The 51,290-nt window shown below is 66.4% G+C and carries 42 protein-coding genes, 4 tRNA genes and 1 pseudogene; 29 read left to right on the top strand and 18 right to left on the bottom strand.

Annotated features, from left to right (window positions below):
• Window positions 1-279: 279 nt before the first annotated feature.
• The 8 genes from ACFZCE_RS25340 (at window position 280) to ACFZCE_RS25305 (ending at window position 6,562) form a co-directional block, all read left to right on the top strand.
• A complete protein-coding gene (locus ACFZCE_RS25340; RefSeq protein WP_390943294.1) occupies window positions 280-2,712 on the top strand; it encodes a TonB-dependent siderophore receptor in 2,433 nt (810 codons plus the stop codon).
• 165 nt (window positions 2,713-2,877) lie between these two features.
• A tRNA-Glu gene (locus ACFZCE_RS25335) sits at window positions 2,878-2,953 on the top strand.
• Between the two features lie 2 nt (window positions 2,954-2,955).
• Window positions 2,956-3,031 (top strand) — tRNA-Gly (locus tag ACFZCE_RS25330).
• 100 nt (window positions 3,032-3,131) lie between these two features.
• Window positions 3,132-3,207 (top strand) — tRNA-Glu (locus ACFZCE_RS25325).
• A gap of 7 nt (window positions 3,208-3,214) precedes the next feature.
• A tRNA-Gly gene (locus ACFZCE_RS25320) sits at window positions 3,215-3,290 on the top strand.
• A gap of 111 nt (window positions 3,291-3,401) precedes the next feature.
• Window positions 3,402-3,950: an isochorismatase family protein gene (locus tag ACFZCE_RS25315; RefSeq protein WP_390943293.1), complete on the top strand. Its 549-nt coding sequence runs from the start codon at window positions 3,402-3,404 to the stop codon at window positions 3,948-3,950.
• A gap of 56 nt (window positions 3,951-4,006) precedes the next feature.
• Window positions 4,007-6,163: a TonB-dependent receptor domain-containing protein gene (locus ACFZCE_RS25310; protein ID WP_390943292.1), complete on the top strand. Its 2,157-nt coding sequence runs from the start codon at window positions 4,007-4,009 to the stop codon at window positions 6,161-6,163.
• Window positions 6,164-6,253: 90 nt separating this feature from the next.
• Window positions 6,254-6,562, top strand: coding sequence for a hypothetical protein (locus tag ACFZCE_RS25305; protein WP_390943291.1), 309 nt, complete (start codon window positions 6,254-6,256; stop codon window positions 6,560-6,562).
• Here the strand turns inward: ACFZCE_RS25305 and ACFZCE_RS25300 are convergent.
• The gene (locus tag ACFZCE_RS25300; protein ID WP_390943290.1) at window positions 6,478-7,689 is read right to left on the bottom strand and encodes a YeeE/YedE thiosulfate transporter family protein; all 1,212 of its coding nucleotides are present in this window, start codon (window positions 7,687-7,689) and stop codon (window positions 6,478-6,480) included. The genes ACFZCE_RS25305 and ACFZCE_RS25300 overlap by 85 nt on opposite strands.
• A 180-nt stretch (window positions 7,690-7,869) precedes the next feature.
• Here ACFZCE_RS25300 and ACFZCE_RS25295 point away from each other — a divergent pair, with 180 nt between their 5' ends.
• Window positions 7,870-8,262, top strand: coding sequence for a VOC family protein (locus ACFZCE_RS25295; RefSeq protein WP_390943289.1), 393 nt, complete (start codon window positions 7,870-7,872; stop codon window positions 8,260-8,262).
• Between the two features lies 1 nt (window position 8,263).
• On the opposite strand, the gene ACFZCE_RS25290 is transcribed toward ACFZCE_RS25295, so the two are convergent.
• A complete protein-coding gene (locus ACFZCE_RS25290; protein WP_390943288.1) occupies window positions 8,264-8,674 on the bottom strand; it encodes a PA2817 family protein in 411 nt (136 codons plus the stop codon).
• A 161-nt stretch (window positions 8,675-8,835) separates the two neighbouring features.
• Between ACFZCE_RS25290 and ACFZCE_RS25285 the strand changes: the two genes are divergently transcribed.
• The 4 genes and pseudogenes from ACFZCE_RS25285 to ACFZCE_RS25270 all read left to right on the top strand — a co-directional run bounded on the left by ACFZCE_RS25285 (window position 8,836) and on the right by ACFZCE_RS25270 (window position 13,336).
• Window positions 8,836-9,567 carry a spermidine synthase gene (locus tag ACFZCE_RS25285; RefSeq protein WP_390943287.1) on the top strand — a complete coding sequence of 244 codons (732 nt, stop codon included), beginning with the start codon at window positions 8,836-8,838 and terminating at the stop codon, window positions 9,565-9,567.
• Window positions 9,568-9,856: 289 nt separating this feature from the next.
• Window positions 9,857-11,570 (top strand): annotated as a pseudogene (locus ACFZCE_RS25280) (DEAD/DEAH box helicase).
• A 222-nt stretch (window positions 11,571-11,792) separates the two neighbouring features.
• The gene (locus ACFZCE_RS25275; protein ID WP_390943286.1) at window positions 11,793-12,479 is read left to right on the top strand and encodes a hypothetical protein; all 687 of its coding nucleotides are present in this window, start codon (window positions 11,793-11,795) and stop codon (window positions 12,477-12,479) included.
• Window positions 12,476-13,336 carry a hypothetical protein gene (locus ACFZCE_RS25270; RefSeq protein ID WP_390943285.1) on the top strand — a complete coding sequence of 287 codons (861 nt, stop codon included), beginning with the start codon at window positions 12,476-12,478 and terminating at the stop codon, window positions 13,334-13,336. The genes ACFZCE_RS25275 and ACFZCE_RS25270 overlap by 4 nt, the downstream gene beginning before the upstream one ends.
• 3 nt (window positions 13,337-13,339) lie before the next feature.
• Here the strand turns inward: ACFZCE_RS25270 and ACFZCE_RS25265 are convergent, their stop codons facing one another.
• On the bottom strand, window positions 13,340-14,107 hold the full coding sequence (locus ACFZCE_RS25265) for a DODA-type extradiol aromatic ring-opening family dioxygenase (RefSeq protein ID WP_390943284.1): 768 nt from the start codon (window positions 14,105-14,107) through the stop codon (window positions 13,340-13,342).
• Window positions 14,108-14,213: 106 nt separating this feature from the next.
• Between ACFZCE_RS25265 and ACFZCE_RS25260 the strand changes: the two genes are divergently transcribed.
• Entirely contained in the window at window positions 14,214-14,870 is a 657-nt protein-coding gene (locus tag ACFZCE_RS25260; RefSeq protein WP_390943283.1) for a thiopurine S-methyltransferase, read from the top strand.
• Here ACFZCE_RS25260 and ACFZCE_RS25255 read toward each other — a convergent pair.
• The 3 genes from ACFZCE_RS25255 to ACFZCE_RS25245 all read right to left on the bottom strand — a co-directional run bounded on the left by ACFZCE_RS25255 (window position 14,849) and on the right by ACFZCE_RS25245 (window position 17,843).
• Complete coding sequence (locus ACFZCE_RS25255) at window positions 14,849-15,538, bottom strand: DUF2959 family protein (RefSeq protein ID WP_390943282.1); 690 nt, start codon at window positions 15,536-15,538, stop codon at window positions 14,849-14,851. The genes ACFZCE_RS25260 and ACFZCE_RS25255 overlap by 22 nt on opposite strands.
• 25 nt (window positions 15,539-15,563) lie before the next feature.
• A complete protein-coding gene (htpX, locus tag ACFZCE_RS25250; protein WP_390943281.1) occupies window positions 15,564-16,451 on the bottom strand; it encodes a protease HtpX in 888 nt (295 codons plus the stop codon).
• Window positions 16,452-16,631: 180 nt separating this feature from the next.
• Window positions 16,632-17,843 carry an aminotransferase class I/II-fold pyridoxal phosphate-dependent enzyme gene (locus ACFZCE_RS25245; protein ID WP_390943280.1) on the bottom strand — a complete coding sequence of 404 codons (1,212 nt, stop codon included), beginning with the start codon at window positions 17,841-17,843 and terminating at the stop codon, window positions 16,632-16,634.
• A 157-nt stretch (window positions 17,844-18,000) separates the two neighbouring features.
• Here ACFZCE_RS25245 and msrB point away from each other — a divergent pair, with 157 nt between their 5' ends.
• Window positions 18,001-18,405, top strand: coding sequence for a peptide-methionine (R)-S-oxide reductase MsrB (msrB, locus tag ACFZCE_RS25240; RefSeq protein WP_390943279.1), 405 nt, complete (start codon window positions 18,001-18,003; stop codon window positions 18,403-18,405).
• Complete coding sequence (locus tag ACFZCE_RS25235; protein WP_390943278.1) at window positions 18,402-18,887, top strand: glutathione peroxidase; 486 nt, start codon at window positions 18,402-18,404, stop codon at window positions 18,885-18,887. Before msrB ends, ACFZCE_RS25235 begins: the two co-directional genes overlap by 4 nt.
• A gap of 3 nt (window positions 18,888-18,890) precedes the next feature.
• On the opposite strand, the gene ACFZCE_RS25230 is transcribed toward ACFZCE_RS25235, so the two are convergent.
• Window positions 18,891-21,203: a response regulator gene (locus tag ACFZCE_RS25230; protein WP_390943277.1), complete on the bottom strand. Its 2,313-nt coding sequence runs from the start codon at window positions 21,201-21,203 to the stop codon at window positions 18,891-18,893.
• Window positions 21,204-21,322: 119 nt separating this feature from the next.
• Here ACFZCE_RS25230 and ACFZCE_RS25225 point away from each other — a divergent pair, with 119 nt between their 5' ends.
• Both ACFZCE_RS25225 and ACFZCE_RS25220 read left to right on the top strand, forming a co-directional pair.
• Window positions 21,323-22,213, top strand: a complete 891-nt coding sequence (locus ACFZCE_RS25225) for a DUF815 domain-containing protein (protein WP_390943276.1) — start codon at window positions 21,323-21,325, stop codon at window positions 22,211-22,213.
• Window positions 22,210-22,692, top strand: a complete 483-nt coding sequence (locus ACFZCE_RS25220) for a GAF domain-containing protein (RefSeq protein ID WP_390943275.1) — start codon at window positions 22,210-22,212, stop codon at window positions 22,690-22,692. The genes ACFZCE_RS25225 and ACFZCE_RS25220 overlap by 4 nt, the downstream gene beginning before the upstream one ends.
• A 90-nt stretch (window positions 22,693-22,782) precedes the next feature.
• Here the strand turns inward: ACFZCE_RS25220 and ACFZCE_RS25215 are convergent, their stop codons facing one another.
• The 4 genes from ACFZCE_RS25215 to ACFZCE_RS25200 all read right to left on the bottom strand — a co-directional run bounded on the left by ACFZCE_RS25215 (window position 22,783) and on the right by ACFZCE_RS25200 (window position 26,063).
• Entirely contained in the window at window positions 22,783-23,103 is a 321-nt protein-coding gene (locus ACFZCE_RS25215; RefSeq protein ID WP_390943274.1) for a helix-turn-helix domain-containing protein, read from the bottom strand.
• Window positions 23,081-23,446, bottom strand: coding sequence for a type II toxin-antitoxin system RelE/ParE family toxin (locus ACFZCE_RS25210; RefSeq protein WP_390943273.1), 366 nt, complete (start codon window positions 23,444-23,446; stop codon window positions 23,081-23,083). The genes ACFZCE_RS25215 and ACFZCE_RS25210 overlap by 23 nt, the downstream gene beginning before the upstream one ends.
• A 151-nt stretch (window positions 23,447-23,597) precedes the next feature.
• Window positions 23,598-24,374, bottom strand: coding sequence for a hypothetical protein (locus ACFZCE_RS25205; RefSeq protein WP_390943272.1), 777 nt, complete (start codon window positions 24,372-24,374; stop codon window positions 23,598-23,600).
• A 135-nt stretch (window positions 24,375-24,509) separates the two neighbouring features.
• Window positions 24,510-26,063: a transporter associated domain-containing protein gene (locus ACFZCE_RS25200; protein ID WP_390943271.1), complete on the bottom strand. Its 1,554-nt coding sequence runs from the start codon at window positions 26,061-26,063 to the stop codon at window positions 24,510-24,512.
• A 274-nt stretch (window positions 26,064-26,337) separates the two neighbouring features.
• Here ACFZCE_RS25200 and ACFZCE_RS25195 point away from each other — a divergent pair, with 274 nt between their 5' ends.
• The 10 genes from ACFZCE_RS25195 (at window position 26,338) to ACFZCE_RS25150 (ending at window position 36,063) form a co-directional block, all read left to right on the top strand.
• Window positions 26,338-27,375 (top strand): ABC transporter substrate-binding protein, encoded by a 1,038-nt coding sequence (locus ACFZCE_RS25195; RefSeq protein WP_390943270.1) that lies wholly within the window; start codon window positions 26,338-26,340, stop codon window positions 27,373-27,375.
• Complete coding sequence (locus tag ACFZCE_RS25190) at window positions 27,372-28,241, top strand: ATP-binding cassette domain-containing protein (protein ID WP_390943269.1); 870 nt, start codon at window positions 27,372-27,374, stop codon at window positions 28,239-28,241. The genes ACFZCE_RS25195 and ACFZCE_RS25190 overlap by 4 nt, the downstream gene beginning before the upstream one ends.
• Before the next feature lie 2 nt (window positions 28,242-28,243).
• Complete coding sequence (locus ACFZCE_RS25185; RefSeq protein ID WP_390943268.1) at window positions 28,244-29,023, top strand: ABC transporter permease subunit; 780 nt, start codon at window positions 28,244-28,246, stop codon at window positions 29,021-29,023.
• On the top strand, window positions 29,016-29,819 hold the full coding sequence (locus ACFZCE_RS25180; protein WP_390943267.1) for an ABC transporter substrate-binding protein: 804 nt from the start codon (window positions 29,016-29,018) through the stop codon (window positions 29,817-29,819). The genes ACFZCE_RS25185 and ACFZCE_RS25180 overlap by 8 nt, the downstream gene beginning before the upstream one ends.
• Window positions 29,820-29,968: 149 nt before the next feature.
• A complete protein-coding gene (gene nadA / locus ACFZCE_RS25175; protein WP_390943266.1) occupies window positions 29,969-31,027 on the top strand; it encodes a quinolinate synthase NadA in 1,059 nt (352 codons plus the stop codon).
• A 108-nt stretch (window positions 31,028-31,135) separates the two neighbouring features.
• The gene (locus ACFZCE_RS25170) at window positions 31,136-31,747 is read left to right on the top strand and encodes a DUF1120 domain-containing protein (RefSeq protein ID WP_390943265.1); all 612 of its coding nucleotides are present in this window, start codon (window positions 31,136-31,138) and stop codon (window positions 31,745-31,747) included.
• Between the two features lie 25 nt (window positions 31,748-31,772).
• On the top strand, window positions 31,773-32,408 hold the full coding sequence (locus ACFZCE_RS25165; protein WP_390943264.1) for a fimbrial protein: 636 nt from the start codon (window positions 31,773-31,775) through the stop codon (window positions 32,406-32,408).
• Window positions 32,409-32,468: 60 nt separating this feature from the next.
• Entirely contained in the window at window positions 32,469-33,170 is a 702-nt protein-coding gene (locus ACFZCE_RS25160; RefSeq protein WP_390943263.1) for a fimbria/pilus chaperone family protein, read from the top strand.
• Complete coding sequence (locus tag ACFZCE_RS25155) at window positions 33,167-35,569, top strand: fimbria/pilus outer membrane usher protein (protein WP_390943262.1); 2,403 nt, start codon at window positions 33,167-33,169, stop codon at window positions 35,567-35,569. The genes ACFZCE_RS25160 and ACFZCE_RS25155 overlap by 4 nt, the downstream gene beginning before the upstream one ends.
• Window positions 35,566-36,063 (top strand): hypothetical protein, encoded by a 498-nt coding sequence (locus ACFZCE_RS25150; RefSeq protein ID WP_390943261.1) that lies wholly within the window; start codon window positions 35,566-35,568, stop codon window positions 36,061-36,063. The genes ACFZCE_RS25155 and ACFZCE_RS25150 overlap by 4 nt, the downstream gene beginning before the upstream one ends.
• On the opposite strand, the gene ACFZCE_RS25145 is transcribed toward ACFZCE_RS25150, so the two are convergent.
• From ACFZCE_RS25145 to ACFZCE_RS25115, 7 genes are all read right to left on the bottom strand, one after another.
• Window positions 36,047-37,222, bottom strand: a complete 1,176-nt coding sequence (locus tag ACFZCE_RS25145) for an OpgC domain-containing protein (RefSeq protein WP_390943260.1) — start codon at window positions 37,220-37,222, stop codon at window positions 36,047-36,049. The two genes, ACFZCE_RS25150 and ACFZCE_RS25145, sit on opposite strands and share 17 nt — an antisense overlap.
• A 399-nt stretch (window positions 37,223-37,621) precedes the next feature.
• The gene (locus tag ACFZCE_RS25140; RefSeq protein ID WP_390943259.1) at window positions 37,622-39,247 is read right to left on the bottom strand and encodes a glutamate synthase-related protein; all 1,626 of its coding nucleotides are present in this window, start codon (window positions 39,245-39,247) and stop codon (window positions 37,622-37,624) included.
• A 398-nt stretch (window positions 39,248-39,645) separates the two neighbouring features.
• Window positions 39,646-43,920 carry a DEAD/DEAH box helicase gene (locus ACFZCE_RS25135; protein WP_390943258.1) on the bottom strand — a complete coding sequence of 1,425 codons (4,275 nt, stop codon included), beginning with the start codon at window positions 43,918-43,920 and terminating at the stop codon, window positions 39,646-39,648.
• A 644-nt stretch (window positions 43,921-44,564) separates the two neighbouring features.
• On the bottom strand, window positions 44,565-45,926 hold the full coding sequence (locus tag ACFZCE_RS25130) for an HlyD family type I secretion periplasmic adaptor subunit (RefSeq protein ID WP_390943257.1): 1,362 nt from the start codon (window positions 45,924-45,926) through the stop codon (window positions 44,565-44,567).
• A 13-nt stretch (window positions 45,927-45,939) separates the two neighbouring features.
• Window positions 45,940-48,102, bottom strand: coding sequence for a type I secretion system permease/ATPase (locus ACFZCE_RS25125; RefSeq protein WP_390943256.1), 2,163 nt, complete (start codon window positions 48,100-48,102; stop codon window positions 45,940-45,942).
• A gap of 82 nt (window positions 48,103-48,184) precedes the next feature.
• The gene (locus tag ACFZCE_RS25120) at window positions 48,185-49,540 is read right to left on the bottom strand and encodes a TolC family outer membrane protein (protein ID WP_390943255.1); all 1,356 of its coding nucleotides are present in this window, start codon (window positions 49,538-49,540) and stop codon (window positions 48,185-48,187) included.
• Between the two features lie 243 nt (window positions 49,541-49,783).
• Window positions 49,784-49,936 (bottom strand): hypothetical protein, encoded by a 153-nt coding sequence (locus tag ACFZCE_RS25115; RefSeq protein WP_390943254.1) that lies wholly within the window; start codon window positions 49,934-49,936, stop codon window positions 49,784-49,786.
• A 125-nt stretch (window positions 49,937-50,061) separates the two neighbouring features.
• On the opposite strand from ACFZCE_RS25115, the gene ACFZCE_RS25110 reads away from it, so the two are divergent.
• Window positions 50,062-51,290 (top strand): retention module-containing protein (locus ACFZCE_RS25110; protein WP_390943253.1); only part of this gene is annotated, 1,229 nt, incomplete at its 3' end.

Here is a 51,290-nt window from a genome sequence, read left to right as displayed (position 1 = left end):
GCCGGACCACGGCCTCCCACGGGTTCTTTGTTGCCCCGTAAATCAAGTGCTTACACAAATCTGGTGGGAGGCCGTGGTCCGGCACTCCGGCTGTGCCGGGCGATGGGCCAGTCAGGCCATGCGCTAAGTAAAACCACCTGAAAAAATCAGCGCCTCCCCCCTGATGCAGCACATACTGATCCAAAATATTTTTCACCCGGCACGTGAGGTAACCCCCAAGGTGCTCCGTCTAGCTGTGTATGCGAGTCGTTCGTATTCGAATTAAAGACGGGGAAGCAGATGAAACACAGCATCAAGCCGGCGCTACGTTCGGCACAAGGGTGGTTGGGCGCCAGCGTATTGTTTGCCGGCAGCGCCTTGGCGATGGCGCTGGCCACCGCGCAGTTGGCCCAGGCCGCGGCCAGCGAGAGCGTGCAGTACGCCTTCGCCATCAGCGCCAAACCCTTGCCCCAGGCGCTTGGGGAATTCAGCCGGCTAACGGGCCTGAGCGTGGTCTACACCGTCAGCGTACCGAGCCAGGTGCAAGCCCCGGCGGTGAACGGGCAGATGAGCGCCGACGCTGCGTTGGCGCAACTGCTGGCCGGCTCTGGGCTGACCTTCCGCCACAGCGATGCGCGCACCCTGGTGCTCGAAGCCATCCCCCAGGACGGCACCCTGGCCCTGCCGGCCACGCAGATCACCGGCAGCCTCGACCGTGAAGCCGGCACCAGCTACCAGCCACCGGCGACGTCGTCGATCGCCCGCAGCGGCGCCCGCGTGCAGGACATTCCCCAGTCCATCGTGGTGGTGGCCCGCCAGGTGATCCAAGACCAAGCCCCGCGCAACCTCGACGACGCGCTGAACAACGTCAGCGGCATCACCCAGGGCAACACCCTGGGCAGTACGCAGGATTCGGTGCTCAAGCGCGGCTTTGGCGACAACCGCGACGGCTCGATCATGCAAGACGGCATGCCGCTGGTGCAGGGCCGCGCGCTGAACGCCACCACCGACCGGGTCGAGGTGCTCAAGGGGCCGGCGTCCCTGCTGTATGGCATCCAGGACCCCGGCGGGGTGGTCAACCTGGTCGCCAAGCGCCCCCAGTTGACCCAGTACAACGCCATCACCGCCCGCGGCTCGAGCTACGGCAACGGCAAGAACGGCAGCGGTGGCACCCTCGACACCACTGGCCCCTTGGGTGACAGCGGGCTGGCCTACCGGTTGATCATCGACCACGAAGACGAAGACTACTGGCGCAACTTCGGCACCCACCGCGAAAGCCTGGTGGCGCCGTCGCTGGCCTGGTATGGCGAGAACACCGAGGTGGTCGCCAGCTATCAGCACCGGGAGTTTCTCACCCCGTTCGACCGCGGCACGGCGATCAACCCCGCCACTCATCACCCGCTGGACATCCCCGCCACGCGCCGGCTCGATGAACCCTTCAACAACATGGAAGGCCGCTCGGACCTCTACCAGTTGCAGGTCGACCACCACCTTGGCGATGACTGGAAGGCCCACCTGGGCCTGAGCTACAACCGCGAAACCTATGACGCCAGCCAGGTGCGTACCACGGCGGTGAACGCCAACGGCACCTTGACCCGCAGCATGGACGGCACCCGCGGCGCGCTCACCTACGACCGCTTCAGCACCTTCAGCCTGGAGGGTTCGGAGTCGTTGTTCGGCATGCAGCACGACCTGGTGGTAGGGGTGGATGACGAATACCGCAAAATCTACCGCTCCGACCTGATCCGGCAAACCAGCCTGACCACCTTCAGCTACACCAACCCGGTGTATGGGCAGGAGGTTGAAGGCACTTCCGTGCGCGCCGCCGACAGCGCCCAGACCGATGAGCTGCGCAGCAATTCGCTGTTCCTGCAGGATTCCATCCACCTCAGCGACCACTGGATTTTCGTCGCTGGCGGCCGCTACCAACTGTACGACCAGTACGCCGGCAAGGGCCGCCCGTTCCAGGTCAATACCGACACAAATGGCCAGACCTGGGTACCGCGCGCGGGGCTGGTGTACAAGCTCAACGACCAGTGGTCGTTCTATGGCAGCTACACCGAGTCGTTCAAGCCCAACTCGAGCATCGCCGCGCTGACCGGTAACGTGGTGTTGGACTCGGGCTTCGCCCCGGAGGAGGGCAAGTCCTGGGAGCTGGGCGCCAAGCTCGACATCCCGGGGGCGATCACCGCTACCGTGGCGCTGTACGACATCAAGAAGCGCAACGTGCTGGTGTCTGACACCGTAGGCGGCACCACCCAATACTCTCTCGCTGGGGCGGTACGCTCCCGTGGCCTGGAGGCCGACCTGACCGGCCAGCTCAGCGACCACTGGAGCCTGATCGGCAGCTACGCCTTCACCGACGCCGAAGTGACCGACGACCCCACCTACAAGGGCAACCGCCTGGCCAACGTGGCGCGCAACACCGCCTCGCTGTCGGCGGTGTACGACTTCGGCAGCGTGTTCGGTGGCGACCGCCTGCGGGTCGGCAGCGGCGTTCGGTACGTGGGCAAGCGGGCAGGGGACGCCGGCAATACCTTCAACCTCGACGCTTATACCGTGGCCGACGCCTTCGCCAGCTACGACACCCATATCGAAGGGCATAACGTGAACTTCAAGTTCAACGTAAAGAACCTCTTCGACCGCGTGTACAACCCGTCGTCCGCCAGCACCAACTACGTGGCGGTGGGCGATGCGCGGCAGTTCAGCCTGTCCAGTACGGTCGAGTTCTGAGTGCTTGCCCCGGCCTTGCCCAAGGCCGGGGCGCGCGACGAAGTCATTGATTTAAATAAAATTACAACGAGGGGTTGACGCCCCTCCAAAGCGCCCCTAGAATGCGCGCCACTTGCAACGCAAAGCACATCGCCAAGCGCCGCAAGGAGTGAAAAGTTGTAGCGTGTCCCCTTCGTCTAGTGGCCTAGGACACCGCCCTTTCACGGCGGTAACAGGGGTTCGAGTCCCCTAGGGGACGCCATTGCGGGAATAGCTCAGTTGGTAGAGCACGACCTTGCCAAGGTCGGGGTCGCGAGTTCGAGTCTCGTTTCCCGCTCCAGTTTACGTGCGCATGGCTTCGGCGGTGCGGGTAAAACCTGAAGGTGACTGGCTGTCACTTTCGGAGGCTGAAACGCTCATCGGGTGTTTCGGGGCTTTACGTCCCCTTCGTCTAGTGGCCTAGGACACCGCCCTTTCACGGCGGTAACAGGGGTTCGAGTCCCCTAGGGGACGCCATTACATTGCGGGAATAGCTCAGTTGGTAGAGCACGACCTTGCCAAGGTCGGGGTCGCGAGTTCGAGTCTCGTTTCCCGCTCCAGATTCTCAAAAAAGCCGCCCGGCGAAAGCAGGGCGGCTTTTTTGTTTGCTGTTGGCTCAAGGGCCCTATGCTACCTTCGCCCACCCGCCCCTGGCCCCTGAGCGAACACCCATGCCCACCCTGATCCTCATCGACCTGCAACAAGGCATGCAGGCCCCCAGCCTGCCACCGCGCAACAACCCCCAGGCCGAAACCCACGCCCTGAGATTGCTCAGCGCCTGGCGCGTGGCCGGGCACCCGGTGGTGCATGTGCGGCATATCTCGCGCCAGCCGGGCTCGGTGTTCTGGCCCGGGCAGCCAGGCTGTGAGTTCCAGCCGGCGCTGGCGCCGCTGCCCGGCGAAGCGGTGTTCGAGAAAAACGTACCTTGTGCCTTCGCCACCTCGGGCCTGGAGCGCTGGCTGCGGGTGCGTGGCCAGGCGCAACTGGTGTTCGCCGGGGTGTCGACCAACAACTCGGTCGAAGCCAGCGTGCGCAGCGCCGGCTGCCTGGGCTTCAGCGCCTGGGTGGTGGGCGATGCCTGCTTCACCTTCGACCTGCGCGGCGCCGAAGGCCGCCATTGGCCGGCCGCCGAGGTGCACGCGCAAGCGCTGGCCAACCTCGCCCTGGATTACGCCCAGGTGGTTGGCAGCGCCGAGGCCCTGGCGATGCTGGCACAGTGACCTAGCCGCGGTGGGCGGCTTCCAATCCCGGCACACAGTTCAGGATTGCGTTTCCCATGCCGTATCGCCCGCTTGCCGTTTCGTTCACCTCCGGCCCACGCCGGCCCTGGCCCGCCCTCGGCCTGGCGCTGGCCCTGAGCCCCTTCGCCCAGGCGGCTGAAACCCTGCAACTGGCGCCGCTGGAGGTAGACGGCGCCAACCTGAGCGAGGCCGAGGCGGCCGAAGCCAGGTTGCGCGAAACCCCGGGCGGCACCAACTACATCGACATGGCCAGCACCACTCAGGGCAAGGTCGCCAGCAACGAAGACGTGTTCCGTTACCAGCCTGGGGTGTACGCCAAGGCGGGCAACAACGAGGGCATCAAACTGTCGATTCGTGGCTCGGGCCTGAACCGCGGCCCCGGCGCCCATGCGTCCGGGCTGTACGAGACGATCGACGGCCTGCCGCTGACCGGCCCTGGCGGCACCCCCTACGAGCTCAAGGAGCCGCTGTGGCTGAGCCGGGTGGAGGTGCTGCGCGGCGCCAACGGCTTCGACCGCGGCGCCCTGGCCCTGGGCGGCGCGGTGAACTACGTGACCCACACCGGCTATGATGCCGCGCCCCTGCAACTGCGCTACGAGGCCGGCAGCCACGGCTACGGCAAGCGCGAAATCAGCTCGGGCCAGGTGCTGGGCGCCGCGGACTACTACCTCAGCCTGACCGACACCCACTACGATGGCTACCAAGACCACAGCAGCGGCAGTGGCAAGGGCGTGGCGGCGAACGTCGGCTACCGCTTCAGCCCGCAACTGGAAACCCGGTTTTACTTCCGCTACCGCGAAACCGACAACGACAGCCCTGGCAAGCTCACCCGCGCGCAGATCGAACACAGCCCCCGCCAGGCCAACGCCCTGAACCTGGCGCGCGATTCCAAGCGCCTGGAGCCGGGCTCGACCTGGCTGGCGAACAAAACCACCTACACCTTCGACAGCGGCGACCAACTGGTGGCCGGCCTGGTGTACCACAACTACCCAATGGACCTGCGCGAAGGCACCACCCGGCTGAAGGTGGCCTACACCGACGCCAGCGCCACGCTGGATTACCACCTGCAAGGCACCCTGCTGGGCCACGCCAGCAAAACCACCGTGGGCCTGCGCACCACCCAGGCGATGCCCAACAACGGCACCTCCGAATACGTGCGGGTGCCGGCCGGCAACACCGCCGGCTACGCCCCCGGCACCAAAACCCGCGACTACAGCTACCTCGGCTCGGACAGCGTGCTGCACGTGGGCAACGAGCTGGAGCTGCTGCCGGACCTGTGGCTTACCAGCGGCCTGGCGGCGATCTACACCCGCCGCCAGAGCGACGTGACCTACCCCGCCAGCGGTGGCTCGGTGAGCCAGCATGACTGGGACTACGCCCCGCGCCTGGGCCTGCGCTGGGACCTGAGCGCCGCCACCCAGCTGTACGGCAACCTCAGCCGCTCGGTCGAGCCGCCCCATGCCTGGTCGCTGATCTGGAGTTCGGGCACTTACTTCCCCGCCGGCAGCGGCGCCGCCACCGGGCTGGCGCGCCAGCCGGTGCACCTGGATAACCAGACCGCGACCACCCTTGAAGTGGGCGGCCGCGGCAACGCCTGGTTTGGCCTATGGGACGCCGCCCTGTACCGCTCGGAAGTGCGCCATGAGCTGCTCAGCGTCGAAACCCAGGCCGCCAGTAGCAGCACCTCCCAGGTGGTTGCCGAGGTCAACGCCAGCCCTACCGTGCACCAGGGCATCGAGCTAGGCCTGAACAGCGCGCTCTGGGACGGCGGCGCCGCCGGCAACCTGGCCTTGCGCCAGGCCTACACCTACAGCGACTTCCACTACAAACACGACAGCCGCTTCGGCGACAACCGCCTGCCCGGCATCCCCGAGCACTTCTACCAGGCCGAGTTGCGCTACAGCCTGCCCAGCGGCTGGTACGCCGGGCTGAACACCGAGCATGCCTCGCGGATTGCCGTGGACTACGCCAATTCGTTCTATGCCGCGCCCTACACCTTGTTTGGCGCAACCCTGGGCTACGACGCTCCGGCGGGCGACTGGCAGGGCTGGGTCGACCTGCGCAACCTGAGCAACCGCCATTACGCCGCCACGGTCACCCCGGGCTACGACGACAAAGGCCAGGACGTGGCCCGGTCGACGCCGGGCGAGGGGCGTGGGGTGTATCTGGGCGTGGCCTACCGCTTCAACTAGCCGTGGGCCGATGAGCTGCCTGCCGCGGCGGTGAACGAAACTTCACCGCTGCCAGTCAGAGAGTTGTGTGATAGCAATCTGGTAGCCAAGATGACATCCGACCAAGCTCACCGCTTTTTGAACGCCTGCATCGCCGAGATCACCCGCGCGACGATGCCGTCTTCCTGCCAGGCGTTCTACCGCATGGCCTTGGCGTTGATCCAGGACATGGTTGACTGCGGCCTGGTCGACACCCGCGAAGGCCAGCAACTGCGCGAACGCGCCGCGCGGGCCCAGACCGGCTGGGCACCGCGCGACACCTTCGGCAGCCTGGTTCAGCAGCCGCTGAGCGCGAGCGGGCGCGGCTCGTTGGCGAACAACCACGGCCGCAGCCGCGTTCCCAGCACGTTCCCGGCATAAGCGGCGAGCAGCCACAGCCAGCCGTGCAGGCTGCCCGAGGCGATGCCGCTGAAGTACGCGCCAATGTTGCAGCCATAGGCCAGGCGTGAACCATAGCCCAACAGCAAGCCCCCCAGCACGGCCGCCAGCAGCGAACGCGGCGGGATCTTCAAGCTCGGCGCGAAGCGCCCGGCCAGGCCCGCGGCCAACAGCGCGCCGAGCATGATGCCGACGTCCATCACGCTGGTGACATCCGCCCACACCGGCGCGGCCAGTGCCTTGGCGTTGGCCGGCAGTTGCCAGAACGCCCAACTGGCGACATCCACCCCGCCCGCGCTGAGCACTTTGGCGCCCCACAGCGCGAACGCCGAGGTGATGCCCCATGGGCGCCCGGCCAGGGCCAGGGTGGCGAAGTTCAACAGCGCCAAGGCCACGGCGCCCCACACCAGCGGCCAAGGGCCGCGCAACAGGCGGCGCAGGCCTTGGTGCGCGCTGGCGGCGGGTGCTTCCAGCGCGCCATGGCGGCGCCGTTCCAGGCGCACGCTGGCCCAGGCGATCAGCCCGAACAGCGCCAGGTTCACCAGCACCGCCGGCCACACGCCCAGTACCTTGACGATCGACGTCGCGGGCAGGGCGGGCAGGGCGAACCACCAGTCGGCGTGGTGGGTGGCCACTACCGAACCGACAATAAAGAACAGCAGCGTGATCAGCATGCGCGCGTTACCGCCGCCGACCGTGAACAGCGTGCCCGAGGCGCAGCCGCCGCCCATCTGCATGCCCACGCCAAAGATGAACGCACCGAACAGCACCGACACCCCGGCCGGCGCCACCAGCCCGCTGACCGGTTGGCCGAACAGGCTGCCAGCGCCCAGCGCCGGGAAAAACAACAGCGTGGCCAGCGCCAGCATCACCATTTGCGCGCGCAGGCCAGCGCCGCGGCGCTCGTTGATGAACACGCGCCAGGCCGAGGTAAAGCCGAACGCGGCGTGGTACAGCACCAGGCCCAAGGCCGCGCCCAGTACCAGCAGCAGCACCTGTTTGGCGTTCACGCTGGCGTTGAGGAACAACCCGGCGCCGGCGAGCAGCGCCAGCGCGATCCATGGCGCGGCCGAGCGGCGCCCAGGCGCCGCGGAAACGGAAAGACCCATCGTAGTACTCGGATTTGATCAATAGGGGGCGGGGAGTATAACGCTGAAGCCTTGGCTTGTGGGTTCAGGGCCCCTCGCCCGGCACTCCGGCTATGCCGGGCGAGGGGCCCTGGGCCCTTGCGCAACCCTCCACCGCGTGCGCTGATATCAAGCCACCCCCAACCTCAGCCAGGCCCGCCCATGTTCAGCCACATCATCCTCGGCGCCCGCGACCTCGCCGCGTTGGCCGCCTTTTACGACCCGGTCCTGGCCGCCTTGGGCCTGCAGCGCATGCCCGACGAAGACGACGGCGGCCCCGCTGGGGTGGGCTGGCAACTGCCCGGCCAGCGCCTGCCGCAGTTTTTCGTGCAGTTGCCGTTCAATGGCCAACCGGCCAGTGCCGGCAATGGCACCCAGGTGAGTTTTCTCGCGGCCAGCCGCGAGCAGGTGGATGCGGCCTGGGCTGCGGCGCTCGCCGCCGGCGGCGTGGATGAAGGCGCACCGGGTGTGCGCCCGCGGTACGCCGCCGATTACTACGGCGCGTACTGCCGCGACCCGGAAGGCAACAAGCTGTGCGTGGTGTGCTGGGGCTGACTCAGTGGCGGCTGGCGTCGTCGCCCAGCGCCAGCAGTTGCCGCTCGTGGGCCCAGTCGAACGCTTCGCCGTCTTCCTCGGCCTGGAAGCGGCGTTCATCCAGTTGCTGGAACAGGTCGATCTCTTCGTCGGGCATGAAGTGCAGGCAATCACCGCCGAAGAACCACAGCAGGTCGCGCGGGACCAGGTGGGCGATCTGTGGGTAGCGCTGGATCACCTGGCAGATCAGGTCTTGCCCCAGGTACTGGCTTTCGACGGGGGCTTGCGGCAGCAGCGCCAGCAGTTCGTCGAAACGCTCGAGAAACAGCGCGTGGCTTTCCTCGGGTACTTGCTCGGCCTCGCCGAGGGCCACCAGGATGCCGCGCAGGTGGTTGAGCAGCGCCAGGTGATGGTCGAGGTGCGAAAGGGTCATGGTGGCGTGCTCCTGGTCAAAAAAACGGCCGGGCAGTATAGCAGTTCGCTTCCCGGTACTGGCGCATCGGGCCCTGCCGCGCCACAATCGGCGTTTGCCGTTGACCGTAGGCCGCCCCCGTGCAAACCCCACCGCCACCGCCGGCCCCGCGCCATGAACACATGCTTGCCGAAGTACAGGACGCCTACGGCCTGATCCGCGTGTGGGAGGTCGACGAATACCGCTTTCTGGAATTCGGCGCGGCGGTGGAGCAAAGCTGCACCTTCGTGCCCGACCCCGCCTGGCTGGAATACGACTACACCCGCGCGATGCTGATCGGCGCGCTGTGCCATGCCCAGCCCGACAGCGCGCTGTTTTTGGGCCTGGGCGCCGGCACCCTGACCCAGGCCTGTTTGAAATTCCTGCCGCTCGAAGACGTGGAGTGCATCGAGCTGCGCCCAGACGTACCGCGCCTGGCCATGGAATACCTGGGCCTGGCCGACGACCCGCGCCTTTATATACGTGTAGGCGATGCCCTTGAACTGCTGCCCAGCGCGGAACCGGCGGACCTGATCTTCGTTGACCTGTACAACGATCAGGGCCCGGCGGTGGGGCACCTGGCCTGGAAGTTTCTCGAAGCCTGCCAGCAGCGCCTGCAGCCTGGTGGCTGGCTGGTGATCAACCAGTGGGGCGACGACAGCGGCAAGCCGCTGGGCGCGGCGTTGTTGCGCGGGTTGTATCACCGGCATTACTGGGAGCTGCCGGTCAGCGAGGGCAATGTGATCCTGCTGGTGCCGGCCAGCCTCGAGCAAACCCTCGACCTCGACGGGCTCAAAGCCCGTGCCGAAGCCCTGGCGCCGCGCCTGGGCTATTCGCTGGCGCCGTTGATCGCCTGCCTGCGCCCCGCCAGTTGAGGCCTTGCGCAGGGTGAATGGTTTCAGCCCGAGCCTGCGACATGCTGGCGCGGCTACCGCTCTGTCGTAAAAAACTCTCACCGGCCGTTGCGATTTCGGGTATGATGCGCGCCGGCCCGGGAAGGGTCGCGTTAAGTAGCATTTCCCCGAAGCTCCTTCGGTAGCGCCCGTTTCAACCCGGGCGGTCCTTGACGATTCTATTCATTCAATCGTTTTCGCAAATCCCCGCCACCAAAACTGCCAGGGCGACTCTCATAAAGTCTCAACACGGCATGCGCAGTTTTGGAGCATGGGTCTTTGCGGATGCACCTAGAGGCAGACCCATGACCCAGGAAACCGGCGGCTTCGCCGCTCTCGATCTTCACCCGAGCATCGTCGCTGCAGTTATCGCCACAGGCTATGAAGAGCCTTCGGCGATCCAGCAGCAATCGATCCCGCTCATCCTTGCTGGCCACGACATGATCGGCCAGGCACAGACCGGTACCGGCAAAACCGCCGCCTTCGCACTGCCGGTGCTGCACAAGATCGACCCAAGCAAACGCGAGCCGCAAGCCCTGATCCTGGCGCCAACCCGCGAGTTGGCGCTGCAAGTAGCTACCGCTTTCGAAACCTACGCCAAGCAAATGCCCGGCGTGAACGTCGTCGCCGTTTACGGTGGCGCTCCGATGGGCCCGCAAATCAAGGCCCTGCGCCAAGGCGCGCAAATCATCGTGGCCACCCCAGGCCGCCTGTGCGACCACCTGCGCCGTGACGACAAAGTCCTGGCCACCGTGGGCCACCTGGTGCTGGACGAAGCCGACGAGATGCTCAAGCTCGGCTTCATGGATGACCTCGAAGTCATCTTCAACGCCATGCCCGAGTCGCGCCAGACCGTGCTGTTCTCCGCCACGCTGCCGCCGTCGATCCGCGCGATCGCCGAACGCCACCTGAAAGAGCCCAAGCACGTCAAGATCCAGAGCAAAACCCAGACGGTCGCCGCCATCGAGCAGGCCTACATGCTGGTGCACGCCGACCAGAAGGCCCAGGCCGTACTGCGTTTGCTCGAAGTCGAAGAGTTCGACGCGCTGATCGCCTTCGTGCGCACCAAGCAAGCCACCCTGGACCTCGCCGCCGCGCTGGAAGCCAAGGGCTACAAGGCTGCCGCGCTCAACGGCGACATCGCCCAGAACCAGCGTGAGCGCGTGATCGACTCGCTCAAGGACGGCCGCCTCGACATCGTCGTGGCCACCGACGTCGCTGCCCGTGGCCTCGACGTACCGCGCATCACTCACGTGTTCAACGTTGACATGCCGTACGACCCGGAATCCTACGTGCACCGTATCGGCCGTACCGGCCGTGCCGGCCGCGAAGGCCGTGCGCTGCTGCTGGTAACCCCGCGCGAGCGCCGCATGCTGCAGGTGATCGAGCGTGTGACCGGGCAAAAGGTCAGCGAAGTGCGCCTGCCAGCCCCGCAAGCGGTGCTCGACGCGCGCATCAAGAAGCTCACCAACAGCCTCAAGCCGCTGGTAGCCGACGCTGAAACCACCCACGGCGAGCTGTTCGACCGCCTGACCGCTGACCTGGGCTGCACCCCGCGTGCCCTGGCCGCCGCGCTGCTGCGCAAGGCCACCAACGGCCAGTCGCTGGACCTGGCGAGCGTCGAGCGCGAGCAGCCGCTGGTGCCGACCGGTGCCCCGCGTGAGCGTACCGAGCGTGGTGATCGCCCATCGTCCGCCGGTGGCGAGCGCAGCCACGAGCGCCGTGCTCCGCTGCCGCTGGCCGAAGGCCGTGCGCGCTGCCGCACTGCCCTGGGCGCGCGTGACGGCATCGCCGCGAAAAACCTGCTGGGCGCCATCCTCAACGAAGGTGGCCTGGCCCGTGACGCGATCGGCCGCATCCAGGTGCGCGAGAGCTTCAGCCTGGTCGAGCTGCCAGAAGACGGCCTCGACCGCCTGCTGACCAAGCTCAAGGACACCCGCGTCGCTGGCAAGCAGTTGAAGCTGCGCCGGTACCGCGAAGACTGATCCTCGCGTAGCCACACCCGACCGCCGCCTGGGAAACCTCGCGGCGGTTTTTTTGTGCCTGGGTTTTGTGGCCCTGAAATTCTCCGCTGAACTAAAATTGACGCTGGCATTTTGACATTGCATTGGTTAGCCTTACGCCCTGTATCAAGGACGGTACGCAACAGGGGAGCCCTGCGGCCGAGCCTTGTGCCCGGGTTAACCTTTTTGAATGGAAACTGCACCATGCTTCGTCGCGTAGTTGGATTGTTCGCCATGGCCGCCTTGGCCGTACTCACCGGTTGTGCCCATGTGCAAAAACCGGTCGACCTCGACCCGCAGTTCTGGGCCGACACCCACCCGGTGATCGGCGTGGCCATGGGCCCGGTGCCGCCACCCCGGCTGGCGCTGACCGGTAACCAGGGCCTGCTCGACCTGGCCATCAACACCGCCGTGAACAACAAGCTCAGCCAGTCGGTGGCCGGCTGGAGCAACGATGACTTCAAAAGCCTGCCCGAAGCGCTGGCCGCCAAGCTGCGCGCCAAAGGCTACACGGTCAAGGTGATCGAAGAGCCCATCGACCTGACCCAGTTCAAGGAAACCAAATTCCGCGAAGGTTACCTCGAGCGCGACGTGACCACCCTCAAGGCCCGCTACGGCATCGACCGCTTGCTGTTCGTCGGCATCAACAGCACCGGCGCCTACCGCAGCTACTACAGCGTGGTGCCCACCAGCGTGCCCACGCCCAGCGTCGGCGGCGCCGGCCTGTTGATCGACGCCCAGGACAACCGGCTGGTCTGGTACAAGCCATTCAACGTCGCCCAGCCGGCCCAGGGCGAGTGGGACCAACCCGGCTACGCCAACCTCTCCAACGCCTATTACCAGGCGGTAGATGGCAGCCGCCAGCAGGTACTGGCGCCGTTCTCGCCATGAAGCCCTGGTTCGCCTTGCCCCTGCTGTTGGCCCTGGGCGCCTGTGCCCAGGCGCCGGCCAGCCCGCCCCATGTGCGCGACCAAAGCGCCGCCCAGTACCTGGCCCAGCATGGTGCCCGGCTGGAGGTGACGCTGCCGGCCGGGCCGTGGGTCGATGCCGCGGCCTATGTGGACCCAAAGCAGGCCCGCGCCGCGCAACTGAGCACCGAACAAACCGCCAACAACCTGCGCGGCAACGGCCTGCTCGGTGCGGTGATCACCCGCGCGGTAGACGCCCAATCCGGGCTCGGCGGCCTGCAACGGCGGGCCGGCGCCGCGGCGCTGGCCGATGCCCGGCCACTGGCGGCGCTGCTCGACAGCCAGCCGGCAGACACCCGTTTTACCGCGCTGTACAACCAGGCGGCGCGCCTGGCGGGGCTGCCGGCGGGCAGCGGCCAGGTGACCGCGCGGCTGTTGATCACCCCCCACGTCACGCTCAGCGCCGATCGCGGCCATTTGACCTTGCGCACTGACCTGCGCCTGGAAGACATCGCCGGTGGGGTGCTGTACGCCGCGCGCATCGAAGCCACCAGCGCCTCGTTGCGTGGCTGCGGCAATGATTGCGTGGATGCCGGCGGCCTGGAGCCGGCGCGGGTTGACCAGGCCCTGCAAGCCTGCGCCGAGCAGGCGCTGGCCCTGGCCATGGTCGACCTGCAAGGCGGCCCGGCCAGCCCAGAGCGCACCTTGCGTTACAGCCTCGACGGTTGGCGTGAGGTCGAACGTGGCCGGCTGCTGCCCACTGCCCCGGGTTACCTGCGCTACCAGGCCCTGGATGGCACCCTGAAGGTCAGCCCCGCGGTGCTCGAGGCCGGCCTCTAGCCTTCAACCAAACCGGTAGATGTCCATCCCCAGCGCCCCCAGGGTGAAGCCCTGGTGGGCGACCTGGAAGGCGCCGCCGGCACCGTGGGCGAAGTACAGCGGCAGCAGGTGCTCATCGCTGGGGTGGTTGCGCACGGCGTGGGGCGCGCGCTGGCGGTAGTCGAACAACGCCTCGCTGGCCTCGGCGCGCAACTGCTCGACCATCCAGTCGCGAAACGCTTCGGCCCAGGCGCTGCCTTCTTCGCCGCGGCTGTGCCAGTCGAGTTCGCGCAGGTTGTGGGTGATGCTGCCCGAACCGACCAGCAAAATGCCTTCCTCGCGCAGCCCGGCCAGGGCCTGGCCCACCGCGTGCTGCAGGCGTGGGCCGTGGGCACTGGGCAGCGATACCTGCACGATAGGGATGTCGGCCGCCGGGTACATCAGGCTCATCGGCACCCAGGCGCCGTGGTCGAATGGCCGGGCGGGGTCCAGCGTGGCCGGCAGGCCGGCGGCGCTCAAGCGCTCGGCCACCTGGGCAGCGAGGCCCGGCGCGCCGGGGGCGGGGTATTGCACCGCGAACAGCGCCGGCGGGAAGCCGCCGAAGTCGTGCCAGGTTTCCGGTTGGGCGCCACTGGCCACCAACAGGCCGCGGCTTTCCCAGTGGGCCGACACCAGCACGATCGCTTTCGGCCGCGGCAACTCGGCAGCCAGCCGCGCCAGGGCGGGGCCGCTGGCCCCGGGCTCGAGGGCCAACATGGGGGAGCCATGGGAAATGAACAGGCTCGGAAGCATGATTGCAAAGTCCTGATACGTTTAAGATGCTTCATCTTCCGGCAGGCGGGCCGTTCTCATCCAACGGTATTTTTCGAGCCTGATGATCTAATTTCCTGAGGTATTCATGGACGCGAACTTCTGGCTCGAGCGCTGGCAGCGCCAACAGATCGGTTTTCATGCGCACAAACCCAACGTGGCGCTGGCCCGTTACTGGCCGGCCATGGCCCGGGCCGGCTCGCGGGTGCTGGTGCCGTTGTGCGGCAAAAGCCTCGACATGGCCTGGTTGGCCGCACGCGGGCACTGGGTGGTGGGGGTAGAGCTGTCGCCGCTGGCGGTGGAGGCGTTTTTTGCCGAGCAGGGCCTACCCTATGAGGTCGAAGCCCGTGGCCAGCACCAGGTGTACCGCAGCGGCGCGATTGAAATCTGGCAAGGCGACCTGTTCGCCCTGAGCGCCGAAGACATCGGCCCTTGCACCGCGCTGTACGACCGCGCCGCGTTGATCGCCCTGCCGCCAGAGCTGCGCGCGGCCTACGTGGCCCACTTGGGCCAGTTGTTGCCCGAGGGCAGCCTGGGCTTGCTGGTGGCGCTGGAGTACCCCCAGCACAAGCTCGGCGGCCCGCCGTTTTCAGTGCTGGCCGAGGAGGTTGAGCAACTGTACGCGCCGCACTGGCGCGTGCAGCCGCTGGAAACCATCGACGCGCTGCACAAAGCCGCGCCGCGCTTCCACCAGGCCGGCGTGGAGCGTTTGGTCGAAACCGTTTATGGGCTCTGCAAGCGTTGAATCAGCCCGCCGGCGCCGTCGATGGAGCGCTGCATGTCGAGCAGCAGCGGCGCCACGGTGCCGCTCACGGTGCTGTAGCCCTGCTGCAGGTTGCCCACCGTCTGGGCATTCATGTGGTGCTTGTAGAACAGTAGCTGGTCGTTCAGCGCGCCCAGCGCCGGCAGTACGCGGCTTTCGGCGGCGCGCATGTTCTGCATCAGCTCGGCGTACTGCTCGCGGGTTTGCGCCAGCTCCTGGGCACTGGCGGCCTTCAGCGAAGGGGTTTGGTAATCGGCCAGCTCATCGTCCCATTCCTCGAACATCGCCTCGGCAACCTGCTGCACCTGATCGACCCGCGGCTTCACCGCGGCGGCGGCCTTTTCACTGGCGGCGTAGTCGCGTTGCAGGTCGGCGTAGCGTTGCTCGGCATCACCCCCCTGGGCATCGAGGGCCTGGCGGTAATGCTCCAGCGCCCGGTTGAACTGGTAGCGCGCCTTGATCTGCGCGCTGCGGGCATCCTCGACCCGGTGGGCGAGGATCTCCCGTTTGGGAATGCCGGCTTTTTCCATCATCGACAGGTACGGGCTTTGGCAGCCGGCGAGCAGCAGGGCGGTGAGCAGCAACAGGTAGCGCATGGGGTGGCCTTGTTCGAAAACCTGCCCGTTGGACAACAAAAAAGGGCAACCCATCGGTTGCCCCTTCCTGTTTTTACCCTTAGCCGCGGCGGCGCAGGGCTTCGATGCGTTCTTCCAGCGGCGGGTGGCTCATCAGCAGCCCGGCCAGGCCGTGCTTGAGGCCGCCGTTGATGCCGAAGGCGCGGAAGGTGTCGGGCATGTGCACCGGCAGGCCCTGTTCGGCGCGCAGGCGCTGCAGGGCGCCGATCATCGCGGCGCTGCCGGCCAGTTGCGCGCCGGCTTCGTCGGCGCGGTACTCGCGGCGGCGCGAGAACCACATCACGATGATGCTGGCGAGGATGCCCAGCACGATCTCGGCGAAGATGGTCGCGATGAAGTAAGCGATGCCCTGGCCTTCTTCGTTCTTGAAGATCACCTTGTCGACGAAATTGCCGATGATCCGCGCGAAGAACATCACGAAGGTGTTGACCACCCCCTGCACCAGCGCCAGGGTGACCATGTCGCCGTTGGCGACGTGGCCGATCTCGTGGGCCAGCACCGCGCGCACCTCATCGGGCGAGAAGCGCTCGAGCAGGCCCTGGCTGACCGCGACCAGGGCGTCGTTGCGGTTCCAGCCGGTGGCGAAGGCGTTGGCCTCGTAGGCCGGGAAAATGCCCACCTCGGGCATTTTGATGCCGGCCTCGCGCGACAATTGCTCGACCGTTTGCAGCAGCCACTGTTCGTGGCGGGTACGCGGCTGGGTGATGATCTGGGTGCCGGTGCTCATCTTCGCCATCCACTTGGAGATGAACAGCGAGAACAGTGAGCCGGCGAAGCCGAAGACGGCGCAGAAAACCAGAAGCTGGCTGAGGTTGAGGTCAACCCCGTTGGCGGCCATGAAGCCGTTGAAGCCGAACAGGCTCAGGGTGATGCTGGCGATGAGCACGACCGCGAGGTTGGTGGCCACGAACAGCAGAATGCGCATCATGGTGTGAAAGTACTCCTGACGGATAAGGATGAAGCGTAGTGGGTATATAAGGTTGCCGAGGAGGGGATTCAACCAAGGTACTATTTCAAACTATGTCGTGGGAAATTTCCTACAGCCGCCCCAGGGAGTGAAGCCCTTGATCCATAAGGATTACAAGGGCTTTGCCGAGGCTGGGCGGTCTTACTGGCGATAGCCTTTCAGGAAGTTGCCGATGCGCCCGATGGCCGCTTCAAGGTCGTCGACGCGGGGCAGGGTGACCACCCGGAAGTGATCCGGCCAAGGCCAGTTGAAGGCCGTACCCTGGACCACCAGCAGCCGCTCGGACAGCAACAGGTCGAGCACGAATTTCTCGTCGTTGGCGATCGGGCAGACCTTCGGGTCGATCCGCGGGAACGCGTACAGGGCGCCCATCGGCTTGACGCACGACACCCCGGGGATGTCGTTGAGCAGTTCCCAGGCGCGGTTGCGCTGCTCGAGCAGGCGGCCCGGCGGCAGTACCAGGTCGTTGATGCTCTGGTAACCGCCCAGGGCGGTCTGGATGGCGTGCTGCGACGGCACGTTGGCGCACAGGCGCATGTTCGCCAGGATGTCGATGCCTTCGATGTAGCTCTGCGCCTGGTGCTTGGGCCCGGAAATGATCAGCCAGCCGGAACGGAAGCCCGCCACCCGGTAGCTTTTCGACAAGCCGTTGAAGGTCAGGCACAGCAGGTCGGGGGCCAGCGCCGCGGTGCTGATGTGCACGGCTTCGTCGTAGAGGATCTTGTCGTAGATTTCGTCGGAGAACACCACCAGGTTGTGCTGGCGGGCGATTTCGAGCATGCCCAGCAGCACTTCACGGGAATACACCGCGCCGGTGGGGTTGTTCGGGTTGATGATCACCATCGCCTTGGTGTTCGGGGTGATCTTCGCCTTGATGTCGGCCAGGTCAGGCGCCCAGCCGGCCTGTTCGTCGCACAGGTAGTGCACGGCGTTGCCGCCGGCCAGGCTGACCGAGGCTGTCCATAGCGGGTAGTCCGGTGCCGGGATGAGTACTTCGTCACCGTTGTTGAGCAGGGCCTGCATCGACATCACGATCAGCTCGGACACACCGTTGCCCAGGTAGATGTCTTCGATGCCGACGCCGGCGATGTCTTTTTGCTGGCAGTACTGCATCACTGCCTTGCGCGCGCTGAACAGGCCCTTGGAGTCGCTGTAGCCCTGGGCGGTGGGCAGGTTGCGGATCACGTCCTGGAGGATTTCTTCCGGTGCCTCGAAGCCGAACGGCGCCGGGTTGCCGATGTTCAGCTTGAGGATGCGGTGGCCTTCTTCTTCCAGGCGCTTGGCGTGCTTGAGCACCGGGCCGCGGATGTCATAGCAGACGTTGGCGAGCTTGTTCGATTTGCTGAACTGCATGGTGGGATCCTGGAAAGACGAAGGCGCCCCGTTAAAGAGGGTTTGAACCGCAAGGGCGCGGGTGACAGACTGACGCACTGTTACGGCGCAATCATACGTGCCGGCCGATTCACCGAAAAGACACAGTGGGGCGTTTTTCCACTGCCGAGGTGTAACCATGCCCAAGATCGACAAAACCCTGGACGAATGGCGCGCCATGCTCGACCCAGAGCAGTACCGTGTGTGCCGCCTGGCCGGCACCGAGCGGCCGTTCTCCGGCAAGTACAACGCCACCAAGACCGACGGCGTTTACCACTGCATCTGCTGTAACGTCGAGTTGTTCGACTCGCGCGCCAAGTTCGACTCCGGCTGCGGCTGGCCGAGCTTCTACGAGCCGATCGCCGAAAACGCCATGGTCGAGATCCGCGACACCAGCCACGGGATGATCCGCACCGAGGTGCGCTGCAGCCAATGCGACGCCCACCTTGGCCACGTGTTCCCCGATGGCCCGCCGCCCACTGGGCTGCGCTATTGCATCAACTCGGTGTGCCTTGACCTGGTCGCGCGGGGCGAGCCAGCATGACGCTCGACCCGATGAACGTGCCGTGCATCCTGATGAACGGCCAGCGCACCACCCTCGGGGACTTCGACGCCCGCGCGCTGCTGGTGGTCAACACCGCCAGCCAGTGTGGCTTCACCCCGCAGTACAAGGCACTCGAACAGCTGTGGCAAACCTATGGCTCGCGCGGGCTGGTGGTGCTGGGGTTTCCCTGCAACCAGTTCGGCCACCAGGAGCCGGCGGACGACCGCGCCATCGCGCAGTTCTGCGACACCACCTTTGGCGTGAGCTTCCCGTTGTTTCGCAAGGTCGAGGTCAACGGCGACCAGGCCCACCGCCTGTTCGTTGCGCTCAAGGCGGCGGCGCCGGGGCTGCTCGGCAGCCAGAAGATCAAGTGGAACTTCACCAAGTTCCTGATCGACGTCAACGGCCGCCGGGTGCGCCGCTTCGCGCCCTTCACCAAGCCGCACAAGCTGGCCGGCGAGATCGAGCGCCTGCTCGGTTAACCCTCAGGCGTGGGGCACCCACTGGTCGATCAACGCGACCAGTTCCTCGCGGCGAAACGGCTTGGCCAGGTAATCGTTCATGCCGGCGGCGCGGCAGCGGTCGCGCTCTTCCGGCATGGCATTGGCGGTCAAAGCCACGATCGGCAGGTCGGGCCAGCGGCCGCTTTGGCGGATCCGCCGGCTGGCCTCGTAGCCGTCCATCACGGGCATGTTGCAGTCCATCAACACCAGGTCGAAGGGGCCGATTTCCAGTTCGGTGAGGGCCTCGGCGCCGTGGGCGGCTACCGTCACCTCACAGCCGAGCTTGCCGAGCATGCCGCGCGCCACCAATTGGTTGACCGGGTTGTCTTCGACCAACAGGATGCGCGCCCGCCGTTCGGCGCGGGCCGGTTGCGGCTGGCTGGCGCCGGGGCCGGGCGCTTCCTGGCCGAGGGTGCGCCGCAGCACCTGCTGCAACGCCTCGCGGGCCAGCGGCCGGGCCAGTTGCTGCAAGGCGCCGAGGCGCAGTGCCTGGTCGCTGGGCAGGAAGTTGCCGTAGGCGGTCACCAGCAGGATCGGCACCTGGGTGCCCGGGCGCAAGCGGAACAGGCACGGCGGGGTGTCGGTGATCAGCATGTCGGCGGCCAGCTCGGTGAAGGCGTCGTCCGGCTCGCGCCGCTGGTACTCCAGGCCCCAGGCCGGCAGCAGGCTTTCAAGCAGTTCGGCCAGGCCACTGCTGGCATTGCTGATACCGACGATGCGCCCGCGCAGCGCCGGTGCCTGCGCCGCCGGGGTGTGGGTGGGCAGCGGCAGGTTGGCGGTGAACTGGCTGCCAAAGCCCGGCTCGGAGCTGATCGACAGCCGCCCTTGCATGGCTTCGCAGAGGTTGTTGGTCAGCGCCAGGCCCAGCCCGGTGCCGCCGAATTGCCGGGTGATGCCGGCGCCGGCCTGGGTGAAGGGCTTGAAAATCCGCGCCTGGGCTTCTTTGGGGATGCCAATGCCGGTGTCGCGCACCTCGATGCTGACGCTGCTGCTGACTGCCGTGAGGCGCACGTCGACGCGGCCGAAGCGGGTGAACTTCAGCGCGTTGGACAGCAAATTGCTGACGATCTGCCGCACCCGGGTGGGGTCGCCCAGTACCAGTTGGGGGAAGCCTGGGGCGATCAGGCAGGTCAGCTCAACGTTCGGCGCGGCGTTCTGCGACAGCAGGTTGGCGGTGTCTTCCACCAACGTGCCGAGGTCGAACGGGATGCGCTCGAGCTCCAGTTGGCCGGCGTCGAACTTGGACAAATCGAGAATATCGTTGAGCAGCTCGACCAGCACCTTGCCCGAGTCGTGGGCGATAGACAGCTGCTGGCGCTGCTCGGCGGCCAGCGGCGCGTCCATGGCCAGGGCGATCATGCCCAGCAGGCCGTTGAGCGGGGTGCGGATCTCGTGGCTCATGTTGGCCAGGAACGCCGCCCGCGCCTGGGCCATTTCCATCGCGGTGCGCCGCGCGGCCTCGAGCTCTTCGTTGGACTGGCTCAGGCGCACGTTGCTTGCCTTGAGTTCGGTGGTGCGCGCCGAGACGATGTTTTCCAACTCGCCGAGGTAGTCGGTGAGGCGGTTTTCCGCGGCGCGGCGCTGCTGGATTTCCATCGCCATGCTAACGAACTGCTGGTTGGCGACCTTGATCAGCACGCCGATTTCATCACGCTCATGGCCGGCGGGGTAGGGCAGGCGGTTGGGCACCGCGTTGTGCGGGTCGCTTTCGGCCAGGGTGCGCACCACCCGCACCAGCGGCTTGGTGAGCATGTAGTAGAAGATCACCAGCAGGATCGCGGTCAGCACCAGCGCGCGCAGGAACCCGCTGATCAGGGTGATCCCGGCGCGCTCGAGAAACCGCGTGCCGATCGCCGCGGTATCGACCCGCACGGTCAGGGTGCCGAGGGTTTCGCCGGCCATGTGGTTCAGGTACAGGCGGTCGGTGAACACCAGGTTGGTGCCGAACAGCGCGTCGGTGAGTACCCGGTAGCGGCTGGCCGGGCGCTGGCGGTCGACGCTGGCCAGCACCTGGTTGTCGTTGTCGACCAAGGTCGCGCCGATCACCGATTCGGAGCGCAGCAGGCCGCGGGCGAGTTCTTCAGCGAGTTCGCCGTCGATGTTGTAGGCAATGCGCGAGGCGGGGTTATGGGTGATGTCGAGCAGCGAGCCGACTTGGCGGTTGATGGCTTCGGTGACACTGGCATAATCCAGGGCGATCTGGGCAAAGCTGAGCAAGGTGCCAATGACCAGGCCCACCACGACGGTCATGCGGGCTTGTTTGTACGACAAGCGGTGGGTGAACTTGATATCCATGGATACTGCGCCGGTTCCCTGATGTTTAACGTTACGGCGTTCCGGTAATCGACTCTCGGCCGTGGCGCGCGTTCACGTAATCGGCCACTTTTACTCTTTAACTGCCCCGAGGTGAAGACGTGGACCCTCGCTTGACCCTGTTTCTCGACCGTGCCGAAGCCTTGATGGCCCGGCTAGAGCCGTTGCTGCCCGCCGCCCGGCCGCCAATCGACTGGGCCACTACCCTCGCCGCGCGCTGGCGCCGCGACGCGGTGGGTGGTTACCTGCAGCCGCTGAATGTCAGCCATGACATCCGCCTCGGCGACCTGATCGGCGTGGACCGCCAGCGCGACCTGCTCGGCCGCAACACCCGCCAGTTCCTCGATGGCCTGCCGGCCAACCATGCGTTGATGTGGGGCGCGCGCGGCACCGGTAAATCGTCGCTGGTGCGCGCGCTGCTGGCCGAATACGCTGGCGCCGGCCTGCGCCTGGTGGAAATCGAACGCGATCACCTGGCCGACTTGCCCAGAGTAGTCGAACAACTGCAGGGCCTGCCCCAGGCTTTTGTGTTGTTTTGTGATGATTTGTCGTTCGAGCACGGCGAGGGTGACTACCGGGTGCTCAAGAGCGTCCTTGACGGGTCGCTGGAGCAGGCACCGGCCAACGTGCTGCTGTATGCCACCTCCAACCGCCGCCACCTGGTGCCGGAGAAGCAAAGCGACAACGAACATTGGCAACGCGTCGACGGCGAGCTGCACCCCAGCGAGGCGGTCGAAGACAAGATCGCGTTGTCTGACCGCTTTGGCCTGTGGCTGTCGTTCTACCCCTTCAGCCAAGAGCACTACCTGAATGTGGTGCGCCACTGGGTGGCGCAACTGGCCGCGCAGGCTGGGTTGGCGCTGGCGGCAGACGCGGAGCTGGACATCAACGCGATCCGCTGGGCCACCGCCCGCGGCAACCGCAACGGCCGCTGTGCCTATCAATTCGCCCGCCACTGGCTGGGCCTGAAGCTTTTGGAGAACCACCCATGATCGACCTCGACGCTGCCGGCGATGGCCTGGCCGGCTACCCGCTGCTGCTGGCACAACTGCAGGCGCTGCTGGCGGGCGAACGCGATTTCATCGCCAACGCCGCGCAGTTTTCGGCGTTCCTGTTCAGCGAACTGCCCGAGCTGAACTGGGCTGGGTTTTACCTGAACCGCGATGAGCAACTGCTGCTGGGCCCGTTCCAGGGCAAGGTCGCCTGCGTGCGCATCCCGTTCAGCAAGGGCGTGTGCGGCGCCGCGGCGCGTACCCGGCAAACCCAGCGGGTGGAAGACGTCCACGCCTTCCCCGGGCACATTGCCTGCGACAGCGCGTCGAACAGTGAACTGGTGGTACCGCTGGTCAAGGCCGGCCGCCTGATCGGCGTGCTCGACCTCGACAGCCCGCGGGTGGGGCGCTTCAGCGAAGCGGACCAGGCCGGGATCGAGGCGCTGGTGGCGGTGTTTCTGGAGGGGACTGACTGCTAGGGCGCTTCGCTTGGCGGGGCTGGAAGGCCGGACCACGGCCTTTCATGGTCCAAGTTTCGGCTAAAGGGCCAACAGGGGTTGTAGCCCTGCTCAGGCGAGGATCTCGATGCCATGTTTCTGTACGATCTGGAGCAATTTGAGCGCCATTCCACTTGGCCGTTTGTCTCCTGCCTCCCATTGCTTGATCGTCGAGGCACTGGTGTTGAGGTACTTGGCGAATACGGGCTGGCTCACATGGTTGGCCTGCCTGAGGCGTTTGATATCCGCCGGCTCAATGTGGGTGGGTACGCAGGCCAGGCACGACTCGTCGAAATCGCGCAGGGTGGCTTTGTCGATCGCACCTATTTCGAACAGGGCGCTGGCAGACTGATGGATAGATTCCAACGCCTCACTTTTGAATTGCTTCGCCATTACAAATCTCCATGAACGCTTGGGTATCTATCAGGGCCTTGATGTGATCCTGATTGAGCCTTGCATAGGCTAGGGCCAGTTTCTTGAACTCGACCAGCTCCTTTTGAGAGATGTTGGCTTGGTCGCTCTTCGCGAAGAGAAACTGGTATACCCAGTGCTGGCCAGCCTTCGCAAGGATAATAGAGCGATGCAGGTTTGTATTGAGGCGCTTCTTCCATACCCCTCCGCCCAGGTTCACTCCGCGCCCCTTGAACACATCCTGGATGGCCTCACATAACTCCGCATCGCTGATGCTTGCTTTACGGGACGCGACGGCGAATGACTTGGTTTTGAAAACTCGCATGGATAGGGCTCTTTCCTTCAAACCAAGAGCCTACCACTAGGTGGTACCTTAACCGCTGTCTGCTTTGTAACATGGCAAGGCAGCGTGCGCTACCGAACGGTATTCCAATACGCCTGGCAAAGGCGCATCAACGGGGCTTGCCAGCCGCTACTCAGTCATAAATCGCGCGTTTCTTCCACTCCGCCTTCTCTTCGGCGGTTTCCTCGGCCAGCCCCTCGGTGAGCGCGCTGGCGTCGTCCTGGTGGTGGCGGATGTTGTTCATCACCATGTCGTTGGCCCGCGCCAGGAGTTTTTCCAGGTACAGCAACTGCTCGTTGTACACCGACGGCTCGGGTTGTTTCTTCAGGTACTGCACACCGCGCTCGAAGGCCAGCCGCGCATGGCCCGGCTCGCCTTCCTGGAAGGCCTGCTGGCCAAGGTTATTGAAGAATTCGATGTGCAGCAGCACCAGCACATGGCGGATCTGGCCGACCCAGTGGCGTGATTCGCCCGGGCCGAGCATGCCTTCCTGAGTGGCGCGGATCAGTTGGTGGTGGATCACCTCCAACTGGTAGCTCACCTGCTTGGCGCGTTCTTCGGTCTGGATCGGGTTGGGCGCGTTGCTCACTTCCAGCTCATCGCCCTGGGCTACCAGCGCTTCAAGCTCCGGCACCCGTTCCTTCAGCGCCGGGTTGCTTTTGTCCAGCGGCAGCAGCTTTTTGCACATGTGCAGCTCGAGGCGGTACAGCAGCAGCTTCAAGTCCGGGGCCATCAGTTGGCCGGGGAAGGTCTCGGTGATGTCCGCCAGGCGGCGCAGGCGGTCGGCCAGTTCGTGGCGGGTGCGGGTGCGCGTGACCTTGTTGGCTTCCACCACGTTATTGAGGAAGCCGATCGCGATCAGAATGGCTGCACCTGCGATGATGAGCAGGGTGATCATCATGGGTGTCACGGTAGTTGCCTCGTCCTGTTCAATTCAGTGTAGTGCCTGGGCCGAGGGTGAAGTTCAACGCCTGCCGGGCAGCTTGGCCAAGGGCCATTATGCTCGCGGCGCACGCGCCGCGATAGCCCGCCCGGCGGGCGCCGGTCAGGGCGCCAGTGGTTCGAGCAGCAGTTGCTTGACCCGGCGATCTTCCACCGCGGTCACCGTCAATTGCCACTGCGCGCAGGTGACCCGGTCGCCCACCGTGGGCAGGCGATCAAGCAGGTTCATCACCAGCCCACCCACCGTGTGGCAGGTGTCATCGGCGGGTGCCTGAAAACCGACGCGCTCGCTTAAGTACGCAAGGTTCAGGCCACCATTGACCCGCCAGCCTTCGCCCTCGGCAATCACGTCCGGGCCGTGCAATTCGCTGGCGTCGGGCAGCTCGCCGGCGATCGACTCGAGCACGTCGGTGAGGGTCAGCAGGCCGGTGAAATCACCGAACTCATTGACCACAAAGGCCACGTGGGTAGATTGCCCGCGCATCTGCTCCAGCGCGTTGAGGATGTTGAAGCTCTCAAGCAGGTGCAGCGGGGTGCGCGCCAGGGCCTCGTAGTTCGGGGTTTCACCGGCCAGCAGGTCGCGCAGCACCTCTTGCTTTTGCAGGTAGCCCAATGGCGCATCCAGGCGCCCGTCACGCACCAGCAGCAGGCGCGAATGGGGGCTGTGCATCAGTTGCTCGCGCTGGGCCGCCGCTGGCGCCGCCAGGTCGAGCCAGGCCACCTCGGCGCGCGGGGTCATCACGCTGCGGATCGGCCGCTCGGCCAGTTGCAGCACGCCGTGGATCATCACCCGCTCGCGGCGGCCAAACACCGGCGCCTGAGGCGCTTCACCGACCAGGTCGGCGACCTCATCACCCACATGGTCGGCGTCCATCGCCTTGCCGCCAAGCAGGCGCAGCACGGCGTGGGCGGTGCGCTGGCGCATCGGCTGGTTGCCCTGCAGGCTTTTGCGCCGGCCACGGCGGGCCAGTTGGTTGAAGCCCTCGATCAACAGCGAAAAACCAATCGCCGCGTACAGGTAGCCTTTGGGAATATGAAACCCCAGGCCCTCGGCGGCCAGGCTGAAGCCGATCATCAACAAAAAGCCCAGGCACAGCATGATCACCGTGGGGTGAGCGTTGACGAAGCGGGTCAGCGGCTTGCTGGCAACGATCATCAGGCCGATCGAGACGACCACCGCGATCATCATCACCGCCAGGTGCTCGACCATGCCCACCGCAGTGATCACCGCATCCAGCGAGAACACCGCGTCGAGTACCACGATCTGCGCCACGATCGGCCAGAACGCCGCGTAGCTGCCATTGGCCTTGCGCTCGGCGGCATGGCCCTCGAGGCGTTCGTGCAGCTCGACGGTGGCCTTGAACAACAGGAACACCCCGCCCAGCAGCATGATCAGGTCACGGCCAGAGAAGGCCTGGCCGAACACTTCGAACAGCGGTTGGGTGAGGGTGACCATCCACGAGATGCTGGCCAGCAGGCCCAGGCGCATCAGCAACGCCAGCGACAGGCCGATCACCCGCGCGCGGTCGCGCTGGTGGGGGGGCAGTTTGTCGGCGAGGATGGCGATGAACACCAGGTTGTCGATGCCCAGTACCAGCTCGAGCACGATCAGCGTGAGCAAGCCCAGCCAGGCGGTAGGGTCGGCGATCCATTCCATGGTGCGTTACCTCCACACGGGCAGGTGAAGGTGGCAGGGCGGGGTGGGGGTGCTACTGGGAGGTTCCTGGGTGTTCATGGGGGCCTTGTAGGAGAATTCCGAACGCCGATGCTAACCAGCCCATGGAAAATTGCACCCAGGTAATTATTTCCAAAGATGACGGCATATCAGCGCGTTTCGATATAACCATAAGCATTAAAATTATTTTTATTTAGAACCAGGCGTGTGCAGCATCTCGGGCTTTCCAGCCCTATTCGCACAGGACACACCCGCCATGGTCGCTCCCGCTTCCCGTAGAGCCTTCGTCAAACACCTCGCCGTGCTCGGCGCCGTCGGCGCGACCGGCGGCTGGCTGGCCGGGTGCGATAAAAAAGAGCCGGCCAAGGCCGCCAGCGCTCCGGCAGTGATCAAGAACGCCGGCGACAAGCCAGTGGCGTTCAAGTACCCCGACAACCCGGCCTTCGACCTGGTGTACCTGGCCGACTCGCTCGGTTACTTCGCCGGCACCCAGGCCAGGCCCAACTACATCGGCAAGATCGCCGCGCCGCAGATCATCCCGCTGGTGGGCACCGGCGAGATCGACTTCGGCACGCGCATGGTGCCGCTGGTGATCAGCGCCATCGCCAGCGGCCTGGACCTCAAGGTGGTGGCCGCCGGCGGCAAGACCCTGCAAGAGGCGCCGCACATGAAGTACTTCGTGCGCAGCGACTCGGGCATCCTCAAGCCGAAGGATTTCGAAGGCAAGACCGTGGGCTTCAACAGCTTCGGCGCCTGCGCCGAGTTCGTCAGCAAGAAGTACCTGCGCGAGCAGGGGGTGAACGTCGACAAGATCAACTGGGTGGTGGTGCCCGACAACCAGGCCGAGCAGACCCTGGCCACCGGCAACGTCGACATCGCCATCATCCACCCGCCGGCGTCTGGTGGCGCCGAGCACAACCCGGCGTTGCGCAAGCTGTGGAGCGACTACGACCTCGACGGCGGCCTGGGCGGCATGGCGCCGTACAGCGGCCATGGGCGGTTCATTCGCGAGAACCCCGAGGCCACGCGGGACTTCGTCGCGGCCATCGCCAAGGCCGGCAACTGGGTCAACGCCAACCCCGACGACGCCCGCAAGGTGATCGCCGAGCGCCTGGGCATGAAGCTCGAGCTGGTAGAGCGCTACGCCTATGTGGACAACCTGATCATCACCGAGCCGCCGATCCAGTACTACATCGACATCCTGCAGAACGAGGGCAAGCTGCAGCCGGGCAAGGTGCAGGTGAAACAGGTGTACACCAACCAGTTCAACCCGTTCGCCCAGGCCAACGCATGACCGCGGCCTACAAGGTGCAGGCCGAGGGCCTGCAGATGGCCTACACCGCGCGCAACGAGGCCGGCGCATGGGAGCCGGTGCAGGTGCTGCAGGGCTTTGACCTGGCGGTGCGCGATGGCGAGTTTTTGTCGGTGCTGGGGCCGTCGGGCTGCGGCAAGTCGACCTTCATGAACATCCTCGCCGGGCTGGCCCATAAAACCGGCGGCCAGTTGCGGGTCGATGGCCAACCGGCCAGTGGCATCAACCCGGACCAGGGCGTGGTGTTCCAAGGCTATGCGCTGTTTCCCTGGCGCACCGTGCTCGACAACATCGCCGTGGGCCTGGAGATTCGCGGCGTGCCGAAAAAACAGCGGCTGGAGCGGGCGCGCGAGTACCTGGCGCTGGTGGGCCTGGAGGGCTTCGGCGCGCGCTACCCCCATGAGCTGTCGGGCGGCATGCGCCAGCGCGTGGCGATCGCCCGCTCGCTGGCGTATGAGCCCAGCGTGCTGCTGATGGACGAACCCTTCGCCGCCCTCGACGCGCAAACACGGGAAACCCTGCAGGGCGAACTGCTGCGGATCTGGGACGCGCACAAGAAGACCATCGTGTTCATCACCCACAGCCTCGACGAGGCGATCTTCTTGTCTGACCGGGTGGCGGTGATGACGGCGCGGCCGGGCAAGGTCAAGGCGATCCTCGACATCGACCTGCCGCGCCCGCGTGCCGCCGAGTTGCGCAACACCGAGGCCTTCGTGCACCTGCGCCAGCAGGCCTGGGAAGTGCTGCGCGATGAGGTACAGGGCGCGCCCCGCGCCGCCCAGGCAGCACCGCCGCCCACCACCTGGCAAAGCATCGCGCTGGCCGGCGGCCCGCGCATAGGAGTATGACCATGGCCACCTGGCTCACCCCGCGCCGGCTGCTCGACAGCAGCCTGGGCATTGTATTGTTCCTCGCCGTGTGGGAGGCCCTGCCGCGGCTGGGCATCGTCAACCCCGGGTACCTCAGCCCACCCTCGGCAGTGCTGCAGAGCATCCTCGAACTGGCTGACAGCGGCGCGCTGTGGAAGCACCTGCAGGCCAGCCTGCTGCGTTCGCTGGCGGGGCTCGGTATCGCGATCGCCGCCGGGGTCGGCCTGGGCCTGGCGATGGGCTGGTTCGCCCGGGTCGAGAGCATCCTCGACCCGATCCTGCAGTTGTTCCGGCAAACCTCGGCGCTGGCGCTGTTCCCGGTGTTCATTCTGTTCCTGGGGATTGGCGAGGGCTCGAAGATCGCGATCATTTTCTGGGCGTCGTTCTGGCCGATCCTGCTCAGTACCGTGAGTGGGGTGAAGCAGGTCGACACCCTGCTGGTGCAGTCGGCGTTGTCGATGGGCGCGAACAAGCGCTTTCTGTTCTTGAAAGTGGTGCTGCCCGCGGCGTCGCCGTCGATTTTCACTGGCATCCGCCTGGCCGGGGCCTATTGCATCACCGCGCTGGTGGCGGCGGAGATGATCGGCGCGCATTCCGGCCTGGGCTTTTTGACGCTCAATTCCCAGGAGGTGTTTCAGATCCCCAGCATGTATGCCGGCATCCTCTTGCTGGCGGTGGTCGGGCTGGCGATGAACGCGCTGCTGGCGCTGCTGGAACGGCGCTTCACGCGCTGGCGGCGGGGGCTCAAGCACGGTGCCTGAACTCACCTTGCAACGCCCGGGGCGGCAATGGGGCGGGGCCCTGTTGCTGGCCGGCGGCCTGTTGCTGTTGGCCGGCTACACCCTGTACCCGGCGCAGCACCCGCCGCCGCCGGGGCCGCTGCTGGCCGCGGCGCGCGAGGCCGGGGTGCTCAAGGTGGCGCTGCGCAGCTACCCGCGGCCCACCCTCAGCCGTGAGGCGCTGGTGCCCGAGCCGGACCTGCTGGACGCCCAACTGGCGCAGTACCTGGGCAGCCGCCTGGGGGTGGCGGTGCGCTTCACCGCGCCGGCCGATGCCCAGTTGTTGATCAACCCCGCGCAGCCACCGCGGCAACCGCCGGCCAGCCTGCGCGCCGCGCCGGAGGGCGCGCTGCTGGCGCTGCGCCGCGAGGCCGGGGCGTCGCTGGCCGGGCAAAGCGTGTGCGTGGCCCAGGGCAGCCCCTGGCAGGCCGAGGTGGAAAAACACGGCGCGCGGGCACAGCCGTACCCCTCCACACTGCGCGCCTCGGTGGCGTTTCTCGGTGGCGAATGCCGCTACCTGGCCGACAGCCGGGTGGCCCTGGACGGGCTGCTCAAGCTGCCGGAGTGGCGCTTCTACCGGCGCCTGCCGCTGGCGTTGAACGCGCCGGTAGACGCTCGCGTGTACCTCGCCGCGGCGGACCCGGCCAGCCAAGCCTGGCTGCAGGGCGCCTTGGCCCGCTGGCATGCCGACGGGGGCCAGGCCAGCGCCTGGGCCAGCCATGCCGATGAGCTGCTCAGCGACAGCCTGAAGATTGCCGACGGACTCAGTTGCCACTGATGGCGCTCCCGCCAGCGCCTGGCAAAAACGCCCTGCAGGTGTATCAAAAAGCTAAAAAACCCCTTGGGGAATGTGCCATTTGGCGGTAGCCTGCGCGCGCTCGCCGCCGCGGGTGTACAGTCGCAGCCATTACAACAGGGCGCCCTCCCATGACGCAGATCTCCGAACGCCTGCTGGTCCAGGCCCACCTTGACGCTCGCCAGCCCAAGGCCCTGAGCCCCGATGAAGAGGCCTGGTACCGCGACGCCATCGCCGCCGAGCTGAAGGCGCGCGATGCCGTGCTGGTGGCCCACTACTATTGCGACCCGGTGATCCAGGCCCTGGCCGAGCACACCGGTGGCTGCGTCGCCGACTCGCTGGAAATGGCCCGCTTCGGCAGCCAGCACCCGGCCAGCACGGTACTGGTGGCGGGCGTGCGCTTCATGGGCGAAACGGCGAAGATCCTCACCCCGGAAAAACGCATCCTCATGCCCACCCTGGAGGCCACCTGCTCGCTCGACCTGGGCTGCCCGGTCGAAGACTTCAGCGCCTTCTGCGACCAGCACCCGGAACGTACCGTGGTGGTGTACGCCAACACCTCGGCGGCGGTCAAAGCCCGGGCTGACTGGGTGGTCACGTCCAGTTGTGCGCTGGAGATCGTCGAAAGCCTGATGGACAACGGCGAGAAGCTGATCTGGGCACCGGACAAACACCTTGGCCGCTTTGTGCAAACCCGCACCGGCGCCGACATGCTGCTGTGGGACGGCGCCTGCATCGTTCACGAAGAGTTCAAGTCGCGCCAGCTCGAAGACATGAAAGCGCTGTACCCGGATGCCGCCATCCTGGTGCACCCGGAGTCGCCGGAGTCGGTGATCGCCCTGGCCGACGCGGTAGGTTCCACCAGCCAGTTGATCGCTGCCGCCCAGCGCCTGCCCAACAGCACGTTCATCGTGGCCACCGACCGCGGCATTTTCTACAAGATGCAGCAGCTGTGCCCCGGCAAAACCTTCATCGAAGCCCCCACCGCCGGCAACGGCGCGGCCTGCCGCAGCTGCGCGCATTGCCCGTGGATGGCCATGAACACCCTGCAGCGCACCCTGGAATGCCTGCGCGAAGGCAGCAACGAGATCTTCGTCGACCCGGCATTGATCCCCGCCGCTGTGCGGCCGCTGCAGCGCATGCTCGACTTCACCCAGGCGGCGCGGCTCAAGGCCAGCGGTAACGCCTGAGCCCTCTGGGGCAATTCAGAGCCGTCTTACAGACCACACGCCAGCCCTTGCCTACCATTGCGGCGCCTGCCTACAGGCTGAACCCCATGGTGTGAGCAAGGAGTGAGCATGCGATTCAAATACCTGGCTGCCCTCGGCCTGCTGGCCAGCCCGGCGCTGGCCGCCCCGGCCGCGCCCTCGGCCGAGCTGTCCATCACGGGTGCCATCACCCCTGGCGTGTGCAACGTCACCCTCAGCAACGACGGTGCCCTGGACTTCGGCGCCTATGGTTATCACGACCTCAAGGAAGACGATTGGACCGAGCTGCCCAGCAAGGGCGTCAGGCTCGACGTCACCTGTGGCCGCAGCACCACGGTCAGCCTCGATGTGCGTGACAACACCCCGGACCCTGCCCTGAGTGACACCGACAAGTTTTCCCTGGGTTTTCAGGGTGAGCAGGCGATTGGCTGGTACAGCGTTCGCGCCGCCAACATCGACTACGACGGGCGCACTGGCCAGTGGATACGCCAAACCGCGCCGGGCCAATGGGCCTTGACCAACGTCTTTCACAAAAACACCGAGCATGCCTGGGCGACCCTGCCGAACCAGCAGCCGGTGTCGCTCAGCGCGGCAAAGGTCACCCTTAACGTGACCCCCAATATCGTCCCGCGCAAGCACCTCGATACCGCCCAGGCACTGGCGCTGCAAGGCAGCCTGAGCATCGCCCTGCGTTATCTCTGATTTTCCCCCGCAATGGAGTTGTGACATGAATAAGCTATCGCTGATGGCTGCCGCGAGCGTGTGCGCGCTGTCGATGGCCGCTGCCCAGGCAGCTGAGGAAGTCACCCTGGCCGTGACCGGCAGTGTGATCCCCGGTGCCTGTTCGATCACCCTGGATACCGCTGAAGTGGATTTCGGGCAGATCCGCGCTGAAGACCTCAACGATGAGCAAAGCACCGAGCTCGATCAGTACGAGATCAGCTACACCGCCAGTTGCCCCAGCGCCCGCGCGGTGGGCATGAGCTGGGTCGACAACCTGGGCAACCCCTATGACCCGGCGCCGGAAAATTTTGGCCTCGGGGAGCACAATGGCAAGAAGCTCGGCCTGTTCAATCTGGTGCACCACAGTAAGTCGGATGATTCTGACGGCACCCAGGCCGACCTGGTGAGCAGCGACGACGGCGGCACCACGTGGGCAAAGGTGCAGAACTGGATCGCCAAGGCCGATGGCAGCAACATGATGGCTTATGCGCCAGCCGACGGCAGCGCCACCCCGGGCGCGTATACGCGGCACACCGGGCGCTTCTACCTGGCAGCCTTCATCGCGCCAAAAAAAGACCTCGACCTAGCTGAAAACCTGCAGGTTCAAGGTAATGCGACGCTGTCGCTGACCTACCTTTAATTCCCCCCGCACCGCGCGGCCACCCTGGCCGCGCGGTAGCCACCTGTGTAGCCCTTTCCCATGCCCAGCCGCCTGTTCGCCCTGATGGCCTTGGCCACCGCCTGCCTGTTCACCCCCCTGCCCAGTGCCCATGCCGCCGGTATGCAACCGGAAACCACCGTGGTGCTGGTGAAGGTTGCCGAGGGTGAGGGCAGCATTGCCGTGCGCAACACCGACACCCACCCGGCGCTGCTGCACGCCGCCCTGCAAAACCTGCCCGAAGACCCCGCCGAGCTGCTGTTGGTGACCCCACCGCTGGCGCGGGTTGAGCCGGGCAAGTTGCAGACCGTGCGCTTCATCGTGCAGCCGGGCGAGCCGATCACCACTCAGCGGATGATGCGCGCCACCTTCGAGGGCATCGCCCCGCAGCGCCCGGGGGATCAGGCGCGGGTGGCGGTAACGGTGCAGCACAACCTGCCCGTGATCATTCACCCGGAAGGGCTGGCGCCCAAACGCGACCCCTGGGCGCTGCTGCAATGGCGCATCGTTGGCGGGCAGTTGAGCGCACACAACCCCAGCCCCTACGTGGTGCGCTTGGTCAGCGAGCTAACCCTGCTGCCGGGCGGGCAGGGCGTAAGCCTGCCGACCACCTACCTCTTGCCGGGCCAGGCGCGCTCGGTGGCCTTGCCGGCTGGCGGTACGGTGAGCGCGGTGCGGTTTTACCCGGCCAGCCTCTACGGCTATGCGGTGGCGCCGTTCGAGGCGCCTGTGCAACAGCCATGATCGGCCGCCGCCTGCTGCTGGGCGCTGGGCTGTGCCTACTGCCCGGCCCCCTGCTGGCCGCGGCGCTAGAGTTCGACGAGGCGCAACTGCGCCGGCGCGGCCTGGACCCGGCCATGGCCCGGTATTTTAGCGAGGCACCGCGGTTCACTGCCGGCGAGCGGCGAGTGGCGCTTTACCTGAACGGGCGGCCGCTGGGGCGGGTGCTGGCGCGGTTCGGCGCACAGGGCGAACTGTGCTTTGACGCCGCGCTGCTGCGCGCGGCCCGGCTGAAGGCCCCGGCGGGGGCGGGCGAGGGCGGCTGCCAGGATTTTCTCGCCAGTTACCCCAACACCGTGGTCGAGCTGCAACCCAGTGATGAAACCGTGCGCTTGGTGGTCAGCCAGCAAGCCCTGGCCACGGCGCCCGGTACCGAGGGCGGGTTCATTCAAGGCGGCAGCGCCGGGCTGCTCAATTACGACCTGTACGGCGCCCGCCAGCAGGCGCCCTGGGGCGATAGCCAGCAGGTGTTTGGCAACACCGAGCTAGGTGTTAACGCCGGCAACTGGATGGTTCGCAGTCGGCAAACCTTCGCCCATGCCAATGGCCGAATGCGCAGCCAGTGGTTGAGCACCTATGCGCAAACATCCCTGGCCGAGCGCCAGGCTATCCTTCAACTGGGCCAGATCAACGCACACAACCGCGTGCTCGCCGGGGTGCCGTTGACGGGGGTGCAGTGGCTGCCGGAAACCGCGCTCAGCCGAGGGGCGCGGCGCCTGGCGCCGATCGAGGGCATCGCCCAGGGCCCCGCGCGGGTAGAGGTGCACCAAGGGCAGGCGCTGGTGTACAGCACGCTGGTGCCCGAGGGGCCGTTCCGCCTGGACGCAGTGCGCCCGCTCAACCGCCAGCAAGACCTGCAAGTGGCGGTGCATGAGGGCAGTGGCGAGGTGCGCCGGTTCATCGTGCCGATCGCTAGCTTCAGCGCGGCGGCGCCAGCCCCCGCCGGGTTGGCGCTGGCGCTGGGGCAAGCCCGTGGCTATGGCGGTTATCGCACGGCCACGCCGTGGGTGGGCAGCATCAGCCAAGGTTTTGCCCTCAGCCACCAACGCAGCCTGGCGCTGGCCGCGATCGCCAGCGCCGATGGCTACTCAGGGCTGGGCCTGGCCCTCGACCAACAATGGGCAACCCACACCGGCGGCGCGTTCAGCGTGGCCACGGCCCAGTGGGGCGGCGTGGCCGGCCTGAGCGCAACCGCGGCCCTGCGCCACCGCTTTGGGGAGCGGCTGAGCCTGAGCAGCAGCTTCACCCAGCGCAGCCCCGGCTTTACGGACCTGGCGCAAACCTTGGCCCAAGGCCGCTATCTCGGCAGCGCCCAGCGCACTCAAAGCGTGGCGCTCGGCGGCTCCCACCCTGGGTTGGGCGGCTACTCATTGGGTTATGTGCAAGCCTTCGGCGGCGCCGCCAGCCGCGCGGTCAACCTAGGCTGGAACCGCAACGTCGGGGCGCTGAGCCTGAGCGCTCGGTTGCAGCGGGACATCAGCCCAGCGCCGCGCGAGCACGCCGGCCGGCGCTACCGCGAGCGCGGGGGTACCGAGTTTTACCTGAGCGCGACGGTGCCATTGGGCGGCGGCACCCGCCTTGGCGCTTTTGCCCGCGACAGCGGCCAGGGCTTGCAACTGGGCAGTTCGTTGAGCGGGCGTGGCAGCGACCGCCTCGGCTACCAAGTGCAGGCGGCCCAGGGCCAGCGCCAGCCTGGCACGGACCTGGGCGCCCAGTTGAACTGGCAAGGCAGCGCCGCGCGGGTGGGCGCCGGCATCAACGACAATGGCGCTGGGGTACGCAGCTACACCGGGCAGCTCAGCGGCGCGGCGGCCTGGCATGCCGAGGGCGTGACCCTTGGCCCGGCGGCGCTGGGCGATACCTTTGCCATCGCCACGGTCGGCGATGTGCCCGGCGCGCGCCTCGACACCCCGGCCGGCAGCGTATGGACCGACCGCCAGGGCCGGGCGCTGATCGCTCACCTGCCGGCCTACCGCGACAGTGAAGTGCGCCTGGCCACCCCCAGTTTGCCGCGCAATGTGGACGTGAACTCCGCCGCCCAGAGCGTACGGGCCGGCCGCGGCGCGGTGGCCTATGTGGACTTCGCGGTGCAGCGCGCGCGGCGGCTGCTGTTGACCGTGCGCAAGCCTGATGGCACCGCCCCGGCCAAGGGCAGCGCGGTGCTCGGCGCCGATGGCCAGTGGGTCACCGCCGTCGGCGCGGCGGGCAAGGTGTATCTGCTCGACGCCAACGCCCACCGCGTTTTGCGGGTACAGCTTGAAGGCCAACGCCACTGCCGTTTGCACTTCAACCTCCCGGCATTGGCCGGCGAGCAGCATTACCAGACCGCCGAGGCCCAGTGCCTCGAAGAGGAACCTGCATGAGCAGCATTCGAATCGCCACGCTGGCCGCCTGCTCGGCGCTGAGCCTGGCCGCGCACGGCGCCTGCGAGGTGCACCTGAGCCAGCGCGCACTCGACTACGGCGCGCTTCACCCGCCCGCGCACCAGCAAGCCTGGCAGGGCCCCGCGCAAACCGTGCAGGTGACGGTGCGCTGCACGCAGCCGCAGCCGGTCGGGTTCGTCTTGGCGGGCGATGGCTTGGGCGATGAATGGGCATTTGGCGGCGGTAGCGTTCGCTTGGCCTTGGGCGAAGCCTGGCTCGACGGCCAACCGGTGGCCCTGTTGCGCCGTGCCGGCAAGGGCCAGGCAGAACACCAGGCCGGTACCGGGTTACGCCTGGGCGACACGTGGCTGGCTGCTTCGCCGGGCCAGGTGTTGCAGGTGCAGTTGTTTATCGAAGCGCGCCTGCCGGCGGAGGCCTGGCAGGCGCGTGACCGTTACCAGGCCCGTGGCGAGCTGCTTATCCGCGCGCTTTGACCGCAGCGGCCAAGGGGGCTGGCGGCACCTTGGGCAGCGCTGGCGCCGGCACCTTGCCCAGGCGCCGGTAGAAGTCGAGCCAGGCCGCCAGCCCGACCATGACCCCCACCGCCAGCAGGGCGGTGCCGTACTGCGCCAAGGGGTGGTCGCCGCACAGGGCGTTGGCGATGTCGGCCAGCGGCGCCAGCAGCACGCCCAGGCAGAACACCTCCAGCGAATGCCGGCCCAGGCTGCACAGGGGTTGCCACAGGCGCTGCTCGATCCACGCCGCGCCCCGCGGCAGCAGGCAGGCGGTGCAATAGGCCAGGGCGAGGAAGTGCGCCAGGCGGATCGGCGTGAGGTTGGTTTTACCGGGGCCGAACTTCAGCAGGGCCATTTCATCGGCGCTCAACACCTGCAGGCCCATGCCCGGCCAGCGCCAGTTCAGCGCCAGCACCAGCCAGAAGAACAGATAGGCCATGCACAGCACGAACAGCGGCTGGCGCAGCAACGGCTTGGCCGGGGCGTTGCCGGGCTGCTCGCTGCGCAGGGCCATAAGGCCGCCGACCACGAACAGCAACTGCCAGGCCAGCGGGTTGAAGTACCAGGTGCCGCCGCCTTCGTTGGAGAGGTTCCAGCCGAGGAAGGTCGCTGGCAGGTACAACGCAACCGACGCCGCCAGCGCCAGCATGGGCGCGCGCAGCATCAACGGCAGCATCGCCGGCAGGCCGAACAGTAGCGCCACGTACAGCGGCAGCGGGTCCATCAGGTTGGGCTTGAAGCGCAGCAGCAGTTCGTCGACCAGGGCTTTTTCCGGGTTCGAAACGAAGTAGCCCAAGCCCATCTCCTGCACCAGGTCACGGGTTTCGACGTGATCGTTGGCGAAGAACAGGATGCCCATCAGCAGCACCATCAGGAAGATGTGCACCACGTAGAGCGTCCAGCAGCGCCTGAGAATGCGAACCGCCGCCACGGTAAAGCCGTCGCGCCGGGCCAGCTTGCCGTAGGCGAGCACCGCCGAATAGCCGGCCAGGAACACGAACACCTCGGCGGCGTCGGACAAGCCGAAATTACGCAGGGTGATCTCGCCCAGCGGGTTTTGCGGGATGTGGTCCCACAGAATGAAGATCAGGGCCAGGCCCCGAAAGAAGTCGATCCGCAGGTCTCGTCCGTTAGTCATGGTCCGTACGCCCGTGCAGTTGAGCAGCCGCTCGATGTTCAAGGTAGAGCGGCGCGGCCCGGGGTGGGTTCCGCGCCGCTGGTCTAGCCCCGTAGGGCTAGCGAAGCGGCGGGCGCAAGGGTGGGCCGGAACGGCGAGAAAGGCAATACTTCCGTGTTACAGGATGTTTTCAGATGTGTGACAGCAGGGCCTCTCCGCCCCGCACAGCCGGCTGTGCCGCAATGCTGTTCACTTAAGCAATCAGAGCGCTAAATTGAGGGTGAAGACCCCAGGTTCCTCCTGGTGGCTTTACCGAGCGCATGGCCTGACTGGCCCATCGCCCGGCACAGCCGGCCTCCCACGGGATCTATTATTCCCCTTAAATCAAGTACGTACATAAATATGGTGAAAGGCCGGCCGCTACGCCGCCGCCTCATCCACCGTCACCCCCTCGAAGCTCTCCGCCCGCGCCAGTTTCCACATCCGCGGGTAGAACTCACCGCTCACCTCACCGCGCAGCAACTCGCCGGGCTTGAGGAACACGTGCATCTGCGAGAACAGCTTCACTTCGGTGGCCGACATGCGCCGCACCAGGTGCCGGGCGCTCAGTTGCGAGGGGTGGGTCAGGCCGGCGGCGGCGAGCATTTCGGCCAGGGCCTTGAGCGTGCTGCGGTGGAAGTTGTACACCCGCTGGGCTTTGTCTGGCACCACCAGGGCGCGCTGGCGCAGGCCGTCCTGGGTGGCGACGCCGGTGGGGCATTTGTTGGTGTGGCAGCTTTGCGACTGGATGCAGCCGATGGCGAACATGAAGCCACGCGCGGCGTTCACCCAGTCGGCGCCAATGGCCATGGCGCTGGCGATGTCGAAGGCACTGATGGCCTTGCCGCTGGCGCCGAGCTTGATCTTGTCCCGCAGGTTGATGCCCACCAGGGTGTTGTGCACGAACAGCAAGCCTTCGCGCATCGGCACGCCGAGGTGGTCGGTGAACTCCACCGGCGCCGCGCCCGTACCGCCCTCGGCGCCGTCGACCACGATGAAGTCGGGGAGGATGCCAGTTTCGAGCATGGCCTTGGCGATGCCCATGAACTCCCACGGGTGGCCCAGGCACAGCTTGAAGCCCACCGGCTTGCCGCCGGAAAGCTCGCGCAACTGGGCAATGAAGTGCATCAATTCCAGCGGGGTATTGAAGGCGCTGTGGCGCGACGGCGACACGCAATCCACCCCTAGCGGCACACCGCGGGTGCTGGCGATTTCTTCGGTGACCTTGTGCTTGGGCAGGATGCCGCCATGGCCCGGTTTGGCGCCCTGGCTCATCTTGATCTCGATCATCTTCACCTGTGGGTCTTGCGCCTGGCGGGCGAACTTCTCGGCGTCGAAGCGGCCGTCGTCGGTGCGGCAGCCAAAGTAGCCGCTGCCCAGTTCCCAGGTGAGGTCACCGCCGTGCTCGCGGTGGTAGGGGCTGATGCTGCCCTCGCCGGTGTCATGGTAGAAGTTGCCGAGCTTGGCGCCCTTGTTCAGCGCGCGGATGGCGTTGGCGCTGAGCGAGCCAAAACTCATGGCCGAAATGTTGAACACCGAGGCCGAATACGGCTGGCTGCACAGCGGGCCACCGACGGTCACGCGGAAGCTCTCCGGGTCGCTGAGGGCGGCCGGGCGCATCGAATGGCTGATGAACTCGTAGCCGGTCTGGTACACGTTCATCAGGGTGCCGAAGGGTTTGTCGGAGGCCTCGTTCTTGGCCCGGGAGTACACCAGCGCGCGCTGGGCGCGGGAGAACGGCGTGGCGTCTTCGTCGGATTCAAGCAGGTACTGGCGGATCTCCGGGCGGATGCCTTCGATCAGGTAGCGGATGTTGCCCAGGATCGGGTAGTTGCGCCGCACCGCGTGGCGGGTTTGCAGCAGGTCGAACACCCCCAGCAGGCTGAGCAGGGTGGTGATGGCGGTGAACGGCCATAGCCAGGGGTGGTAGTCGAAGGGCAGGGTGATCAGGCTGAACAGCACACAACCGGCGAAGAACGCATAACGGCTCAGCAGGGAAAGGCTCATGGATATTCCTTATCAGGCTCGGCACGGGGCTGCTGAAAACATAACTCACTTTGTTGCAGGCTGTTACAACGACACCTGCATTTTTAGCCATTGGCCTTGGGTTGGCACCTGCGGGAAGATCGAAAACGGCTTGCATGGCGACTTCGGTGTCTTATTTCGTGCAGCTCGCGCACCCCTCTACCGGGTTCGCCAGCGCGGATCGCCCGCACTATTGGCGGCGACCTGTTCGTGTCGGTTGTTCTGATCGGCCGGGCCAAGGGCTAGTTAGATCATGCACTCAGTCAAAACACCTGAAAAAACATGGCTTTTTCACCCTCGATTTGGCGCTCTGATTGCTTAAATGAACGGCGTCACGGCACAGCCGGCCCTCCGGGTTGTTTAGTGCCCAAAAATGGGCTTCAGCCATCGCGCAACACGCGCTCGCGCAACTCCGTTGTTTCCTCCTCCCAGAACACCAACTTGCCGGCCACCCGCGCCGCCACCGGCACGCCGTCGCGAAACACCACGCGGTTGCCGGGCACGGCGGGCACCTTCTGCCCGGGCAGCAGGCTGCCGACCAGGTTCAATGGGTCGACCGCGCTGACGCTGACCAGTGCGCCGGTGGCGCTGTGCTGGCGGGTTTCGCGCAGCAGGCCGACCGCCTCGGGCAGGGCGAATTGCTCACCGGCCAGCCCCGCGACGAAGCGCCCGCCGCGCACCTCGCCGCGGGCTTCGAGGCGGTGTAGCGTGCGCAGCAGTTCCCGCCAGGGTGGCAGCCAGTCGCCTTCGCGTTCCAGCAGGCGCCAGAACACCACACCGTAGCGGCGCAGTAGGGTGTGGGCCACGGCCTCGAGCTGGTCGGCGCGCGGGCTCGGCTCGCTCGGCGGGCGCAGCAGGGCCCAGCGCCCGGCGTCGTCCATGCCACCGATAAACGCCCCGCGCCCGCGGCGCGGGCTACGCGCCTGGCGGCGGCTGGCCGGGGTCACCAACGCGCGCAGCCCGGCGAAGCTGTCGGCGCTGACCAGCCCAGCGGCGACCAGCTCCTGCAGGGCGTTTTCCAGCTCGCTCGGCAGCAGCCGGGCCTGGCTTTGCAGTTCGTCGAAAAACAGCGCGCCGTGCTGGCGCAGGGCCTCGGCCACCCGCTCGGCACGGGCCGACACCTGCGGCGGCTCACTGGCGGCGCTGAGTTCCCGCCACAGGCCCAGGCGCGCCCGCGGCAGCAGCAGGATTGGCGTGCTGCGCAGGGTATTGGCCGGCGCCTTGCCGGCCGGGTTGGGCCGCAGCCAAACGCTGCGCCCGTTGCGGCAGGCTTCATCCAGCCAGAGCAGGTTGTAGCCGGCCAGGCGGGGTGCCAGCAGTTCGCTTTCCCAACTGGCGGCGGGCGCGCTGAAGCCTTCGAGCAGGTTGAGCACTTCCGGCAGCGCGGCCTGGCCTTGCAGCGTTGGCGCCAGGTGCTGCCAGGCAAAGCTGAAGCGCATGAACTGCTGCAGTGACACCGGCTCGATCTCGCGGCGCAGGCGCTTGACCGTATAACGGTGGATGCGCGCCAGCAGGTGGCGCTCGCACCACTGGGTTTCGCGCACGTTGGGCAAGAACTGCCCGCGCATCACGTAGCCTTCGCCCTCCAGCCGCGCCAGTGCCTGTTCGGTGCTGGCTACGTTCAACTGCAGCGGCACGCAGATGTCGGCCAGGCGCAGCGGGCCGAAGCCCGACAGGCGCGCGCGCAGCAGCTCGAGCGCGGCGTCTTCGCCGTTGATCGGCTGGTCGAAGCCGGGCAGGGCCGCGAGTGCCGGCGCCATCAGCGCCTGCGGGTACAGCGCGCGCAGCAGCGGCAGGCGTTCGCGGGCGAACCACAGGCCGCAGCCCGGTGCCACCTGCAGGCGGCTGGCGCGGCCGGCCTTGGCCAGCGCCGCCAGCCAGCCGGGCCAGCCCTCGGCCTGCTCGGCTTCGGTGTGGCTGATGGCGCCGAGCATCATCAGCGCTTCGTGCATTTCATCGCTGCTGGCCGGTTGTGGCCAGGCTTGTTCGGCCACCGCAGCGATGGCGCCAGCGTCCAGCGCGCCGAGGTCGCTGGCGGATTCCGGGTCGCTCCAGCGCCGCGCCAGCACTGCCTGGGTACGCCGTTCTTCCAGCGGCGCGTCGTCCAGGAAGGCATAGGGCCGGGCATTGAGAATCGCCGCCGCCAGCGGCGACGGCGCGGGCAGGTCGCGGCAGAGCAGGCGCACCTGGCCCTGTTCCATGCGCTTGAGCAGGGCCAGCCAGGCCTCGGTGTCCATCGCCTCGTGCAGGCAGTCATCGAGGGTTTGCGCCACCAGCGGGTGCTCGGGAATCTCCCGTTCGCCGGCGAGGTTTTCCAGGCAGGCGATCTGGTCGGGGAACACCTGGGCGATCAGGTCTTCGCTTTTCATGCGTTGCAGTTGCGGCGCCACCTTGCGCCCGCCGGCATAGCGCGGCAGGGCCAGCGCGGTGGCGGCGTTCCAGCGCCAGCGCACGCCGAACAACGGCGCGTCGAGCACGGCCTGCACCAGGATCTGCTCAGCGCTGGCCGAGTGCAGGTAGCGCCAGACCTCCTCCAGGGCAAAGCTGTGGCTGGTCGACAGCGACAGCACGATGGCGTCTTCGCTGGCCGCGGCCTGTAGCTCAAAGTTGAACGCGCGGCAAAAGCGCTTGCGCAGCGCCAGGCCCCAGGCGCGGTTGACCCGGCTGCCATAGGGGCTGTGGATGATCAACTGGGTGGCGCCGGATTCATCGAAAAACCGCTCCATGATCAACGTATCGTGGGAGGGCAGGGCACCCAGGGCCTGATGGGTACGGCCAAGGTAGTCGGCGAGCTGCTCGGCACTGGCGGCGCCCAGGCCCAGCTGTTGTTGCAGCCAGGCGCTGGCGTGCCCGGGCCGGCCGGGATGGGCGCTGAACTGCGCATCCAGGCTGGCCTGCAGGCGCGCCACCGAGGCGCTCAGTTCATCGCTGCGGCCCGGCGCTTCGCCAAGCCAGAAGGGGATGTTCGGTGCCATGCCCTGGGCGTCTTCGACCCGCACCCGGCCGCTTTCAACGCGCACGATGCGGTAGGCGATGTTACCGAGCTGGAATATGTCGCCGGCGATGCTCTCGACCGCGAAGTCTTCGTTGACCGTGCCGATGTTCAGGCCCTGGGGCTCGAGCACCACGGTGTAGTCGGCGTTGTCGGGGATCGCGCCGCCGCTGGTCACCGCGGTCAGTTGCGCGCCGCGGCGGCCGCGCAGGGTACCGCTGACCGCGTCGCGGTGCAGGTAGGCGCTGCGGATGCCCTGGCGGCTGGCGTAGCCTTCGGCGAGGGTGCGTAGCAGTGCCTGATAGGCCTCGAAGCTGAGCGCGCGGTAGGGCATTGCCTGGCACAGCACGGTGAACAACTCATGCTCATGCCACTCTTGGTTGCTGACCTCGGCGATCAACTGCTGGGCGAGCACGTCGAGCGGCGCGCGAGGGATGTGCACTTGGTCCAGCTCACCGCGGCGTACGCTGTCGAGCAGCGCCGCGCACTCGATCAAATCATCGCGGGAGGTGGCGAACAGCCGGCCCTTGGGCGTGCCGCCCACCTGGTGGCCCGAACGGCCGACCCGTTGCAAAAAGGCAGCGATCGAGCGCGGCGAGGCGATCTGGCAAACCAGGTCGACCTCGCCGATGTCGATGCCCAGCTCGAGCGAGGCGGTGGCCACCAGCACTTGCAACTCGCCGGCCTTCAGGCGCTGCTCGGCGCTCAGCCGTTGCTCTTTGGCCAGGCTGCCGTGGTGCGCGGCCACGGCCTCGCGGCCGAGCCGGTCGGAGAGGTGCCGCGCCAACCGCTCGGCCAGGCGCCGGGTGTTGACGAACACCAGGGTGGTGCGGTGTTCGCGGGCCAGTTGCGCCAGGCGCTCGTAGACCGTGTCCCATACATCGTTGGCCATCACCGCGCCGAGGGGCACCGGGGGGACCTCGATGGCCAAATCCCGTGGCCGGCTGTGGCCCACGTCGACGATGCGGCAGGGCCGCCCGGCCCCGGCTAAAAACTGCGCCACCCGCTCGATCGGCGCCTGGGTCGCGGACAACCCGATGCGCCGCAGCGGCCGCCCGCACAGCGCCTGCAGGCGCTCCAGGCTCAGGGCCAGATGGCTGCCGCGCTTGCTGCCGGCCACCGCGTGGATTTCATCGACGATCACCGTGCCCAGCGTGGCGAGCATGCGCCGCCCGCTGGCCGAGCCGAGCAGCACGTAGAGTGATTCCGGGGTGGTGACCAGAATGTGCGGCGCCAGCTTGCGCAGGCTGGCGCGCTCTTTTTGCGGGGTGTCGCCGGTGCGGACCGCGGTGCGCACCACTGGCACCGGCAAGCCGCGGGCGGCCAGTTGCTCGCTGATGCCGGCCAGCGGCCGCTGCAGGTTGAGCTGGATGTCGTTGGACAACGCCTTGAGTGGCGACACATACAGCACCTGGGTTTCGTCCGGCAGTTGGCCGTGGTGGTCCAGGCCCTGGCGGAACAGCTCGTCGAGCACCGCGAAGAAGGCGGTCAGGGTTTTCCCCGAGCCGGTGGGCGCGGCGACCAAGGTCGACTCGCCCGCCTGGATCAACGGCCAGGCCCGGGCCTGGGCCTCGGTGACCTGGGCAAAGTGCTGCTCGAACCAGGCGCGCACGGCGGGGTGAAAGGCGGCCAGGGCTGAGTGTTGGGGGGCGGGTAGGCTCATGGCCTGTTTATGGGGGAGCCAGGAGGGGGATGCAAGGCCGGTGGTCGGGTGGTGCTGTTGCGGGCCTCTCGCCCGGCTGTGCCGTAATGCTGTTCACTTAAGCAGTCAGAGCGCTTAATTGAAGGTGAAAAGCCCTGATTTGTTCAGGTGGTTTTACTGAGCGCATGCCCTGACTGGCCCTTCGCCCGGCACAGCCGACCTCCCACCAGTTTTGTGTAAGCCATTGATTTTGGGCTCAACATAGACCCCGTGGGAGGCCGGCTGTGCCGGGCGATGGGCCCTAAAGCTCATGCACGAATTCAGCAGAGCTCACAGATTGATCCCCTCCATGAAGCCCTGAAATCGCTTAAGTGAACAGCATTACGACACAGCCGGCCTCCCACCAGATGTGTGTGGTCCTTGATTTCCGGAACAATACACATCTGGTGGGAGGCCGGCTGTGCCGGGCGAGAGGCCTGTGCTGGCTGCAACCTGGCTAACCGGGCAGCCGGCGCCGCTCCTTAGCCGGCCAGGTTGGCCCAGGCCAATCGGGGCATCGTCGCAGCCGCCGGCACCCAAACGTTCAATGAGCGTATCGACCTTGCGGGTGAGGTGTACCTCAGGCGTTCATCCTGCCGGCCATCCCCTCCTGGCCGCCGACCGGATCAACGCTCGCGCAGCGCCTCGGTGCGGGCCTTGAGCACCGGCTTGAGCAGGTAGTCGAGCACGCTTTTTTCGCCGGTGATGATGTCGACCGTGGCGGTCATCCCGGGGATGATCAACAGCGGCTTGGCATCGCCGCCGAGGTGGTTTTTGTCGGTGCGTACCTGGATCAGGTAAAAGGCGTTGCCTTTTTCGTCGGTCACGGTGTCGGCGCTGATCAGCTCGAGTTTGCCCTTCAGGCCGCCATAGATGGTGTAGTCATAGGCGCTGAACTTGACCATCGCCGCCTGCCCGGGGTGCAGAAAGGCCACATCCTGCGGGCGCACCCGCGCTTCGATCAGCAGGTTGTCTTCCACCGGCACGATCTCGACCATGTCGCTGCCTGGCTGCACCACGCCCCCCACGGTGTTCACCTTGAGGGTTTTGATGATGCCCTTCATCGGGCTGACCACCGTGGTGCGGCTGACCCGGTCGTCGATGGCCACGGTGGTGGCGGTGAGCTTGTTGAGGTCGGTGCGCTTCTGGTTGAGGTCTTTGGCGGCGTCGGAGCGGAAGGTCATCTGCGACTCTTGCAGCTTGCTCTTGATCTCGTTCACCGCTGCTTCGGCGCGGGGGATGGCCAGGGTGGTGGCGTCGAGCTGCCCGCGCACTTCTACCGTGCTGCGGCGCAGGCGCAGCATCTCGACCGGCGACACCGCGCCACGCTGTACCAGCGGCTCGCTCATGTTCACTTCCTGCTGCAGCAGGCCAAGGCTGGCGCGGTACTGCTCGGCTTTGGAGCGAAACTCGGCGAGCTCCTGGGTTTTTTGCCGCAGTTGCTCGTTGAGGGTGTTCTGTTCGCTGGCCTGGCGGCCTTGGCGGGCGCGGTAGAGGGTCATTTCGTCGGCAGCGGTTTGCGGCGCCTGCTTGGCGACTTCGGCCGGCATGCTCAGCGGCGTGCCATTGGCCTCGGCCTCCAGCCGCGCCACCTGGGCCATCAGCCCGTAGCGGTCGGCGGTGTTCTCGCCCAGGTTCGATTGAAAGCGGGTGTCGTCCAGGCGCAGCAGGGTCTGGCCTTTGTCGACCAGTTGCCCTTCGCGCACGAAGATTTCGCTGACGATACCGCCCTCGAGGTTCTGGATCACCTGCACCTTGCTCGAGGGGATGGCCTTGCCTTCGCCCATGGTCACCTCCTGCAACACGGCGAACTTGGCCCACACCAGGGCGCACAGCAGCAGCGCGGCGGCCAGCCAGACGATCAACCGTGAGCGCCGTGGCGAGTCGGGCAGGGTGGCGCTGGCCAGCTCGGGCAGGTAGTCGCTTTCGGCGCTTTTAGCGAAGCTCGAGAAGTAACCGTGCAGGGCCTTGGGGGTGTGGTTGTTCATCCGCGGCACTCCTTCACAGGCCCGGGGCCTGGCCGACGCGGCCCTTGCGCAGGGCCTCGATCACGTTTTCCTTGGGCCCGTCGGCAACGATCTGGCCGTTGTCGAGCACGATCAGCCGGTCGACCAGGCTCAGCAGCGCCATGCGGTGGGTCACCAGCAGCAGGGTTTTGCCTGGCAGCCAGCCGTGCAGGCGCTGGCGCAGGGCGTCTTCGCTGCTGTTGTCCATGTGGCTGGTGGGCTCGTCGAGCACCAGCAGCGGCGGTTCGAGCAGCATCGCTCGGGCCAGCAGCACCGCCTGGCGCTGGCCGCCGGAGAGCAACTGGCCGCGCTCGCCCACCGGCCGGTCGAAGCCTTGCGGGTGCTGCCGGGCCAATTCGCTCACGCCGGCCAGTTCCGCCACTTCGAGCATGCGCGCGTCGCTGACGTAACGCGCGCCGAGGGTGAGGTTGTCGCGCAGGCTGCCGCTGAGCAGCGGCAGGTCGTGGGCGACGTAGCCGATCTGCTGGCGCAGGTCGGCCACATCCAGTTGGCGCAGGTCCAGCCCATCGGCCAGCAGGCGGCCGTGCTCGGGTTCGTAAAAGCCCATGATCAACCGCGCCAGGGTGCTTTTGCCCGAACCGCTGCGGCCGATCACCCCCACCCGCTCACCGGGGCGCACGCTGAAGCTCACCGTTTGCAGGGCCGGGGTGTCTTGCCCGGCATAGCGGAAGGTCAGGGTTTCCGCTGCCAGCGCGCCCTTCAGTTGCGGGCGCTCGAGACTGCGTTTTTGCGGGTCGCGCTCTTGCGGCAGGGCCATCAGGCCGTCGGTGCTGCGCATGGTGATCTGCGCTTGCTGGTAGCGGGTGATCAGCCCGGCGATCTGCCCCAGCGGCGCCAGCACCCGGCTGCCGAGCATGTAGCTGGCCACCAGCGCGCCGACGCTCATGTTGCCGGCGATGATGCTGTACACCCCGGCGACGATGGTGGCCATGCCACAGAACTGCTGGATGAACAGCGTGCCGTTGGTGGCCATCGCCGCCAGGTGGCGGCCGTGGGCTTCGAGCTTGGCCAGGGCGCCGTGGGTGCTTTCCCAGCGGTACTGGCGCTCGCTTTCGGCGCCGCAGGCTTTGAGGGTTTCCAGGCTGCCGAGGGTTTCGATCAGCAGCGCCTGGCGCTCGGCGCCCAGGGCCAGGCTGCGTTGCACGGTGTCGTGCAGGCGCGCCTGAATGATAAACGCGAACAGCACGGTGAGCGGGAAGGCCACCAGCGGGATCACCACCAGCCAGCCGCCGAGCAGGCCGATCACCAGCAGCATCAGCGCGGCGAAGGGCAGGTCGATCAGGCTGGTGAGGGTCACCGCGGTGAGGAATTCGCGCAGGCCCTGGAAGTCGTGGATGCTCTGGGCGAAGCCGCCAATGGTGGCCGGGCGCGCCTTTAGCGCCATGCCGGTGATGCGTTCGAACAGCGTGGCGGAGAGGATCAGGTCGGTTTTTTTGCCGGCCTGGTCGAGCAAGTGGGCGCGGGTGACCCGCAGCACCAGTTCGAAGGCGGTGCCTACCAGCAGCCCGACGGCCAGTACCCACAGGGTAGAGGTGGCCTGGTTGGGCACTACCCGGTCGTAGGTTTGCATCACGAACAGCGGCACCATCAGGCCCAGAGCGTTGATCAGCAAGCTGGCCAGCAGGGCGTCGGCATACAGCCAGCGAGACAGCTTGAGGGTGTCGCGAAACCACGCCTTGACCCGCGGCATCAGCGGGCTGCGGGCGTCTTCCAGGGCATGCCGGGGGCGCACGAACAGCGCCTCGCCGGTGTAGGCGGCGGCGAGTTCTTCCTGGCTCAGCCACTGCTCGCCGCCGTCGGCCTCGCAGGGCAGGATCAGCGCCTGGCCGCCTTTTTCGAGGCGGCGCAGCACCGCGCAACCGCCGCCTTCGAGCAGCAGCAGCAGCGGCAGGTTAAGCGGCGAGATGTTTTCCAGCGGCCGGCGCAGCAGGCGCCCTTGCAGGTTGGCGCGGGCGGCGGCGCGCACCAGCATGGCCTTGCCCAGGCGTTGGTGTTCCAGGGGCAGGCCGGCGGTCAGGCTGGCGCGGCTGGCGACCAGCCCATGCAGCTTGCAGAGGATCAGCAAGCCGTCGAGCAGCGGGTCATCGAAGTTCAGGCGCGGGTCTTGGCCCGGCGCTGCGGCCTGTAGGTTACTCATCAACTGCTGGTCCTTGCCGCGGGGCGTTCAAAGGGGGCATCAGGGCCCTTCGCTGAGCGGCGGGCCCTGAAGCCAAGAGCCGTCAGCGCATCGCCGGCAGGCGCGCTTCGCTCTTCACTTCACTGGCCGCGATGGCCTCGGGCGGCAACACGGTCTGGGTTTTCGGCAACAGCAGGCCCATGTTGGCGAGTACGCGGTACATCGAGTATTCCTCGGTGTAGCGCACTTCCACATAGCGGCGGTTGGCGTTGTACAGCTCGTTTTCGCTGTCGAGCACGTCGAGCAGGGTGCGCTGGCCCAGGCCGAACTGGTCTTGGTAGGCGGCGCGCACGCGGGTGGTGGTTTCGGCGTATTCGCGGGCGGTTGGCGTTTGAATGCGGGCGTTTTCCATCGCGTGCCAGCTCAGCGCCATGTTCTCGTTGAGCGTGCGCAGGGCGTTGTTGCGGATGTCCATCGCCTGGTTGATGCGGTGCGCGTTGCCCTGCAGGCGGGCCTTGTCGCTGCCGCCGCGGAACAGGTTGTAGCTCACCGCCACGCCGGCGCGCCAGTCGTTGGCGTGGCCTTCCTCGCCGGAAATATTGTTGTTGGCGCCCACCGCCATCTCGGCGTCTACCCGTGGGTAGAACGGCGACTTGGACTCTTCGTACTGCTGTTCGGCGGCTTTTACATCCGACTGCGCCGACTTCAGGTACGGGTTGTTGTCCTGCATGGTCTGCCGGGCCTGCTCGAGGTTTTGCGGCAGCAGGGTGCGGATCGAGGTGGGTTCTTCGAGCTCGTCGGGCATGCGGCCCACGGCGCTGTAGAAGTTCGACTCGGCGTCGGCCAGGTCGACCATCGCGGTCTGGTAGTTGTTTTCCGCCAGGGCGCGGCGCGCGCGCGACTGGTCGGCGTCGGCGCTGCTGCCCACGCCACGCTCGGTGCGCAGGCCGATCTGATCGTTCACCCGCAGGTGCGCCTGCAGGTTGTTTTTGGCCAGGTTGACTTCTTCGCGGCGCTGCAGCACCTGCAGGTACACCTCGATCGCGCGCAGCGCGAGATCTTGCGCCACCCCTTGCGCGTAGTAGGCACGCGAGTTGACCACCGCTTCGGTGCGGCCCACTTCGTTGGCGGTATTGAAGCCGTCAAAGAGCATCTGCCGCAGGCGCAGTTCCGACTGGGTGTAGGTCAGGCTTTCTTTGTGGTGGTTGCCTTGCGCGCGAGTGGTGGGCGTATCGGAACGCTCGCGGCCATAACCGCCGACCAGGTCGACACTGGGGTAATAACCGCCCTTTGCGACTTTCACGTCTTCGTCGGCGGCCAGGCGGTTATTGATGTTCGACTGCAACTCCGGATGGTTATCCACCGCGGCCTGGATCGCTTGTTGAAGGCTCATCGCGTGCAGCTGCGTGGCGCTCATTGCCAACAAGATGGCGCTGCAAAGGGGTGTCAAAACGCGCATCGATTACTTCTCCCTGTATGATGTTGTGCTGCTTCGCCAATAAGTTGACGTATTTTTATTTTCATCCTGCCGGCGATCCTAACATCAGTTGGAATAAGAAAATTCTGTCAACGTAAGACGATTTCTTCATAAGCCTTATGCCAAAAAAAACTTATGTATCCGCGATCGGTTCGCCGCATTGTGATCGCCGACACAGCACCAAAGCGTTAGTTCTAGCAGCGATTTGGCGACTTTTCGAAAAGTTCAAAGTTTTTTCGCGCGTAGTGGGGGCAGTGGTAAGCGCTGGAAGAGAGTCAGGTATCCCGGTGACAAAATAATGTCGGCCAAGCCCGGCAACTGCTTGGGGCCTGAAGCAATGGATGCTTCGTTGAAACGAATGTAGTTGAATTTATTCATGTTTCGTTCCGCAGTATGAAGTGCCCAGCAAAGTGGCTAAGTGCCACCTTGCGGTAACTTTCGAGTGTTTACCCGGCAGTTCCCCGTGCGCCGCCTGATGCCGTTACGGCAATGGAGGAATGGGCATGGCAAGGTTGATCGGGGTGGTGAGCAAGGTCATTGGCCAGGTATACGCGGTGGGTGCCGATGGCGGCCGCCGGTTGCTGGTAGACGGCGATCGCGTGTACGCGGGCGAGAGCCTCGATACCGGTGCCAGTGGCGCGGTGGCGGTTTCCCTGCAGGGCGGGGGCGACCTGACCCTGGGCCGCGGCAGCAGCCTGGAGCTTACCCCGCAGTTGCTGGCCGGCCAGGCCCCCGAACTGCACATCGCCGACGCCGCGCCCGGCACCACGCCGCTGACCGACGTTGAGCAGCTGCAACAGGCCATCGCCGCCGGTGACGACCCCACCCTGAACGCCGAACCCACCGCCGCTGGCCCCACCGCGCCCTCCGCGCCGGGCAATGCCAATGGCACCGGTGGCTTGGGTGGCGGCCATTCGTTCGTGCTGCTGACCGAGGTCGGCGGCACCGTAGACCCCGTGGTCGGCTTCGGCACCGAAGGCTTGAACAACCCCCAGGAATTCCCCAACCCCGACATCGGCACCCTGCTCTCGGTGCAGGCCGCGCTGCCGCCCGGCACCCCGACCAACCCCGGCACGCCGAACAACCCGGTGCAGATCAACGGCCTCGACACCGACGGTGGCGAGCAGCGTGTGTTTGAAGCCAACCTGCCCGACGGCTCGGCCCCCGATGCCGCCGCGCTGACCCGCACCGGCAGCTTCTCGGTGACGGCCGCCGACGGCCTGGCCACCCTGACCATCGACGGCGTGAGCGTGATCGCCAACGGCGCCCTGGCCGGCGACCGGGTGACCATCACCGGGCAGTTGGGCAACACCCTGGTGATTACCGGCTACGACCCTACCACCCAGACCCTCACCTATGAATACACCCTGAACGACCGCGAGCAGCACCCGGCTGGCAGCCCGCCGGGCGATGACTTGTCTGAAGACTTCTACGTGGTGGCCACCGACACCGACGGCGACAGCGACGACGCCTGGCTCAACGTACGCATCCAGGACGACTCGCCCACTGCCCGCGACGACAGCGCCACGGTCAGTGACCACAGCACCACCGCCAGTGGCACGGTGCTCAGCAACGACACCCTGGGTGCCGATTACCAGGCCAACCCCGTCACCGCGGAAACCATCAAGACCGACTACGGCACCCTGGTGCTCAATGCCAACGGCACCTACACCTATACCCTCGACACCAGCAGCGATGCCTACAAGCTGATCAAGGTCGGCGACACGGTGGT

Origin of the sequence: Pseudomonas sp. NPDC007930, assembly GCF_042958985.1 — a bacterium.
In the GTDB taxonomy this organism is placed as follows: domain Bacteria; phylum Pseudomonadota; class Gammaproteobacteria; order Pseudomonadales; family Pseudomonadaceae; genus Aquipseudomonas.
The sequence above is the reverse complement of the archived record's forward strand: the minus strand, read 5'-3'. Positions and strand labels throughout refer to the sequence as shown.

Coding starts and splice junctions, on each gene's coding strand:
- ACFZCE_RS25270 (WP_390943285.1), top strand. CDS start 12,476: ATGAAGCCCTGGTTCGCCTTGCCCCTGCTGTTGGCCCTGGGCGCCTGT.
- ACFZCE_RS25125 (WP_390943256.1), bottom strand. CDS start 48,102: ATGAGTAACCTACAGGCCGCAGCGCCGGGCCAAGACCCGCGCCTGAAC.
- ACFZCE_RS25300 (WP_390943290.1), bottom strand. CDS start 7,689: ATGGGTCTTTCCGTTTCCGCGGCGCCTGGGCGCCGCTCGGCCGCGCCA.
- htpX (WP_390943281.1), bottom strand. CDS start 16,451: ATGATGCGCATTCTGCTGTTCGTGGCCACCAACCTCGCGGTCGTGCTC.
- ACFZCE_RS25310 (WP_390943292.1), top strand. CDS start 4,007: ATGCCGTATCGCCCGCTTGCCGTTTCGTTCACCTCCGGCCCACGCCGG.
- ACFZCE_RS25170 (WP_390943265.1), top strand. CDS start 31,136: ATGCGATTCAAATACCTGGCTGCCCTCGGCCTGCTGGCCAGCCCGGCG.
- ACFZCE_RS25260 (WP_390943283.1), top strand. CDS start 14,214: ATGGACGCGAACTTCTGGCTCGAGCGCTGGCAGCGCCAACAGATCGGT.
- ACFZCE_RS25275 (WP_390943286.1), top strand. CDS start 11,793: ATGCTTCGTCGCGTAGTTGGATTGTTCGCCATGGCCGCCTTGGCCGTA.
- ACFZCE_RS25160 (WP_390943263.1), top strand. CDS start 32,469: ATGCCCAGCCGCCTGTTCGCCCTGATGGCCTTGGCCACCGCCTGCCTG.
- ACFZCE_RS25165 (WP_390943264.1), top strand. CDS start 31,773: ATGAATAAGCTATCGCTGATGGCTGCCGCGAGCGTGTGCGCGCTGTCG.
- ACFZCE_RS25150 (WP_390943261.1), top strand. CDS start 35,566: ATGAGCAGCATTCGAATCGCCACGCTGGCCGCCTGCTCGGCGCTGAGC.
- ACFZCE_RS25140 (WP_390943259.1), bottom strand. CDS start 39,247: ATGAGCCTTTCCCTGCTGAGCCGTTATGCGTTCTTCGCCGGTTGTGTG.
- nadA (WP_390943266.1), top strand. CDS start 29,969: ATGACGCAGATCTCCGAACGCCTGCTGGTCCAGGCCCACCTTGACGCT.
- ACFZCE_RS25210 (WP_390943273.1), bottom strand. CDS start 23,446: ATGCGAGTTTTCAAAACCAAGTCATTCGCCGTCGCGTCCCGTAAAGCA.
- ACFZCE_RS25185 (WP_390943268.1), top strand. CDS start 28,244: ATGGCCACCTGGCTCACCCCGCGCCGGCTGCTCGACAGCAGCCTGGGC.
- ACFZCE_RS25255 (WP_390943282.1), bottom strand. CDS start 15,538: ATGGGTTGCCCTTTTTTGTTGTCCAACGGGCAGGTTTTCGAACAAGGC.
- ACFZCE_RS25135 (WP_390943258.1), bottom strand. CDS start 43,920: ATGAGCCTACCCGCCCCCCAACACTCAGCCCTGGCCGCCTTTCACCCC.
- ACFZCE_RS25130 (WP_390943257.1), bottom strand. CDS start 45,926: ATGAACAACCACACCCCCAAGGCCCTGCACGGTTACTTCTCGAGCTTC.
- ACFZCE_RS25245 (WP_390943280.1), bottom strand. CDS start 17,843: ATGCAGTTCAGCAAATCGAACAAGCTCGCCAACGTCTGCTATGACATC.
- ACFZCE_RS25190 (WP_390943269.1), top strand. CDS start 27,372: ATGACCGCGGCCTACAAGGTGCAGGCCGAGGGCCTGCAGATGGCCTAC.
- ACFZCE_RS25235 (WP_390943278.1), top strand. CDS start 18,402: ATGACGCTCGACCCGATGAACGTGCCGTGCATCCTGATGAACGGCCAG.
- ACFZCE_RS25290 (WP_390943288.1), bottom strand. CDS start 8,674: ATGACCCTTTCGCACCTCGACCATCACCTGGCGCTGCTCAACCACCTG.
- ACFZCE_RS25215 (WP_390943274.1), bottom strand. CDS start 23,103: ATGGCGAAGCAATTCAAAAGTGAGGCGTTGGAATCTATCCATCAGTCT.
- ACFZCE_RS25115 (WP_390943254.1), bottom strand. CDS start 49,936: ATGAATAAATTCAACTACATTCGTTTCAACGAAGCATCCATTGCTTCA.
- ACFZCE_RS25220 (WP_390943275.1), top strand. CDS start 22,210: ATGATCGACCTCGACGCTGCCGGCGATGGCCTGGCCGGCTACCCGCTG.
- ACFZCE_RS25195 (WP_390943270.1), top strand. CDS start 26,338: ATGGTCGCTCCCGCTTCCCGTAGAGCCTTCGTCAAACACCTCGCCGTG.
- msrB (WP_390943279.1), top strand. CDS start 18,001: ATGCCCAAGATCGACAAAACCCTGGACGAATGGCGCGCCATGCTCGAC.
- ACFZCE_RS25155 (WP_390943262.1), top strand. CDS start 33,167: ATGATCGGCCGCCGCCTGCTGCTGGGCGCTGGGCTGTGCCTACTGCCC.
- ACFZCE_RS25295 (WP_390943289.1), top strand. CDS start 7,870: ATGTTCAGCCACATCATCCTCGGCGCCCGCGACCTCGCCGCGTTGGCC.
- ACFZCE_RS25200 (WP_390943271.1), bottom strand. CDS start 26,063: ATGGAATGGATCGCCGACCCTACCGCCTGGCTGGGCTTGCTCACGCTG.
- ACFZCE_RS25285 (WP_390943287.1), top strand. CDS start 8,836: ATGCTTGCCGAAGTACAGGACGCCTACGGCCTGATCCGCGTGTGGGAG.
- ACFZCE_RS25265 (WP_390943284.1), bottom strand. CDS start 14,107: ATGCTTCCGAGCCTGTTCATTTCCCATGGCTCCCCCATGTTGGCCCTC.
- ACFZCE_RS25145 (WP_390943260.1), bottom strand. CDS start 37,222: ATGACTAACGGACGAGACCTGCGGATCGACTTCTTTCGGGGCCTGGCC.
- ACFZCE_RS25120 (WP_390943255.1), bottom strand. CDS start 49,540: ATGCGCGTTTTGACACCCCTTTGCAGCGCCATCTTGTTGGCAATGAGC.
- ACFZCE_RS25305 (WP_390943291.1), top strand. CDS start 6,254: ATGACATCCGACCAAGCTCACCGCTTTTTGAACGCCTGCATCGCCGAG.
- ACFZCE_RS25230 (WP_390943277.1), bottom strand. CDS start 21,203: ATGGATATCAAGTTCACCCACCGCTTGTCGTACAAACAAGCCCGCATG.
- ACFZCE_RS25340 (WP_390943294.1), top strand. CDS start 280: ATGAAACACAGCATCAAGCCGGCGCTACGTTCGGCACAAGGGTGGTTG.
- ACFZCE_RS25315 (WP_390943293.1), top strand. CDS start 3,402: ATGCCCACCCTGATCCTCATCGACCTGCAACAAGGCATGCAGGCCCCC.